Origin of the sequence: Variovorax sp. E3 (genome assembly GCF_016082275.1) — a bacterium.
In the GTDB taxonomy this organism is placed as follows: domain Bacteria; phylum Pseudomonadota; class Gammaproteobacteria; order Burkholderiales; family Burkholderiaceae_C; genus Variovorax.
On the sequence record NZ_MOWM01000018.1, the window covers coordinates 1 to 54,948 of the forward strand.

Consider the following 54,948-nt stretch of genomic DNA (forward strand, 5'->3'; position numbering starts at 1 on the left):
GGCATGGACATCGTCGCGTGCGTGCTTCATGTCATGCCTTCTCGATATTCACCGTGAACGACTTGTACTCCGGCGTCTGCGTGTTCGCGTCCCCCACGAACGGCGTCAGCGTGTTCACCAGGTAGCCCGGCTTCGCGATGCCGACGAAGCCCCAGTGGTTCGGCAGCCCCACCGTGTGCACGGTGCGCCCGTCGACCTGCAGCCCGACGATGCGCTTGGTCACCACCGCCACGGCCTTGATGTAGCCGCGCTTGCTCGACACCTTCACCGTGTCGCCGTGCGCGATGCCTTTCTCCTTCGCCAGCTCTTCGCCGATCTCGACGAACTGCTGCGGCTGGATGATGGCCGAGGTGCGCACGTTCTTGGTCCAGTAGTGGAAGTGCTCGGTCAGGCGGTAGCTGGTGGCCACGTACGGAAAGTCCTTCGGCACGCCGAGCCGCTCGAGGTCGCCCTTGAAGATGCGCGCCGCCGGGTTGGCGCGCGCCACCGCGTTGTTCGGGTGCATCAGGTTGTTGACCAGCGGCGACTCGAAGGGCTCGTAGTGCTCGGGCAGCGGCCCTTCGGCCATGCCCGTGGGCGCGAAGAGCCTCGCCACGCCCTCGGCCGTCATGATGAACGGGCGCACCGCCTCGGCTTCCATCGGGTTGGCGTCGGGCCGGATGTCCGGAACGTCCGCGCCGGTCCACTGCTTGCCGTTCCATGCGACGAGGGTGCGCCTGGCGATCCACGGCTTGCCCGTGGCCGGGTCGGTCGAGGCGCCGTTGTACAGGATGCGCCGGTTGGCCGGCCACGCCCACGCCCAGTTCTGCACCATGCCGATGCCGTACGGGTCGGCGTTGTCGCGCCGCGCCATCTGGTTGCCGGCCTGCGTCCACGCGCCGGCGTAGATCCAGCAGCCGCTGGCGGTGCTGCCGTCGTCGCGCAGCAGGCCGAAGCCCGAGAGCTGTTCGCCGGCCTTGGCCATGGGCGGCTTGGTCGGGTCTTTCGGGTCGAGCAGGTCGGTGAGCGCGCGGCCGTTGTATTCCATCGCCAGTTCCTGGGCGGACGGCGAATGCGCGATCTTGTAGGGCCACGTCAGCTTGACGATCGGGTCGGGGAAGGCGCCGCCGTCCTTGATGTAGGCCTGGCGCATGCGGTTGAAGATGCCCGCCACGATCTCGATGTCGCCCTTGGCCTCGCCCGGCGGCTCCGCGCCCTTCCAGTGCCACTGCAGCCAGCGGCTGGAGTTGGTGAGCGAGCCGTCTTCCTCCGCGAAGCAGGTCGACGGCAGGCGGAACACCGTGGTCTGGATCTCGGCGGTCTTGACGTCGTTGAACTCGCCGAAGTTGCGCCAGAACTCGCTGGTCTCCGTTATCAGCGGATCGATGGTGACGAGGAACTTGAGCCTGGAGAGACCGTCGACGATCTTCTTCTTGTCGGGGAACGAGCCCACCGGGTTGAAGCCCTGGCAGATGTAGCCGTTGAGCTTGCCCTGGTTCATGAGCTCGAAGGCCTGCAGCACGTCGTAGAGCTTGTCGATCTTGGGCAGGTAGTGAAAGGCCCAGTCGTTGTCGGCCGTGGCCGCGTCGCCCCACCACGACTTCTGCATGCTGACGAAGAACTTCGGGTAGTTCTGCCAGTAGCTCATCTGGTTGGGCCGCAGCGGCTTGAGCGCGCGGGTCTTGTAGTAGTCGTCCAGCGTCTGTTCGCTGTCACGCGCCAGCGACATGTAGCCCGTGAGCGAGTTCGACAGCAGCCCCAGGTCCGTGAGGCCCTGGATGTTGCTGTGCCCGCGCAGTGCGTTCATGCCGCCGCCCGCCACGCCGATGTTGCCCAGCAGCAGCTGCACGATGGCGCCGGTGCGGATCATCTGCGAGCCCTGGCTGTGCTGCGTCCAGCCCAGCGCGTACATGATGGTCATGGTGCGCGTGGACGTGCTGGTGCTGGCGATGTACTCGCACACCTTCAGGAACTTGTCCTGCGGGGTGCCGGTGATGCGGCTCACCATCTCGGGCGTGTAGCGCGCGTAGTGCCGCTTCATGACCTGCAGCACGCACTGCGGGTCCTGCATGGTCATGTCGACCTTGGCCATGCCCTGCTCGTCGAGCGCGTAGTTCCACGACTTGGGGTCGTAGTTGCGCTTCTCGGCGTTGTAGCCGCTGAAGATGCCGTCCTCGAACTTGTAGTCGGGCCCGACGATGAACGTGGCGTTGGTGTAGTTGCGCACGTACTCCGTCTGGATCTTCTCGTGGCTCAAGAGGTAGTTGATGACCCCCGACAGGAACGCGATGTCCGAGCCCGCCCGCACCGGCGCGTAGTAGTCGGCCATGGCGGCCGAGCGCGTGAAGCGCGGGTCGACCACCACCAGCCGCGCCTTGTTCTGCTTCTTGGCTTCGATCACCCACTTGAAGCCGCACGGGTGCGCCTCCGCCGCGTTGCCGCCCATGATCAGCACGACGTCCGCGTTCTGGATGTCCTGCCAGTGGTTGGTCATCGCGCCTCTGCCGAACGTCGGGGCCAGACTGGCCACCGTGGGTCCGTGTCAGACGCGTGCCTGGTTGTCGAACACCAGCATCCCGGTCGAGCGGAATGCCTTGTGCGTGATGTAGCCGGTTTCGTTGGACGAGGCCGAGGCGCAGAGCATGCCGCTGCTGATCCAGCGGTTCACGGTCTTGCCGTCGGCGTTGGTGGCCTGGAAGTTGGCGTCGCGGTCGGCCTTGAGCAGCTTGGCGATGCGGTCGAGCGCTTCGTCCCAGCCGATGCGCTTCCACTCGGTGCCGCCGGCCTCTCGCACCTCGGGGTACTTCAGGCGATTGGGGCTGTGCACGAAGTCGAGCAGGCCCGCGCCCTTGGGGCACAGCGTGCCGCGGTTCACGGGGTGGTCGGCATCGCCCTCGATGTGGAGGATGTCGGACACCACGTTCTTGGCCTTGTCGCCCAGGCTGTACATGATGAGCCCGCAGCCCACCGAGCAGTAGGGGCAGGTGTTGCGCGTCTCGGTGGTGCGCGCGAGCTTGAAGTTGCGGGCCTCGGCCAGCGCGGCGGTGGGCGAGAAGCCGAGCGCCACGATGCTGGAGCCGACCAGCCCCGCGCTGCTGACGCGGAAGAATTGCCGGCGGTTCATGTCCATGACGGAACCTCCTGCTGCGGTGAAGTGGGGTGTTTCATCGTGGTCTTCTTTTTGCTGGGGAAACTGGGCGCTGCTTCTTACTTGGGCGCGGTGGGCGCGGTGCCGTCGCCGCCGCTGGGCGCGGGCGGCGCGCCGCCGGACGCGTTGCCGCCGTTCGGGCCGCTCATGCCGCCGATGGCGGTGCCGCCTCGGAGGGGCCTTTATGGGATGCGTTGGCGTCGACGGGGTCGGCTGAATCGGCGGGCTTGATGCCGCTGGGGCTGGCGCCGAAGGTGCCGGGGCCGAGGGGGCTGCTGCCGTGCCGGCCGTGGGCTTGGGGTCACAGGCACTCAACAGCACGCCGAGGGCCAGGCAGAGGCCCAGGGTTGGCAGGTGCTGACATCGCGACATCGACACTCCTTCGGGGAAAGGATGGCCAGATAGTGGAATGTTTTTATCTGCCCCGCCGCCGCTTGCAGTAAATGCCCGATCAGCGCGGTGGGGTGTTTGTCGCATCATGCGACAGGGCCATGGTGCGGGCAAGTAGGCCAAAGCCGGCAATAACCCTTGAATCCGGCCGTGCGCGGGGCTCTCGGCTATCGTCGCGGCCATGAATGCCTCCCTCCGCCTGGGTTGGCGCACGCTCTGGCGCGACCTGCGCGCCGGCGAGCTGCGCCTGTTGATCGTCGCCGTGCTGCTGGCCGTGGCCGCGCTCACGGCCGTCGGCTTCTTCGCCGACCGTTTGCAGGGCGGCCTGCAGCGCGACGCGCGCCAGCTGCTGGGCGGCGACGCGGTGATCGTGAGCGACAACCCGACGCCCGACGCCTTCGTGGCGCAGGCGAAATCGCTGGGCCTCGAGGGCACCGGCACCTACGGCTTCCCCACCATGGCCCGCGCCGAAGACGCGCAGGGCGGCGCCAGCAAGCTGGTGGCGCTGAAGGCCGTCACCGCCGGCTACCCGCTGCGCGGCAGCCTGCAGACCTCGGCCACGCTGGACGGCGCGGGCGCGGTCACGCGTGACATTCCGCCGCCCGGCGAAGTCTGGGTCGACGCCTCGCTGCTCGACTCGCTGGGCCTGAAGATCGGCGACACCCTGCTGCTGGGCGACGCCGGCCTGCGCGTGGGCCGCGTCATCACGCTGGAGCCCGATCGCGGCGCCGGCTTCATGAGCTTTTCTCCGCGCGTGATGCTCAACCAGGCCGACGTGGCGCGCACCGCGCTCGTGCAGCCGGCCAGCCGCGTGGGCTACCGCTACGCCGTGGCCGGCAACGACGCGGCCGTGAAGCGCTTCAGCGACTGGGCCGACGCCACGCTCAAGAAGGGCGAGCTGCGCGGCGTGCGGCTCGACTCTTTCGAAAGCGGCCGGCCCGAGATGCGCCAGACGCTGGACCGCGCCGAGAAATTCCTCAGCCTGGTCGCGCTGCTCGCGGCGCTGCTGTCGGCCGTGGCCGTGGCGCTGGCCGCGCGCGGCTTCGCGGCCAGCCACCTGGACGACTGCGCCATGCTGCGCGTGCTCGGCCAGAGCCAGCGCACCATCGCCGCGGCCTACACCTTCGAGTTCGCGGTCATCGGCGTGGTCGCCAGCGGGCTCGGCGTGGCCATCGGCTTCGCGGTGCACTATGTGTTCGTGCTGCTGCTGGCCGGCCTGGTCGAAACCGCGCTGCCGTCGGCCACGCTGTGGCCCGTGGCCTTCGGCCTGGGCATGGGGCTCACACTGCTGTTCGCCTTCGGCCTGCCGCCGGTGCTGCAACTGGCGCGCGTGCCGCCGCTGCGCGTGATCCGGCGCGACGTGGGCGGCCTCAAGCCCGCGTCGCTCGCGGTGCTGGGCGTGGGCGTGGCGGGCTTCGCGGCGCTGTTGATGGCGGCCAGCAGCGACATCAAGCTGGGCCTGATCGCGGTCGGCGGCTTCGCGGGTGCGGTGGCGGTGTTCGCGCTGCTGAGCTGGCTCGCGGTGAAGGTGCTGCGCCGCAGCGTCAACGAGACGACCGCGCCGCGCTGGCTGGTGCTGGCCACGCGGCAGATCTCGGCGCGCCCGGCCTATGCGGTGGTGCAGGTCAGCGCGCTGGCCGTGGGCCTGCTGGCGCTGGTGCTGCTGGTGCTGCTGCGCACCGACCTGGTCGCGAGCTGGCGCCAGGCCACGCCGCCCGACGCGCCCAACCGCTTCGTCATCAACGTCATGCCCGACCAGAGCGAGGCCTTCCAGAAGTCGCTGCGCGACGCGGGCGTGGGCAAGTTCGACTGGTACCCGATGATCCGCGGCCGCCTCGTTGCCATCAACGACAAGCCCGTGACGCCCGACGACTACGCCGAAGACCGCGCCAAGCGCCTGGTCGACCGCGAGTTCAATCTCAGCAACAGCGTGCAAGCGCCCGCGCACAACAGCATCACGTCGGGCAAGTGGACGCCCGACGCCAAGAACGAAGTGAGCGTGGAAGAGGGCCTGGCCGAGACGCTGGGCCTGAAGCTGGGCGACACGCTGCGCTTCGACATCGGCGGCATGCAGAACGACGCGCGCATCACCTCGCTGCGCAAGGTCGACTGGGGCTCGCTGCACGCCAACTTCTTCGTGATGTACACGGTGGCCTCGCTGGCCGACGTGCCCGTGACCTACATGGGCGCCTTCCGCGCGCCCGAGACGCGCGGCTTCGACAACGCGCTGGTGCGCAGCTACCCGAACGTGACCAACGTCGACATGAGCGCCACCATCAACCAGCTGCAGCGCGTGCTCGACCAGGTGATCCGCGCGGTCGAATTCCTGTTCGGGTTCACGCTGGCGGCGGGGCTGGTGGTGCTGTTCGCGGCGGTCACGGCCACGCGCGAGGAGCGGGCGCGCGAGTTCGCGGTGATGCGCGCGGTGGGCGCGCGCGCCAGCCTGCTGCGCCAGGTGCAGCGCGCGGAGCTGGCGGGCGCGGGCTGCTCGCGGGTTTCCTGGCGAGCATCGTGGCCTCGGTGATCGGCTGGGCGCTGGCGCGCTATGTGTTCGAGTTCACTTGGACCGCCTCGCCCGTGGTGCCGATTGCCGGCGCGCTGGCCGGCGCGGTGCTGGCGCTGGGTGCGGGATGGTGGGGCCTGCGCGACGTGCTGCGCCGCCCGGTGGTCGACACGCTGCGGCGCGCGGCGGAGTAGCCCCGGGTAGCCCCCGCGTAGCAATATTTTTCTTTGGCCACGGGCCGGACGGCCGGGAATGCAATACATTCCCCGGCCCCGTATCCATTTCCGAAGTGAACCCCCTCACATGCGCTTGGCGTCATTCCAGATCACCAACTTTCGCTCGATCAACGACAGCGGCTCCATCGATTCCACACAGATCACGGCGATCCTCGGTCGAAATGACAGCGGCAAATCGAACCTGCTGCGCGCGCTCCACAGCCTGAACCCGGCCGAAGGCCTGGTCGAACTCAGCCCCATCAAGGACTTTCCGCGCCACCGCCGGCTCGAGGAATGCACGGCCGACACGCCCGTCGTCGAAACCCGCTGGGCGCTCGACGAGGCCGAGCAGGCCGCGCTGGCCGAGATCCTGCCGCGCGCCGCCGGCGTGCGCCATGTCACCGCCGGTCGCGGCTACGGCACCACGCGCTGGTCCGGGCTCGAAGGCCTGAGCGCGCTGTCGCTCGACGTCGGCGACATCAAGGCCAAGGTCCGCAAGATCGTGCCGGCCGTCAAGGCCGCCGCCGAGAAGGTCGCCGAGGAATCGCGCGCGCTGCTCGAGCAGGAGTCCGACACCTTCGACGCGGCCATGATCATGAGCCCCGACTACGTCAAGTGGTCCGACGGCGCCGTCAAGGCCATGCAGGCGCTGCGCAAGGCGCTGGCCGTGGCCGACGCCGAGCTCAGCGACAAGCAGGAGCAGATGCTGGCCGAGCTGGAAGACATGGCCCGCGCCATCGCCAACGACGAGCCCGCGCTGGCCCGCGCCCGCGCCTGGGTGCTGGAGCACCTGCCGCGCTTCGTGTACGTGGACGAATACCCGGCGCTGCCCGGCCGCCAGAACATCGCCGAATACCTGGGCCGCCAGGGCTGGGGCCAGCTCACGCCCGAGCAGCAGAGCTTCGGCAAGCTGTGCAAGGTGGCGGGGCTCGACCCGCAGCAACTGCAGAACCTGCTCGAGAAGAACGACCAGGCCACGCGCAACCAGCTCGCCAACCGCGCGGGCTCGGTGGTGACCGCCGAGATCCGCCGCCTGTGGAACGACCGCCCGCTGAAGGTGCGCTTCAGCCTCGACGGCCAGTACCTCGACACGCTGGTGTCCGACCCGAACGGCGCCTACGAAGTCGAGGTGAACCTGGAAGAGCGCAGCCGCGGCTTCCAGTGGTTCTTCTCGTTCTATGTCGCGTTCTTCGCCGACACCCAGGGCGGCCGCGCGGAAGACGCCATCCTGCTGCTCGACGAGCCCGGCCTGCACCTGCACGCCCACTCGCAGGCCGACCTGCTGGCGCACTTCGAGAAAGACTTCGGCAACCAGATCATCTACACCACGCACTCGCCGTTCATGGTGCCCACGCACCGCCTCGACGCGGTGCGCACCGCCAGCCTGGACGAGACCCATGGCACGACGGTGAGCAACACGGCGCAAGGGGATGAGCGCACGCTGTTCCCGCTGAAGGCCGCGCTGGCGCTGAGCCGGGTTGCGCAGAGCGAGCCGGCGAAGGCGGAGGCCGTGAAGCCCGTGGCGGCGGCTGTGAAGGCGGAGGCGACGAAGCCGGCGGCTGCCGCCAAGGTGGCCGTGGAGGGCGCAAAGCCTGCCAAGGCGGCCAAGGCTGCGGAGGTGGTGGCGCCTGCTGTTGCTGCGCCTGTCGTTGCGCCGGCGCCTGTCGCGGCATCGGCTCCGGCGAAGGTGGAGCCTGCGAAGCCCGTCGAGGTGGCCCCAGTTGCCGAGGCTGCACCGGCTGCTGTGCCTGCGCCAGCTCCGACGAAGGCGGAGCCTGCGAAGCCAGTGGTGGCGGAGAGCGCGAAGCCTGTCGAGGCAGCGCCCGTTGCCGTGGCTGCACCTGTTGCCGTGCCGATTGCGGCACCCGCAGAAGCGCCAGCACCGATGAAGCCGGAGCCCGTGAAAGCGGAAGCTGCGGAGAGCGTCAAGCCTGCGGAAGTGGCAGCGCCTGTCGTCGCAGCTGCGATTGCCATCGAGCCGGAACCCGTGAAGCCCGTGATCGCGGAAAGCGCCAAGACCGAAGAAACGCCCGTCAGCACTGTCGCTGAACAGGCGGACGGCGAACTCACGCAGGCCGCGTAAGAGCAGCGCCGAGGACTCGCTTGCTCATGCCGCGCCAACGATACGCCGCATGAGCAGGCCTTTCAGGTCCCTTCGCGTGTCGCAGACGAGGTGGATGTAGGCCGCATCCACTCTCACTTCATAGATGATGCGATTCATGCCCGAAATGACCTGTCGATACTGGGCGACGTTCAGGTCCTCCAACTCGTCGGGCACCCGGCCCGCTTGAGGATGTGCTTCGATCAGCGCCACGGACTCCTTGATCTTTGCGTAGCTGCTGGCCCAGGCAGTCGAACCGAAGTTCTTGATGACGTAGCGTCGCAGGTCCTTCAGGTCGGCTTCGGCCGACTGCAAGAACACGACCTTCATTGCGCGTCTTCTTTGTCCAGGTCGGCGAAGACGTCTGTGGCTGATCGGAAGTGGCCCTTCTCGATTTCACGGTTTCCAAGTGCGAGAACCTTGAGGAGCGCGAGCGTGGCTTCGTGTTCTTCATAGGACTGGACATCCATCACCACAAGCTTGGCTTCGCCGTTCTGGGTGATGACCAAGGGCTCCCGGGTTTCGGAAAGCGTTTTGACGATGTCCGCCGCATGGCTCTTGAGATAGCTGATGGGTTTGACTTGCGTGGAGAAATTCATTGCTCGCCCTGTCCAAAATTATTAGTCGGACTAATTATGGTCTGAATTTGGTCCAATCGGTCGCCGCCGTGGGCACCGCGGTGCCTTCTTCCCTGAACATCCGCTCCCCCGCGAAGTCCACGAACGCCCGCACCTTCGGCGACAACTGCCGGCTCGACGGCCACAGCGCCGAGAACTGCCCCTGCCGCGCTATGTGCCCGCAGAGCACGCATTGCAGCTCCCCGCGCCCCAGCGAATCGCGCGCGAGAAAGTCGGGCATGTAGGCCACGCCGAGCCCGGCGACGGCGGCGCCCAGCATGGCCTCCATGTTGTTGCACAGCAGGGTAGCGGGCAGTTGCTCGGGCAGGCCGGGCAAGTCCCATTCCTCGATCTTCCCGCCGGTGACGAACTTGTAGCGCAGGCAGGCGTGGTTCGCGAGATCGGCCGGCACCTGCGGCACGCCGTGGCGCGCCAGGTAGGCGGGCGAGGCCACGAGCACGAACTGGAACGGGCCCAGCCGCCGGGCCACCAGCTGCGAGTCGACGAGGTCGCCGCTGCGGATGGCCACGTCGACACCTTCGGCGATCACGTCCACCAGCCGGTCGTTGAAGTCGAGGTCGAGCTCGATCTCGGGGTAAGCGGCCTTGAACGCCGGCAGGATCGGCAGCAGAAAGCGGTAGCCGATGGTCGGCAGGCTCACGCGCAGCCGGCCGCGCGGCGCGGCGACGGCGTCCTGCATCATGGCCCGCGCGTCGTCCAGCTCGTCGAGGATGCGGCGGCAGCGCTCGTGGAACAGCGCGCCCTCCTGCGTGAGCCGCGTGTGGCGCGTGGTGCGGTTGAACAGTCGCACGCCGAGCTGCTGCTCGAGCCGCGCCACGTTCTTGCCCACTGCCGAGGCCGAAATGCCGAGCTGCCGCCCGGCCTTGGCAAAGCTGAGCTGGTCGGCCGCCCGCACGAAAGATTCGAGTCCGCTGAAGCTGTCCATGGATTGATTCGCAACCTTGGGTTGGGGGTCTGAGGATCAATGGTGCCATTTTTATTTCATTGATTCCTTTCTATCTTCTCTCCCTCGTCTTTTCCGTGCGAAAGCCTTTTTCCGATGTCCTCGTCTTCTTCGTCCAAGAACTGGCTGCTGGCCGCCGTCTGCCTCGCGGCGCTGGGCATGCCGCTGAGCTTCACCGGCCCGGCGGTGGTGCTGCCCGCGATCCGCGACGCGCTCGGCGGCAGCCCGGTGCAACTCAACTGGGTGACCAACGCCTTCATGCTGAGCTTCGGCGCCACGCTGATGGCGGCCGGCGCGCTGGCCGACGCCTACGGCCGCAAGCGCGTGTTCCTGCAGGGGCTGGCGGTGGTGGCGCTGAGCAGTTCGCTGCTGACGCTGGCGCCCGGCATCGTCGGCTTCGACCTCGCGCGGGCACTGCAGGGGCTGGGCTCGGCGGCGGCTTTTGCGGCGGGCACGGCGGCGCTGGCGCAGGTGTTCGACGGCGCGGCGCGCACGCGGGCCTTCAGCCTGATCGGCACGTCGTTCGGCGTGGGGCTGTCGTGCGGCGCCATTCTTTCGGGCTGGCTCGCGGAGCGCTTCGGCTGGCAGGCGGTGATGCTGAGCCCCGGCGCGGTGAGCCTGCTGGCGCTGTGCATCGCCGCGCCCGCCATGCACGAGTCGCGCAACCCGAATGCAATGGGGCTCGACGTGCAGGGCACGCTCACTTTCACCGCCGCGCTGAGCCTGCTGACGCTGGGCGTGCTGCAGGCGCCCGACAGCGGCTGGGGCAGCCCGTGGGTGCTGGGCGCGCTGGCGGGGGCGGTGCTGATGGGCGCGGCCTTCATTGCCATCGAGCGGCGCGTGGCGCATCCGATGCTCGACCTGTCGCTGTTCCGCTTTCCGCGCTTCGTCGGCGTGCAATTGCTCGCCGCGGCGCCGGCCTATGGGTTCGTGGTGTTGCTGGTGCTGCTGCCGATTCGCTTCATCGGGCTGGAAGGCCGCAGCGCGCTGGAGGCGGGCGGCTTCATGTTCGCGCTGTCGGGCCCGATCCTGGTGGTGCCGACGCTGGCGGCGTGGCTCGCGCACCGCTTCTCGGCGGGCGTGATCTCGGCGGTGGGGCTGCTGGTGTGCGCGGTGGGGCTGTTCTGGCTCAGCCGCTGCGCGCCGGGGGCGCCGCTGCACGAGCTGGTGTGGGCGCTGCTGCTGATCGGCGCGGGCATCGGCCTGCCGTGGGGGCTGATGGACGGGCTGGCCGTGAGCGTGGTGCCGCGCGAGCGCGCGGGCATGGCGTCGGGCATCTTCAACACCGTGCGCGTGGCGGGCGAGGGCATCGCGCTGGCGCTGGTGGGCGCGGGGCTGACGGCGCTGGTGACGCTGCAACTGGGGCCTGCGGCGGCCGCGTCGCAGGCGGCGCAGCGGATGACGACGGGGGACTTGGCGCAGGCAATGGCGTTGCTGCCGGGGGTGGACCGCGCGGGGCTGTTGCACGCGTATGGCGCGGCGTTCAGCACGCTGCTGTGCGTGCTGGCGGGGGTGACGGTGGTCACGGCGCTGGTGGTGTTTGCGTTCCTGCGAGGGGAGACGCAAGACAACGCGGCAGTTGTGGCGTTGGAGTCGCCGGCTTGTTGAAGGACGGGGGCCTCAGGTGCTGGCCGCCTCGAAGATGTCGCGCAGCCACTGCGTGAACACGCGCACGCGTGACGACAGCTGCCGGTTCTGCGAATACAGCACCGACACGGGCATCGGCGGCGGCGCGAAGTCGGGCAGCAGCACCTGGAGCCGCCCGTCCGCCAGCTCGGCCGCCACGCGGTAGCGCGGCACCTGCACCAGCCCCAGGCCCGCGATGGCCGAGCCCGTGTACAGGTCGGTGCCCGTCACCGAGACGATGCCGCCGAGCTGCACGGTGGTCACGCGGCCGTCGACCGTGAACTCCAGCGGCACCGCCTTGCCCGTGGCACTGGAGATGTAGTTGATGGCGCGGTGCGCGGCCAGCGCCTCCACGCTGCCGGGCTCGCCGTGCGCCGCGATGTAGGCGGGGCTCGCGACCGTCACCTGCGGCAGCAGCGCCACGCGCCGCCCGACCATCGACGAGTCTTGCAGCGTGCCCGCGCGCAGCACGCAGTCGACGCCCTCGCGCACCAGGTCGACCAGCCGGTCGTCCTCGCCGATGTGCAGCGCCAGCTCGGGGTAGCGCGCCAGGAAGTCCGGCAGCGCCGGCACCACGAAGTGCTTTGCCAGCGTGCCTTGCAGGTTCACGCGCAGCAGGCCCTTGGGCGCCTCGTCGCGGAACAGGCCCTCGGCCTCTTCCACGTCGGCCAGCAGGCGCACGCAGCGGCGGTAGTAGGCCTCGCCGTCCTGCGTGAGGCGCACGGTGCGGGTGGTGCGCTCCAGCAGCCGCGTGCCGACGCGCTGCTCGATGCGCTTGATCAGGTTGGTGACGGTGGCGCGCGGAATCTGCAGATCTTCGGAGGCCTGCGTGAAGCTCTGGCGCTCGGCGATGCGCACGAAGGCCTGCATTTCCTGGAAGCGGTCCATGGGGGCCCCGTGCTGGATTGTTGAAGTAAATGGAATGGTAATGGCGATTTCGTGCTGATTATCTTTTGGGTGGAACGATCGATCATCCGTCTCACCAACCAACCCAGCAAGGAAACACGCCATGAACCAGCTCACCCAACCCAAGGTCGCCCTCGTCACCGGCGCATCGCGCGGCATCGGCGCCGCCGTCGCGCAGCGCCTCGCCAAAGACGGCTTTGCCGTCGCCGTCAACTACGCGTCGAGCCCGGCGCAGGCCGACGCGCTCGTCGCCGAACTGCGGGCGGCCGGCGGCAAGGCCTTCGCGGTCCAGGCCGACGTGGCCAGCGCCGACGAAGTGCGCGCCATGTTCGACGCGGTCGAGGCGCAACTCGGCAAGGTCGACGTGCTCGTCAACAACGCCGGCGTGCTCAAGACCGTGCCCCTGGCCGAGCACACCGACGCGCTCTACGACCAGACCTTCGACATCAATGTGCGCGGCACCTTCAACACGCTGCGCGAGGCCGCCACGCGCCTGAACGCGGGCGGGCGCATCGTCAATTTCTCGAGCACCACGCTGGCGCTGAACATGCCCGGCTATGCGATCTACAACGCCACCAAGGCGGCGGTCGAGGCCTTCACGCATGTGTTCGCCAAGGAACTGCGCGGCCGCGAGATCACGGTGAACGCCGTGGCGCCGGGCCCCATCGCCACCTCGCTGTTCCTCGATGGCAAGACCGAGGAGCAGATCCAGGCCTTCGCGAAGATGCCGCCGCTGCAGCGCCTGGGCCAGCCCGGGGACATCGCCTCCGTGGTCTCGTTCCTCGCCGGCCCCGATGCGGGCTGGGTCAACGGCCAGGTCCTGCGCGCCAACGGCGGCGTGGCCTGAGCGCCCGTGGCCACGTTCCAGGAGAAATCATCATGAGCCGACCGAACCCGTCCGCCGCAGCCCCGCGTTTCTTCAGCGTGGCCTATTCGGCCTTCACGCTCGCCGCCGCGGTGGTCGCCGCTGCCGCCTCGGGGCTGGCCCTTGTCCTCGAACTGCCCGTCTGGGCGATGTTCGTCGGCTGGGTGGCCTTCTACACGCGCGGCGTCACGGCGCGCGACGGCGTGTTCAACCTCGCCTGCGTGAGCCTGGGCGTGCTGATCGGCAAGGCCGCGGCCGTGGCCATCGGTGCGCTGAGCCCCGTCGTGGGCGCCATGGCGCTGCCCCTGGTGGTGCTGGTCGTCGCGCTGGTCGTGGTGTCGATGCGCGGCGTGCCGCGCTTGAACAACCTGCTGTGCTACTTCCTCGGGCTGATCGCGTTCTTCGCGATCCACCGGCCGCCTTCGCTTGCGCTGTTCGGCACCTTGGGCGGCGCGGTCGCTCTCGGGTCGGTGGCTGCGTGGGCGGCGCATGCGCTGCAGCGCCGCGTGCATTGAAGAGAAGACGCGCCTTCCGATCCCCCCAATTCCATTCATTCATTCATTCCAGGAGTTCCATCATGCAATCCGTCATCCTCGTCACCGGGGCCGGCACCGGCATCGGCAAGCTCACCGCGCAGTCCCTCGCCGAAGCGGGCCACGTCGTCTACGCCTCGATGCGCGACATCGGGGGCCGCAACAACGCACGCGCCGCCGAGCTGCGCGCACTCGCCGCGGCGAAGAACATCCAGCTGCACCCGCTCGAACTCGACGTGCTCTCGCAAGCATCGGCCGATGCCGCCGCCGCGACCATCGTGCGGGAGCAGGGCCACCTCGACGTGGTGATGCAGAACGCAGGCCATCTGGTGGTCGGCCCGACCGAGGCCTTCACGCCCGAGGAAATCACGAAGGTGTTCGACACCAACGTGCTCGGCGCGCAGCGCGTGAACCGCGCGGTGCTGCCGCACCTGCGCAAGCAGGAGTCGGGGCTGATGCTGTGGATCAGCAGCACCACCACCAAGGGCGGCTTTCCGCCGTTCATGGGGCCGTACGGCGCGGCCAAGGCGGCGATGGATTCGCTGGCCGTGACGCTGGCCTACGAGATCGCGCGCTTCGGCATCGAGACCTCGATCGTCGTGCCCGGCGCCTTCACCAAGGGCACCGACCACTTCCCGAGCGCGGGCAAGCCGGCCGATGCGGCCACCGCCGTCGCCTACGGCCGCTACGACGGTGTGATGGACCAGATCGGCGCGCGCCTGTCGGCCCTCATGCCCGACAACGCCGACCCGCAGGCCGTGGCCGACGAGATCGTGCGCATCGTGGGCCTGCCCGCCGGCACGCGGCCGATGCGCTCGCTGATCGACTTCGTGGGCGACGGCGCGGCGCAGGTGTTCGAGGTGTCGGAACGCGTGCGCATCGAATTCGCCAGGCGCATCGGCATGGGCGACCTGCTGGAGGCCAAGGTCAGGCGCTGAGCGGGGCGTCACAAAAGCGTGGCCGGTCTTCCTGTCCAATAGCGGCACCATGGAAAACCAACCGAACGAACTTGCAGAGCGCGTGACCGAGCTCGAAATCAAGTCGAGCTACGCCGAAGACCTGCTGGACCAGCTGAACATGACGATCTACCGCCAACAGCAGCAGATCGACCGGCTGATCCTGCAGGTCACGCAACTGCGCGAGCAGAGCCAGAACGCGTCGCAGGACGGCGCGGCCCGCAACCCGCGCGACGAGCTACCGCCGCACTATTGAAAACAGATCAGCCGTGCGAGTGCCAGAGGACGGCGAAGAAGTGGCAAGTGCTGCCGGCCAAGACGAACAGGTGCCACACCGAGTGGGCGAAGCGGATCTTGTTGTCGAACAGAAACACCACGGCGCCGGCCGTGTAGAACAGCCCGCCGGCCACCAACCAGCCCAGCCCGGCGGCCGACATGCGCTCGTACAGCGGCACGGCGGCCATCAACGCCATCCAGCCCATGGCCACGTACAGCCCGGTCGACCACAGCGGGTGCTGCAGCCGGTTGAACAGCTTGGCGCTCACGCCCAGCACGGCTGCCGCGCAGATGGCGCCGAACAGCGTCCAGCCCAGCGGCCCGCGCAGCACGCCGAACACGAAGGGCATGTAGCTGCCTGCGATGAACAGGTAGATGGCCGCGTGGTCCAGCCGGTTGAACCAGGCCTTGGCGCGGCCCATCGGCAGTGCGTGGTACAGCGTGGAGATCAGGTACAGCACGATGGCCGTGCCCGCGAACAGGCAGGCGCCGACAACGCCCGCGGCCTGCCCCTTCTGCGCCGCGCTGTAGACCAGGATGGGCAGCGCGGCAATGGCCAGCGCCAGGCCCAGTCCGTGGCTCAGCGCGTTGAAGAGCTCTTCCATCGCGGTCTGGTCGCGCGCTGCGAGTACCGGGGCGCGGGGCGAGGGGTGCGTCTGTGAACTGGAAGTCATCGAAACCTCATGCGGAAGGGGTGTCATGGCGAGCCTGCAAGATCCGCACCTTGCCGGCCCGAGCCGCTACCTTACTTGACCTGCTGCTTGCCCAGCTTGCGTGCCAGCGTGCGCCGGTGCATGCCGAGCCTGCGCGCGGTCTCCGAGATGTTGAAGCCGGTCTCGGCCAGCGTCTCGTGGATGCGCTCCCATTCGAGCGTCTTGATCGAGGTCGAGCGGTTGGTCAGCTCGACCTCGGTGGTGCCCGCGGCGCGCCCGAAGGCGGCCTCGATGTCGTCGGTGTTCGACGGCTTGGCCAGGTAGTGGCAAGCGCCGAGCTTGATGGCCTCCACCGCCGTGGCAATGCTGGCAAAGCCCGTCAGCACCACGATCAGCATCTTGGCGTTGTGACGGTGCAGTATCTGCACGCAGGCCAGGCCCGAGGCCTCGCCGTTGAGCTTGAGGTCGACCACGGCATAGCCGGGCGACTGGGTTTCGAGCAGGGCCTCGACCTCGTCGAGGTTGCTCGCATGCGTCACGGCATAGCCGCGGCGCTCGAACGAGCGGCCGAGCGCGCGCGCGAAGGCATCGTCGTCCTCGACGATCAGCAACTGGCGCTCAGCTTCGGTTTCGGTCATGGCCTTGTGTTTCGGTGGTCGCGTTGCCGAGGGCTTCGGCGGCCTGGCCGTCGTTGTCCTCGTCTTCCTCTTCTTCCAGCACGATGGCCGCGAGCGGCAGCGTGATCTTCACGATGGCGCCGCCCTCGGGGCGGTTGCCCGCCGCGACCCGGCCGCCGACCGTGCGCGCCACGTTCACGACCAGGAACAGCCCCAGCCCGCCGCCGGGGCGGCCCTTGCTCGACTGGTAGGGTTTGCCGAACTCCTTCAGGATGGCCGGCAGGAAGCCGGGGCCCGCGTCGGTGACCGTGATCGTCAGCGCGTCGGCGTCGTTCGCCGCCTCCAGGCGCAGCCAGTGCGGCGACGCCTCCAGGGCATTGTCCAGCACGTTGCAGATCATCTGCTTGAGGGCCGAGTCGGAAACCATGGGCAGGTCCCGGCCAAAGTGGTTGTCGTACTCGAAGTCCTCGATGGGGCGGGTGGTGCGCCACTCTTCGATCAGGTCATCGAGGAAGGTGCTGACGGTGGTTTCTTCCGACGACTCGCCGCGCGCCTCGCCGGCCGACAGCAGGATGCCGCTCACGATGCTCTTGCAGCGCTGGATCTGCAGTTCCATCTCGGCCACCTCGGTCAGGAGCTCGGGGTCGGAGCTGAAGTGCGGCAGCCGGCGCCAGTCGCCCAGGATCACGGCCAGCGTGGCCAGCGGCGTACCCAGCTCGTGCGCCGCGCCCGAGGCCAGCAGGCCCATGCGCACGATGTGTTCTTCTTCCGAGGCGCGCTGGCGCATGTCGGCCAGCCGCGCGTCGCGTGCACGCAGGTTGCGGCTGATGCGAGTGATGAAGATCACCAGCAGCGCGGCATTGAGCGCAAAGCACACCAGCATGCCCTGGATGTAGGGGCTCCACAGGCCGCGGTTGTGGTCCAGCGGCAGCGCCAGCGGGCGCGAGAACAGCGCGAGCCCGGCAAAGCAGATGCTGGTGATGACCACGATGGTCCAGGTCGACCAGGGCTTCAGCAGCACCGCGCCCAGCGTCACCTGCAGCAGGAACAGGAACACGAAGGGGTTGGTGGCGCCGCCGCTCAGGTACAGCTGCGCCGTGAGCGTGGCCACGTCGACCAGCAGCGCGAGGAACAGTTCGCCGTTGGTCACGCGCCGGTGGCTGCGCGAGCGCAGCAGGCTCACCATGTTGAACAGGGCCAGGCAGGTCAGCACCTGCAGCATGTGGTCCAGCGGCAGCCGGATGGCAAAGCCGTAGTGCACCACCAGGATAGTGACGACCTGCCCGACCACAGCGAACCAGCGCAGCTGGATCAGCTGCTGCATGTTCTGGTGGCCGGTGGCGTTGTCCAGGCTCGCGACCCCGGCGCGCGGGGCGTGCAGTTCCCCCGCGACCGCGACCGACTCAGTCGCGGCGGGCATCTTGGGCGTGGCGGGTGTCGGCATTCGCCGCATTTTCGCTGCGCCGCACGAACCAGGCCGCGATCAGCACCATCAGCGCCAGGCCATACCAGGTCAGGGCGTAGACCAGGTGGCTGTTGGGAAAGGCGATGACGGTCAGGCCGGCGGCGGGCCAGGCGGGCGCGTCGGTGGCGGCGCCGGCTTGCGCGGGCGCTGCCTCGGCGTCGATGAAGTAGGGCGCGACGTTCGTCAGGCCGCGCGCGGCGGCAATGGCCTGCACGTCACGCGAGAACCAGCGGTCGGCGGCCGGGTCGTTGGTGCGCAGGAAGCCGCCCTTGGGCTCGGTCAGGCGCAGCAGGCCGGCCACGGTGGCCTCGCCCTGGGGCTCGGCCGCGGTGCGGGCCGGGCGCTCGCGTGCTTCAGGGGGCACGAAGCCCCGGTTGACCAGCACCACGGTGCCGTCGGCCGCGCGCAGCGGGGTCAGCACCCAGAAGCCGGCGCCGAGCTTGGTGCTGGCCTGCACCAGCGTTTCCTTGTCGTGGAGGAAAGTGCCGGCAAGGCGGATGTGCCGGTATTCGTCGTTGGCCGCGTTGACGGTGGGCCATTCGTTTCGCCCGGGGGCCGTGGTGGCCGGGGCATGCACGCGCTGGTCGACGCGTGCGATGAGATCGAGCTTCCAGGCCCTGCGCTCGACCTGCCAGGTCCCCAGCGCGATGAAGCCGGCGAAGGCGATGACGGCGCAGACCGCCAGCGCCACCCGCGCGGCGGTGGAGCGCTGGCGAACTGCCGGCGCCATCAGGGCATGTTCTTCATGTCGTGCATCATGACCGGCATCATGTTGGTGTTCATGTGATACATGACCCACAACGAGCCGGCCAACGTGATGACCACGACCACGAGCGTGAAGATCAGCGCCAGCATGTTCCAGCCGCCTTCGGACTTGGCGTCCATGTGCAGGAAATAGATCATGTGCACGACGATCTGCACCACGGCGAAGGCCAGGATGACGAGGGCGGTGGTGTTCGGCTTGTCGAACACCTTGGCCATCACGACCCAGAACGGAATGGCGGTGAGGATCACGGCCAGCACGAAGCCGGTCATGTAGCCCTTGAAGGTGCTGTGGCTCACGGGACCATCGTCGTGGTGGTCGCCGTGGCTGTCATGGCCATGTGCGCCATGGCCGGCGGTTTCGATATGCGCGCTCATTGCAGCGATCCCATCAGGTACACGAAGGTGAAGACGCCGATCCAGACCACGTCCAGAAAGTGCCAGAACATCGACAGGCACATCAGGCGGCGGCGGTTGGCGGCGGTGAAGCCGTGCTTGGGCAGCTGCACCATCAGCACGATGAGCCAGACGATGCCGAAGGTCACGTGCAGGCCGTGGGTGCCCACCAGCGCGAAGAACGACGACAGGAACGCGCTGCGCTGCGGGCCGGCGCCTTCGTGCAGCAGGTGCGCGAATTCATACAGTTCCAGGCCGATGAAGCCCGCGCCCAGCAGGCCGGTGATGGCCAGCCAGACCAGCACGCCGCCCATGCGCTTGCGCTGCATCTCGAGCATGGCGAAGCCGTAGGTGATCGACGACAGCAGCAGCAGCGAGGTGTTGATCGCCACCAGCGGCAGGTCGAACAGGTCGGCGCCCGAGGGGCCGGCCGCGTAGCTGCGGCCCAGCACGCCGTACACCGCGAACAGGCAGGCGAACACCAGGCAGTCGCTCATCAGGTAGAGCCAGAACCCCAGCAGGGTTCCGTTCTCCGGATGATGGTCTTCGTTGCGGACGTTGAACAGCTCGAAGGTCGGCACGCTCGCGGCGTTGCCGCCGGTGTTCGTGTGGGAGGGGAGGGCGGTACTGTTAGACATGGGCAGCCAGGAGGCGCGTGCGCGCGTCTTCGGTGCTAACGACTTCTTCCGTGGGGATGTGATAGTCGCGCTTGTAGTTGAAGGTGTGAATGATCACGGCGGCGAGCATGGCGACGAAGCCGAGGCCGGCCACGAGCCACATCTGCCAGATCAGCGCGAAGCCGCACGCCGCAGCCAGGGCCGCGATGATGAAGCCGGCGGCCGTGTTCTTGGGCATGTGGATCGGGCTGAAGCCGTCCAGCGGACGCTGGTAGCCGCGAGCCTTCATGTCCGACCAGGCGTCGTTGTCGTGCACGCGGGGCGTGAACGCGAAGTTGTAGGCCGGCGGGGGCGACGAGGTCGACCATTCCAGCGTGCGGCCGTTCCACGGGTCGCCCGTGGTGTCGCGCAGCGATTCGCGGCGGATGAAGCTCACCACCAGCTGGATGATGAACGAGGCGATACCCAGGGCGATCAGCACGGCGCCGAAGGCGGCGATCTGGAACCAGATCTGCAGCGACATGTCCTGGAAGTGGCTCATGCGGCGGGTGACGCCCATCAGGCCCAGGATGTACAGCGGCATGAAGGCGAACCAGAAGCCGACGATCCAGAACCAGAACGAGCACTTGCCCCAGAACGGGTCGAGCTTGTAGCCGAAGGCCTTGGGGAACCAGTAGGTGATGCCCGCCAGCATGCCGAACAGCACGCCGCCGATGATCACGTTGTGGAAGTGGGCGATCAGGAACAGGCTGTTGTGCAGCACGAAGTCGGCCGGGGGAACGGCCAGCAGCACGCCGGTCATGCCGCCGATCACGAAGGTGATCATGAAGCCGATGGTCCACATCATGGGCAGCTCGAAACGGATGCGGCCGCGGTACATGGTGAAGAGCCAGTTGAAGATCTTCGCCCCTGTCGGGATCGAGATGATCATCGTCGTGATGCCGAAGAACGAATTCACGCTGGCGCCGGAGCCCATGGTGAAGAAGTGGTGCAGCCACACGAGGTACGACAGGATGGTGATCACGACCGTGGCGTACACCATCGAGGCGTAGCCGAACAGGCGCTTGCCCGAGAAGGTGGAGACCACTTCCGAGAAGATGCCGAAGGCCGGAAGGATCAGGATGTACACCTCGGGGTGGCCCCAGATCCAGATCAGGTTCACGTACATCATGGCGTTGCCGCCCATGTCGTTCGTGAAGAAGTTGGTGCCTGCGTAGCGGTCCAGCGACAGCAGGGCCAGCACGGCGGTCAGCACCGGGAAGGCGGCGACGATCAGCACGTTGGTGCACAGGGCGGTCCAGGTGAAGACGGGCATCTTCATCATGGTCATGCCGGGCGCGCGCATCTTCACGATGGTGGCCAGCAAATTCACGCCGGAAAGCAATGTGCCCACCCCCGCGATCTGCAGCGACCATATGTAGTAGTCGACCCCCACGTCGGGGCTGTAGAGAATGCCCGACAGCGGCGGGTAGGCCAGCCAGCCGGTCTTGGCGAACTCACCGACGAACAGCGACGCCATCACGAGGCCGGCGCCGAAGGTGGTCATCCAGAAGCTGAAGTTGTTCAGGAACGGGAAGGCCACGTCGCGCGCGCCGATCTGAAGCGGCACCACGAAGTTCATGAGGCCCGTGACCAGCGGCATCGCCACGAAGAAGATCATGATCACGCCGTGGGCGGTGAAGACCTGGTCGTAGTGGTGCGGCGGCAGGAAGCCCGCGTTGTCGCCGAAGGCGAAGGCCTGCTGGGCCCGCATCATCAGGCGTCGGAGAAGCCGCGCAGCAGCATCACCAGGCCCAGGATGATGTACATGATGCCGATCTTCTTGTGGTCGATGCTGGTGATCCAGTCGCGCCACAGCGTGCCCCACACCTTGAAGTAGGTGATGGCGCCCAGCAGTGCGATGCCGCCGAGCACGACTGCGATGAAGGTCACGAGCAGGATGGGCTCGTGGAAAGGAATCGCCTCCCACGTGAGGCGACCGAAGATCAACTTCGTCAGGTCAAGGTTCTGGAGCATCGTTATTCTTCGGTGGTGCACATCGCGGTGACGTACTTGCGCTTGGGAGAAGTGAGGGTGTCGTCCAGCCAGGCCTGCTTGGTGGCGACGTTGAACGCGCCGGGCTTGCCCATGCCGCCATCGGCGTCGATGGCCATCATTTCCTTCATGCACATCTTGTTGCGGTCGACGCACAGGTTCAGGATGGCGTCGTACAGGGCAGGGTCCACGGCGGCGTAGTGGCGCACGGGCTCGCGCTCGCTGGGCACTTCGAGCTTCTTGTACTGCTCGCGGGTCAGCTCGCCTTCCTTGCCGGCCTTGACCTTCTGGACCCACTGGTCGAAGTCGCCGTCGCTCAGGCCGTGGAACTTGAAGCGCATGCCCGAGAAGCCGGCGCCGCTGTAGTTGGCGGAGAAGCCATCGAACTCACCCGGCTTGTTGATCACCGCGTGCAGCTTGGTCTCCATGCCCGGCATGGCGTAGATCTGGCCGGCCAGCGCGGGGATGAAGAACGAGTTCATGACCGACGAGGCCGTGATCTTGAAGCTGATCGGGCGGTCCACCGGGGCGGCCAGCTCGTTCACCGTGGCAATGCCTTGCTCGGGGTAGATGAACAGCCACTTCCAGTCGAGCGCCACCACTTCGACCACCAGCGGCTTGGTGTCCGCGGGAATCGGGCGCTGCGCGTCGAGGCGGCGCAGCGGCTGGTAGGGGTCGAGCACGTGGGTGCTGATCCAGGTGATCGCGCCCAGCGCGATGATGATCAGCAGCGGCGCCGCCCAGATGGCCAGCTCGAGTTGCGTCGAGTGGTCCCAGTCGGGGCTGTAGGTGGCCTCCTTGTTCGACTGGCGGTAACGCCAGGCAAAGAAGATGGTCAGCGCGATCACCGGGATGATGATGATCAGCATCAGCACGGTAGAGACGACGATGAGGCGTCCCTGCTGATTGGCGATGTCGCCGGAGGGGTTCATCAGCACCGTGTTGCAGCCCGCCAGGAGCATGGCGGGAAGCAGCAGGAGCGATCGGCGAAGGTTCTTGAGGATGTGCATGCCGGGGGAAAGGAGGTGCGGGGGCGACGCAAAAAGACCCCACAATCTACGCCTGAAGACGGGTTTCGCCTATTGGACGTTTTGTCCTATGGCGGTAAATGTGTTTCAGTGAGACGCTACAGGGTGTCCAATGGTCCTTCCTATGTGTCACGTCGCGACGTGACACCCGAATTACAGCAAGCAATGACGACGTCCAGCATCAGCACGCAAGGTGACCACCCGCTGCCGCACTCGCCCGAACGTGGCGCCCGGCAAGGTGGCGACGACCACTCGCACATCGCCCCCGGCGAAATCGCGGTCGGCGTGATCATCGGCCGCGCCTCCGAATATTTCGACTTCTTTGTCTACGGCATCGCTTCGGTGCTGGTGTTTCCGGCGGTTTTCTTCCCCTTCGAGCAACACCTTGAAGGTGTTCTGTACTCCTTCCTGATCTTTTCCTTCGCCTTCATCGCGCGTCCGTTCGGAACTGTCATCTCGATGATCATCCAGCGACGATTCGGGCGCGAGGCCAAGCTCACGCTGGCGCTGTTCGTGCTCGGCACGTCGACCGCCGGCATCGCCTTCCTGCCGGGCTATGCGAGCCTGGGCTTCACGGCCATCGTGCTGCTGTCGGTGTTCCGCTTCAGCCAGGGCCTGGCGCTGGGCGGTTCGTGGGACGGCCTGCCGTCGCTGCTGGCGCTGAACGCACCGGCCAACCGCCGCGGCTGGTACGCCATGCTGGGCCAGCTGGGCGCGCCCATCGGCTTCTTCCTCGCCAGTGCGCTGTTCGCCTACCTGTATTCGAGCCTGCCGCCCGAGGACTTCCTCGACTGGGGCTGGCGCTACACCTTCTACGTGGCCTTCGCCATCAACGTGGTGGCGCTGTTCGCCCGCCTGCGCCTGGTGGCCACCGACGACTACTCGCGCCTGCTCGAAGAGCGCGAACTGGAGCCCACCAGCGCGACCGAACTGGTCAGCTCGCAGGGCGCCAACATCCTGATCGGCGCGTTCGCCGCGCTGGCCAGCTACGCGCTGTTCCACCTGATCACGGTGTTCCCGCTGTCGTGGATCACGCTGTACTCCGACCAGTCGGTCACCGAATTCCTCGTGGTGCAGATGATCGGCGCGGTGCTCGGCGCCGCCGGCATCGTGGCCTCCGGCCTGCTGGCCGACCGCATCGGCCGCCGCTTCACGCTGGGCGGCCTGGCGGCGGTGATCGCGGCCTTCAGCGGCTTTGCGCCCACGCTGCTCGACGGCGGCCGTGTCGGCCAGGACATCTTCATTCTGGTGGGCTTCGTGATCCTGGGCCTGTCGTACGGCCAGGCGGCCGGCGCCGTGACCTCGAACTTCGCGCCCAAGTACCGCTACGTAGGCGCCGCCCTGACGGCCGACGTGGCCTGGCTGATTGGCGCGGCGTTCGCGCCGCTGGTCGCCCTGGGCCTGTCGGCCCACTTCGGCCTGGCCTATGTCAGCATCTACCTGCTGTCCGGCGCCATTGCCACGCTGGCCGCGCTGGGCCTGAACCGGGCGCTGGCGCGCGACTGACAAGAAAACCGGCGGCAACCACCGCCGCCGTTCTTTCAAAAGGGGCCTGTCGGCCCCTTTTTCTTTTTCATTAGGATGCACCCATGTTCGCCGCCGCAATTTTCGACATGGACGGGCTGCTCATCGACTCCGAGCGCCCCATCATGGCCGCCTGGATCGAGGCCGCCCGCACGCTCGACATCGAGCTTTCGCACAGCCAGTACCTGCAGGTCGTGGGGCTCTCCACGGTGGAGTCCGAGCACATCCTGGCGTCGCTGCTGGGAGGCCCCGACGCCTACCGCCACGCCATCGAGCATGTGCGCCAGTACCTGCAGCTTGAGCGCTCGGACGGCGCGCCGCTGTTTCCCATCAAGCCCGGCGCGGCCGAATTCCTGAGCGCGTTACGTGAACGCGGCATCCGCTGCGCCGTGGCCTCGTCGTCCACCAGCCGGCAAATTCAGGCCTGCCTCGGCAGCCTGGGCCTGCTGCACCATTTCTCGGCCTTCGCGGGCGGCGACGAAGTGGCGCGCGCCAAGCCCGACCCTGCGCTCTACCTGCTCGCGGCCGAGCGGCTGGGCGTGGCCCCGGCCGACTGCATCGCCTTCGAAGACAGCGAGAACGGCGCCAAGTCCGCGCTCGCGGCGGGCCTGCGCGTGGTGGTGGTGCCCGACCTCAAGCACCCGCCCGAGGCCATCGTCGGGCGCGCGTTCCATGTGCTCGAGTCGCTGCACGACGCGGTGCCGCATTTGCCGCGCTGGTTTCCGCCGGTGCCCGTCGAAAAGCCCGCATGATCAAGATCGGCACGCTCTGCCATGTGGTCGACAGCTGCCTGGCGTCGCCCTTCACGGAGCGTGCGGTCGGGCGGATCGTCGAAGTGGTCTCGCCGCCCTATGAAGCGCCGAGCGAGCGCTACCTGCCCGGCACGTACTACGACGTGCTGTTCGAGGGCTGGACCTTCTACTGCCGCAGCGACAAGCTCGTGCCCATCTCCGACCCCGACGCCGACATCGAGCGCTGGGAAGACGCCTTCCTCGACGAACCGACCCCAGCGGCTCAGAGCACTTCGTCGCGCAACTGCGGGAACACCTTCGACACCTTCGCCAGCAGGTAGTCGCCGTAGCGACCGCTGAAGGCGTGCACGTTGGCGCGGTCCCAGCGCTCGGCGCTGTCGTCGAGCGCCTCGGCGCCGGCCAGCCCCTCGATGCGCTGCACGCGCGCCTCGAAATTCGGATCGAAGAACAGCGGGAACGACAGCCTGTCGTGCCCCGAGGTGTTGCGCTTCACGCGGTGCGGCGTCGACTTGTAGAGCCCGCCGGTCATGCGGTCGAGCATGTCGCCGATGTTGCAGACGAACGAGTCCGCCACGGGCGGCGCGTCGATCCAGCCGCCGGGCGTGTGCACCGCGAGGCCGCCGATGTGGTCCTGGTGCAGGATGGTGAGCAGCCCGTAGTCGGTGTGCTCGCCCACGCCCCATTGCACGTCGAGCCCTTCAGGCACGGCCTGCGACGGGTAGTTGAACAGCCGGAACAGGATCAGCGGGTCGCCCGTGTAGCGCTCGGCGAAGTAGCCGGCCGGCAGGCCCAGGCTCAGCGCAATGCCTTCCATGAGCCGGTGGCCCAGTTGCGTGACGGCCGCCATGTAGTCGAGGATGGTCTCGCGAAAGCCCGGCACGTCGGGGAACAGGTTGGGCCCGTGCACCGGCGTCTTCGCCTGCACCAGCGGGTGCGTGGCGGGCAGCTCGGTGCCCAGGTAGAGGCCTTCCTTCCAGTCGGGGCGGCCCGAGGTCAGCTCGCCGCCCAGCGGAAAGAAGCCGCGCCACGCGCGCCCGCCCAGCGCCATGCGCCACTGCATCTTCGTTTCTTCGGGCAGTTCGAAGAAGCGGTGGCTCAGGTCTTCGAGCCGCTTGACCAGCGCGGCGTCGACGCCGTGGCCGGTCACGTAGAAAAAGCCGTGCGCGCGGCAGGCGTCGCCGATCTGCGCGGCGACGGCGTCGCGCCCGGCGGTGCCGGCAACCAGCGCCGAAACGTCGATGAGGGGAAGGGATGCGTCGGTCATGCGTCTCTCGAGAAAGGGGATCGGATGTCGGACAAGAACTGCTGCGCGCGCGGATGCTGCGGGCGGTTGAAGAAGTCGTCGGGCGTGGCGCGCTCCAGCACCTTGCCCTCGTCCATGAACAGCACGCGGTCGGCCACCTCGCGCGCAAAGCCCATCTCGTGCGTCACGCAGACCATGGTCATGCCGTCGCGCGTGAGGTCGCGCATCACCAGCAGCACCTCGCCGACCATCTCGGGGTCGAGCGCGCTGGTGGGCTCGTCGAACAGCATCAGCGGCGGCTGCATGGCCAGCGCGCGCGCAATGGCCACGCGCTGCTGCTGGCCGCCCGACAGCTCGCTGGGCCACGCGTTGGCCTTGTTCGACAGGCCCACGCGGTGCAGCAGCGCCATCGCGCGCTCGTCGGCTTCCTTGCGCGAGAGGCCGCGCAGTTGCATCGGCGCCATGGTGCAGTTCTGCAGCACCGTGAGGTGCGGGAACAGGTTGAACTGCTGGAACACGAAGCCGATGCGCGAGCGGAACGCGTTCACGTCGAGCCCCGGCGCGTGGATGTCCTGCCCGTTCACCATGATGCGGCCCGACTGGATGGGCTCCAGCCGGTTGAAGGTGCGGATCAGCGTCGACTTGCCCGAGCCCGAGGGCCCGCACACCACGACGACCTCGCCCTTGTGGATGGTTTCGGTGATGTCGACCAGCGCGTGATAGCTGCCGTACCACTTGTTGACTTTTTCGAGTTCGATCATGCGGACACCTTGGGGCCGACGGTGGAGATGCCGCGGCGCGCGAGCCGGCGTTCGAGCCAGTAGGCGAAGCGCGACAGGCCGAAGCAGAGAATGAAATACGTGCCGCCCAGGATCAGGTAGATCTGCGCGGGCTTGGTGAACACCTGCGTGTTGATCTGCGTGGCGATGAACGACACCTCGGCCAGCCCGATGATGTAGCCCAGCGAGGTCTCCTTGATGGTCGAGACGAACTGGTTCACCAGCGAGGGCAGCATGCTGCGCAGCGCCTGCGGCAGCACCACGAGCCGCATCGCGCGGCCGTAGCCCAGGCCCAGCGCGCGGGCGGTTTCCATCTGCCCGCGCGGCAGGCCCTGGATGCCGGCGCGCACGATCTCGGCGAGGTAGGCCGCGTCGAACACCACCAGCGCGATCAGCATGGTGGTGAACTGGTCGGTCTTGATGCCGGTGACGCTGGGCAGGAAGAAGTAGGCCCAGAAGATCACCATCAGAAGCGGCAGTCCGCGCACCACGAACACGAAGGCCGTGACCGGCCAGCGCAGCCAGCGCCACGGGCTCACGCGCGCCAGGCCCAGCACGATGCCCAGCGGCAGCGCCAGCACCAGCCCGCACGAGGCCAGCAGCAGCGTGAGCACCAGCCCGCCGAGCGGGCCGTTCGGGTACTGCCCGATGAGGAAGTAGACCCAGTAGTCGTTGATGATCTCTAGCATCGGTGCGCCGCCTTCAGATGGTCCGCACCGGGAAGCGGTGGTGGTACCAGGTCGCCAGCCCCGTGATGGCCAGCGACACCGTGAGATACGCCGCGCTCGCGAACGCGAACGACTCGAAGCTGCGGAAGGTCGCGCTCTCGACCTGGCCGGCCTGGTACATCAGCTCGGCCACGCCGATGACGGTGGCGATGGAGGTGTTCTTCCACAGGCTCAGCGTCTGCGAGATCAGCGGCGGAACGGTCACGCGCAGCGCCTGCGGCAGCACCACGCGGCGCATGGTCGCGAGGTAGCTGAAGCCCATGGCGCGCCCGGCCTCGAACTGCACGGTGGGAATCGCGCGGATGCCGCTGCGGATGTCCTCGGCCATGAAGGCCGCCGTGTACAGCGCCAGCGCGATCACCGCGCTGAAGGCCTCGATGTGCCCCGCGTAGAGCCACTGCTTGATGCCCTCGGGCAGCAGCTCGGGCGCGCCGAAATACCAGAACAGCATGTGCGCGAGCAGCGGGATGTTGCGGATCGACTCCACGTACGCAAAGCCGAGCCAGCGCAGCGGCGCGAACGGCGACAGCCGCAGGAGCGCCACCACCAGCGCGATGGGCAGCGCCAGCACCAGCGCGGCCGCGAGCAGCTGCAGCGACAGCAGCAGGCCCGCGACCAGCATGTCGTGGTACTTGCCGGTGAGCAGCAAGGAATAGTCGAACAAAGGCATGGGGGGCGACAGTATCACCGTCGCGGTGGGAGTTGGCTCCCTCCCCCGTTGGGGGAGGGTTGGGGTGGGGGCTCGGCGGCGATCGGTGCGTCGCCGCCTGTGCGGAGGCCGCTTGCCCCCATCCCGGCCTTCCCCCAGAGGGGGAAGGAGAAAGTCAAAGCCAGGGGCTCAGTCGATCTTGTCGCTGTCGAGCTTGAAGTCGCGCGTCTGGAAGCCCGAGGCCGTGTTCGGGCCGTACCACTTGATGAAGATCTTCTCGGCTTCGCCCGACTTCTCGAGCTCGCGCAGCGTGTCGTCCACCACGGCCTTCAGGCCGCTCTCGCCCTTCTTGATGCCGATGGCCAACGCCTCGGTGCTCAGGTTCTGCTTGAGCACTACGTACTGCGCCTTCTGCGGGCCCAGCTTGGCGTAGCTGCGCAGCAGCGCGGCCTCGTCGTCCACGTAGCCCACGCCCTTGCCCTGCTGCAGCGCCTGGAAGGCCTGCTGGCTCGTGTCGAAGGTCACGACCTCGACGTTGGGCACGGCCTTGCGGATGTTCGGCTCCTGCGTGCCGCCGCGGATGGTCAGCACCTTCTTGCCCGCGAGCTGCGGCACTTCGTTGATGCCGCTGCCCTTCTTCACGATGGCCTTCTGGCCGGTCACGAAGGTGGTGAGCGAGAAGTCGATCTGCGCCTCGCGCTCCTTGTTGTGCGTAAGGCCGGCGGCCACCAGGTCGACGTGGCCCTGCTGCAGCTCGGGAATGCGCGCGGCCACGGCGATCTGCTTGAGCACCGGCTTCACGCCGATCTTCTTGGCGACGGCGTTGACCAGGTCGACCTCGTAGCCGACGATCTGGCGCGTCTTCGGGTCGACGAAGGTCGCGGGCTCGTCGGTGCCGAGCACCCCGACGACCAGCTCGCCCTTCTTCTTGATGTCCGCCAACTGGTCGGCGTGGGCGAGCGTGCCCAGCAGCAGCGTGGATGCGGCGACGGCCGCGGCAATCAGGTTCAAGCGCATGTTCTTCTCCTTCGGTGAAAGCAGGGCATGACCATATCAATAAAACTTCAGATCATTAAATGGTGAATTCATATATCGACATGTGTGTGCGGCTATGAGCGGGGCGCCGGCCCTCTCGTGCCTGTGGGTCTGCTGAACGTCCGGATTTGCTGCTGGGTTAAATTCACGTCGCGACCGGCCGGTCGTAAACAAAAGTGCGCTCTCCCCGAGGCATGCCCCGGCCGCTCTTTCCAGATACCTCATCCAGCGAGTTCTTCTCCATGATCATCAAACCGCGTGTGCGCGGCTTCATCTGCGTGACGACCCACCCGACGGGTTGCGAAGCCAACGTCCAGCAACAGATCGACTACGTCAAGGCCCGGCCGCCCATCGCGGGCGGCCCGAAGAAGGTGCTGGTCATCGGCGCGTCGACCGGCTACGGCCTGGCCGCGCGCATCACCGCCGCCTTCGGCTGCGGCGCCGACACGCTCGGCGTGTTCTTCGAGCGCGCGGGCACCGAGAGCCGCCCGGGCTCGCCCGGCTGGTACAACACCGCCGCCTTCCACCGCGCGGCCACGGCCGAGGGCCGCTATGCCAGGAGCATCAACGGCGACGGCTTCTCGGACGAAGTCAAGCAACTGACCATCGACGCCATTCGCGCCGACCTCGGGCAGGTCGACCTCGTGGTCTACAGCCTGGCCGCGCCGCGCCGCACGCACCCGAAGACGGGGCAGGTCTTCAACTCGGTGCTCAAGCCCATCGGCAAGTCGGTGAACCTGCGCGGTCTGGACACCGACAACGAAGTGGTGAAGGAGTCGGTGCTCGAGCCCGCCACGCAGGAAGAGATCGACAACACCGTGGCCGTGATGGGCGGCGAAGACTGGCAGATGTGGATCGACGCGCTGCAGCAGGCCGGCGTGCTGGCCGACGGCGCCAAGACCACGGCCTTCACCTACCTGGGCGAGCAGATCACGCACGACATCTACTGGAACGGCTCCATCGGCGCCGCCAAGAAAGACCTGGACGAGAAGGTGCTGGGCATTCGCGCACAGCTGGCCGCGAAGGGCGGCGACGCGCGCGTGTCGGTGCTGAAGGCGGTGGTCACGCAGGCCAGCTCGGCCATTCCGATGATGCCGCTGTACCTGTCGCTGCTGTTCAAGGTGATGAAGGAGCAGGGCACGCACGAAGGCTGCATCGAGCAGGTTCACGGCCTCTATGCCGAGAGCCTCTACGGCAGCGCGCCGCACCTCGACGACGAAGGCCGCCTGCGCGCCGACTACAAGGAACTGTCGCCGCAGGTGCAGTCGCGCGTGCAGGAGCTGTGGCCGCAGGTGACCAACGAGAACCTCGATGCGATCAGCGATTTCGCGGGCTACAAGACCGAGTTCCTGCGGCTCTTCGGCTTCGCGGTGCAGGGCGTGGACTACGAGGCCGATGTGAACCCCGATGTGGGAATTCCGAACCTCGTGCAGGCCTGACGAGACCCTGGAGGGATACTCCCGCCCATGCAGATTCAAGAAAAGCCGCCCGCCGGCACGCCGTTCGACTGGATCGGCGGCGAACCGAAAGTGGAGGCGCTGGTCGAGCGCTTCTATGACCTGATGGACCTCGAGCCCGCCTACGCGCAACTGCGCGCGGTGCACGGCACCAGCCTCGACAACGCACGCCAGCGCCTGTTCTGGTTCCTGTGCGGATGGCTGGGCGGCCCGCAGCACTACACCGACCGCTTCGGCCACCCGATGCTGCGCGCGCGGCATTTGCCGCAGAGCATCGGCGGGCACAGCATCGGCATCAAGGAACGCGACCAGTGGCTGGCCTGCATGGACCAGGCGATGGGCGAGACGGGCGTGGCCGAAGACCTGCGCGCCAGGCTGCGCGACTCCTTCTTCAAGACCGCCGACTGGATGCGCAACCGCGGTGAGTGACTGACTGCCAGACCGACCACACAACGATTCCGAAAGACGTTTCTCTCATCATGAATTCCATCGTCATCATCGGCGGCGGCCACGCCGCGGCCCAGCTCTGCGCCGGCCTTGCGGAAGCGGGGCAGGGCGCGCGCGTTCACCTCGTCTGCGAGGAGGCTTGCGAGCCGTACCACCGTCCGCCGCTGTCCAAGGCTTTCCTCAAGAGCGCGGAAGAGACGACGCAGCCGCACAAGGCCGCCGATTGGTACCGCGAAGCGGGCATCACGCTGCACCTGGGCGACGCGGCCGTGGCCATCGACCGCGAGGCGCACACCGTCACGCTGCGTTCGGGCGCGGTGCTGCCGTGGGAACAGCTGGTGCTGGCCACCGGCACGCGCGCGCGCCAGATGCCCGACCTGAAGCAGGGCCTGGAAAACGTCGCGAGCCTGCGCGCGGCCGACGAGGCGCATCGCCTGCGTTCGCGTCTCGCATCGGCCGAGAAGGTCACCGTGCTGGGCGGCGGTTTCATCGGGCTCGAAGTGGCGGCCACGGCCAAGGCGCTGGGCAAGTCGGTGCAGGTGATCGAAAGCGCGCCGCGCCTGCTGGGCCGCGCCGTGTCGCCCGAGCTGTCGGCGCATGTGCTGGCCACGCACCGCGCGGCCGGCATCGACATCGTGCTCGGCGCGCAGACCGGTGCGTTCGAGGTCGAAGGCGACCGGCTGGTGTCGGTGCAGGTCAACGGCGTGAAGCAGCCGGTCGACCTGCTGCTGCTGGGCATCGGCGCGGTGCCCGAGACTGCGCTCGCGCAGGCCGCCGGCATCGAGTGCGCCGACGGCATCGTGGTCGATGCGCAGATGCAGACCAGCGCGGCCGGCGTGCTCGCGGTGGGCGACTGCACGCGCTTTCCCGACCGCCGCGCGGGCCGCGCGCTGCGGCTGGAGTCGGTGCAGAACGCGAACGACCAGGCCCGCACGGCCGTGGCCACGCTCACCGGCACGGCGCGCGACCACGACGCGGTTGCGTGGTTCTGGTCCGACCAGGGCAGCATGCGCCTGCAGATGGCGGGCCTGATGCCGGCCGAAGGCACGCCGGGCCTGAGCAGCGTGCGCCGCCCCGGGCCGAAGCCCGAAGCTTTCTCGCTGTTCCACTATGTCGACGGGCAACTGGTGTGCGTCGAGTCGGTCAATGCGCCGGTCGACCACATGATGAGCCGCAAGCTGCTCGAAGCCGGCCGCAGCCCCGATGCGGCGGCGGTGGCCGATGCGTCGGTGCCGCTGAAGAACCACCTGTCTTAACCTGCCGTTCAGCAACTGTCGCGGGCGCGCTGCAGTCAGGCTGGATTCACCAGCCTGTCACTTCGCTTTCAGAGACTGATCTTCCTCACGTTTGCAGGGAGACCCCTCGATGAAGAATGCAGCAGCGACCGCGCCGTTCTTGCGCCTCGCCCCCATGTCCACTTGCGCCGTCGTGCTGGCCGCCGCGCTCACCGCTTGCGGTGGCGGGAGCGGCGGTGGCGGCGGCATCGTCTTTCCGCCGGTCAACCCCGCGCCGCCCGCCGCCACGCCCGTGGCCGCCGGCACGCGCGCCACGGTGGCCTTGCTCGAAACCACCGACCTGCACTTCAACGTGCGCAGCTACGACTACTTCAAGCTCGCCGAAGACAAGTCGTACGGCTACGAGCGCACCGCCACGCTGATCAACGCGGCGCGCAAGGAATTCGCGAACACGATGCTGTTCGACAACGGCGACACCATCCAGGGCACGGCGCTGGCCGACTACGAAGCGCAGGTGAGCCGCATTCCGTGCACGCAGCCGCTGTCGGTCTACAAGGTCATGAACACCACCGGCTACGACGCCGGCACGCTGGGCAACCACGAGTTCAACTACGGCCTGGACTTTCTCAACCAGGTGCTCGGCGGCGGGCTCGACGTGGAAGGCGTCGACGGCACGAAGAAGTGCGCCGGACCGACTTTCCCGATGGTGCTGGCTAACGTGCAGAGCGTGAAGAGCGGCAAGCCGCTGCTGGCGCCCTACACCATCGTGACGAAGCAGTTCGCCGCCACCGGGCCCGACGGCAAGGCCGTGACGGTGCCGGTGAGGGTCGGCGTGATCGGCTTCACCACGCCCGGCATCCTGAACTGGGACAAGCGCTTTCTCGAAGGCAAGGTGCGCACCGAAGGCGCGGTCGAGGCGGCCACCAAATACATTCCCGAGCTGCGCGCCAAGGGCGTGGACATCGTGGTCGCGCTGCAGCACGGCGGCCTCGATGCGTCGCCGTACTCGCCGACGATGGAAAGCCCCGGCCTCTACTTGTCGAAGGTGGCGGGCATCGACGCGCTCATGATGGGCCACCAGCACGGCGTGTTCCCCGACCGCGGCGCCAAGCCCGGCTACACGCAGGCCGGCGTGGACAACGCGGCCGGCACCGTGAACGGCGTGCCCGCCGTGATGGCCAGCTCGTGGGGCAAGGCGCTGGGCCTCATCAAGCTCGAGCTGGTGTACGACGGCAAGGCCTGGAGCGTGGACAAGAGCAAGACCTTCGTCGATGCGCGCTCCACGCAGACCGGCAAGGACGGCGCGGGCAAGGCGATCTACGTCGACGCCGACCCGGCCGTCGCCCCGCAGATCGAGACGCAGCACCAGGCCGCGATCACCTACGTGAAGACGCCCATCGGCAGCACCGACTTCCGCATGAGCACCTACTTCGCGGACGTGGGCGACCCGGGCGCGATCCAGATCGTGAACGAGGCGCAGGCCGACTACGTGAAGACCTACATCCAGGCCAGCCTGCCGCAGTACGCGAGCCTGCCGGTGCTGTCGGTGAGCGCGCCGTTCAAGTCGGGCTATGAAGGCGGACGCGACTACACGGACGTGGCCGTGGGCAACCTCGCGATCTTCAACGCGGCCGACCTGTACCTGTACCCGAACACGGTGTACGCGGTGAAGGTCACGGGCGCGGAGATCAAGAGCTGGCTCGAGGCAGCGGCCAAGCGCTTCAACAAGATCAACCCGGCGCTGACCACCGACCAGCAACTGATCAGCACCTTCCCGGGCTACAACTTCGACATGTTCACCACGCCGGACGTGCAGTACGAGATCGACGTGACGCAAAGCGAAGGCAGCCGCATCAAGAACCTGATGTACATGGGCACGGCCATCGACCCGGCCAAGGAGTTCGTCATTGCAACGAACAACTACCGTGCAACGAGCGGCGCGAGCTTCATTCCCGCGCTGGACGGCCGCGCGACGATCTATCCCTCGCCCGATGCGAACCGCGACGTGCTGATCGCCTACATCAAGGCAAAGAAGACCATCACGCGTGTCGCGAACGGCGCCTCGCGCAGCTGGCGCTTCACCAAGGTGGCGACGGCGGGCAACGTGGTGTTCACGTCGGGGCAGGGGCAACTGGGCGCGGCGGCCGACGCGGGCCTGGCCAACGTCTCGCTGCTGACGGCGGACGACGGCAGCGGCAAGGGCCGCTCGGTCTACAAGCTCGACCTGAACAACTGAAAGAAGTGAGGCCGGTGCCCGTGCGGCTCAGCGCCGCACGGGCGCCAGCAACACCACCAGCGCGCCGGCGCCGCCTTCGGCCGGCTTGGCCTGCACGAAGGCGATGACTTCGTTCTTCTGGATCAGCCAGCGCTGCGTCTTGGTCTTGAGCACCGGCTGCTTGCCCGGCGAGCCCAGGCCCTTGCCGTGCACCACGCGCACGCAGCGCAGCCCCTGCTTGTGGGCCGTGCGGATGAATCCGCCGAGCGCCTCGCGGGCCTCGTCGCTGCGCAGCCCGTGCAGGTCGACCTGGGCCTGGATGGCCCAGTCGCCCTTGCGCAGCCGCGCCGTGATGTCGGTGCCGATGCCGGGCCGGCGAAAGCTCATGGCGTCGTCCACGTCGAGCAGCGTGGTCACGTCGAACTCGTCCGACAGCGACTCGCGCAGCACGCGCTGCTCGTCGAGCTGGTGCTGCACGGGAATGGGCGCGGGCGGCTCGGGCGCGAGCGGCACCGAGGCCTTGCGGCGCAGCGGCTCGGTGGCGCCGATGGCGCGCGTGAACAGGTCTTTTTCGGCGGCGCGCTTGCGCTCGGCCGCGGCCTTGGCCGCCGCCTCGGCGGCTTCGCGCTCGCGGGTTTCGGCGATCACGCGCTGCACCTGCTTGAGGTCGGCCAGGTTCTTCAGGGAAGGCGGGCGCGAGGCCATCAGAGCAGTCCTTTCTCGGCCATCGAGAAGCTCTGTCCGGGGCTCACGATGACGTGGTCGAGCACGCGCACGTCGATCAGCCCGAGCGCGGCGCGCAGCGTCTGCGTGAGCGACTCGTCGGCGCGCGAGGCTCGATGCTGCCGCTCGGGTGGTTGTGGGCCAGCAGCACGGCCGCAGCCTGGTGGTGGATGGCGCGCGTGACGACTTCGCGCGGGTAGACGCTGGTTTGCGTCAGCGTGCCGCGAAACATTTCTTCCAGCGCGATGAGTCGATGCTGCACGTCGAGGAACACCACCACGAACACCTCGTGGGGGCGCGAGCCGATGTGCAGCTGCAGGTACTGCTTGACCGCGTCGGGCGAGTCGAACACGGCGCGCTCCTTGAGCTTTTCGCCCATGGCGCGGCGCGCCAGCTCGAGCACGGCGATCAGTTCGGAGCGCTTGGCGCTGCCGCCCATGCCCTTGACGGACTTGAGGTCGTCGGCGCCCGTGTGCAGCAGGCCCGACAGGCCGCCGAAGCGTTCGAGCAGCTGCTGCGCCAGTTGCAGCACGTTCTTGCCCGCCACGCCGGTGCGCAGCAGCAGGGCCAGCAGCTCGGCGTCCGCCAGCGCGGCCGCGCCCCGCGAGATGAGTTTTTCGCGCGGCCGGGCGCGAGAGGGAGATCCTTGAATGCCATGAAACCCTGGGGTGAAACCTTGGCGGAACGGGGTGGAAGCCCCGATCCTTAAAATGAGGGCCAGTTTATCGGGACACCCACCTTGTCTTTGCCCACCTCTGATGCCTCCATGTCCCAAGTCGTGACTTCCGGCTCCTTCCTGACCCTGCACTACCGGCTGGCCGGACCGGCAGGCGACATCATCAATACGTTCGCCGACAAGCCCGCGACCCTGTCGCTGGGCACCGGCGAGCTTTCTCCCGCCATGGAGCAGCGCCTGATGGGCCTGGAAGAGGGCACGCACGCCACCTTCGAGCTGCCCGCCGGCGAGGCTTTCGGCGACCGCAACCCCGAGATGCAGCAGTGGGTGGCCCGCAAGCTGCTCGCGCAGATGGGCGACCCCGACGAGCAGTACGCCGTCGGCGACGTGGTGCAGTTCCCCACGCCCGACGGCACCGGCAGCTACGCCGGCGCGGTCATCGAGTCGAACGAGACCGGCGTGCGCTTCGACTTCAACCACCCGCTGGCGGGCCAGCCCGTCACCTTCGAAGTGAAGCTGATCGGGGTGCTATGAACTCCGACATCTCGGAAGTCCTGCTGGCCGAACCGCGCGGTTTCTGCGCGGGGGTCGACCGCGCCATCGAGATCGTCGAGCGCGCCATCGCCAAGTTCGGCGCGCCGATCTACGTGCGCCACGAGATCGTGCACAACACCTACGTGGTGAACGAGCTCAAGGCCAAGGGCGCGATCTTCATCGAGGAGCTGTCCGACGTGCCGCCCGGCGCCACGCTGGTGTTCAGCGCGCACGGCGTGAGCAAGGCGGTGGAGCAGGAGGCGCGCGACCGCGGCTTCGAGATCTTCGACGCCACCTGCCCGTTGGTGACCAAGGTGCACGTCGAGGTGGCCAAGCTCGCGAAAGAGGGCTACGAATTCATCATGATCGGCCACAAGGGGCACCCCGAGGTCGAGGGCACGATGGGCCAGCTTTCCAGCGGCATCCACCTGGTCGAAGACGTGGCCGACGTGGCGCGCGTGGCGCCCCTTCAAACCGAAAAGCTCGCCGTGGTCACGCAGACCACGCTGAGCGTGGACGACGCCGCTGAAATCGCCGCCGCCGTGCGCGCGCGCTTTCCGGCCGTGCGCGAGCCCAAGCAGCAGGACATCTGCTATGCCACCCAGAACCGCCAGGACGCGGTGAAGATCATGAGCCCGCAGGTCGACCTCGTCATCGTGGTCGGCAGCCCCACCAGCTCCAACAGCAACCGCCTGCGCGAGCTGGCGCAGCGCCTGGGCACCGAGAGCTACATGGTCGATTCGGCCGAAGAACTCAAGCCCGAGTGGTTCGAGGGCAAGACGCGCATCGGCCTCACCGCCGGCGCCTCGGCCCCCGAGGTGCTGGTGCGCGAGGTGATCGACCGCGTGCGCGCGTTCGGCGCGGTGTCGGTCCGCAAGATGGACGGCATCGAGGAAACCATCAAGTTTCCGCTCCCCAAGGGCCTCAAGCTCGACGACATTCCGCCTCCAGGACACATCTCTTGAACGACACGAAAAATACCGACTGGCGCTCCGAAATCGATAGCGCCGCCCGCAGGCTGGGCGAACGCGCCGGCCATTTCCTGCGCGAAACCCCGCTGTGGAAGCTGCCGGCGTCGGCCTTCGGCGTCGAGGCGCCGGGCGCTGAAATCTGGCTCAAGCTGGAGCACATGCAGGTCAGCGGCAGCTTCAAGGCCCGCGGCATGATGAACCGGCTGCTGGCCAACGACATTCCCGAAAGCGGTGTGGTCGTGGCGTCGGGCGGTAACGCGGGCATTGCCACGGCGGCTGCCGCCAGCGCGCTCGGCGTGCCGTGCCAGGTGTTCCTGCCGGGCGTGTCGCCCGAGGCCAAGCGGGCGCGGCTGCGCGCGCTGGGCGCCGAGGTGGTCGTGGTCGGCCAGCTGTACCCCGACGCGCTCGCGGCCTGCCTTGCGCGCCAGAAGGAATCGGGCGCCTTGCTCACGCACGCCTACGACCAGCCCGAGGTGGTGGCCGGCGCCGGCACGCTGGGCCGCGAAATCGAACAGCAGGGCGGCCTGCCCGACGCCGTGCTCGTGAGCGTGGGCGGCGGCGGCCTGATCGGCGGCCTGGCCGGCTGGTTCGAGCAGCGCGCCCGCGTGGTCGCGCTCGAGCCTGAAAAGGCCCCCACGCTGTTCCGCGCCCGCGAAGCCGGCGAGCCCGTCGACGTCGACGTGGGCGGCATCGCGGCCGACTCGCTCGGCGCGCGCCGCATCGGCGCCATTGCCTGGGAGATCACGCAGAAGCAGGTCGCGCAGGCGCTGCTGCTGTCCGACGAGTCCATCCGCGCCGCCCAGCAGTGGCTGTGGAAAGAGCTGAAGCTGGCCGTGGAGCCGGCCGCCGCGCTGCCGCTGGCGGCGCTGCAGAGCGGGGCGTATGTACCGCGCGCGGGCGAGAAGGTCTGCCTGATCATCTGCGGGGCGAATGTCGACCCCGCCACGGTCGCCTGAACGCAGGCGCTGTTTCCCTAAAATCTCCCCATGCTCGACATCACCCTGCTCCGCAAAGACCTGGCCTCCGCCGTGGCCGGCCTCGAAAAACGCAAGAAGAACCAGCCGTACCTCGACGTGTCGGCGTTCACCGCGCTCGAGGCCGAGCGCAAGACGCTGCAAACCCGCACCGAGGAAATCCAGGCGCGCCGCAACACGCTGAACAAGCAGATCGGCCCGCTCAAGGCCAAGGGCGAATCGGTCGACGCGCTGATGACCGAAGTCAACGCGCTCAAGGCCGAGCAGGAGTCGCAGTCCAAGCGCCTCGAAGAAATCCAGCCCGAGCTGCAGACCCTGCTGCTGGCCGTGCCCAACCTGCCGCACGCCAGCGTGCCGCTGGGCGAGGACGAGACCGGCAACCTCGAAATGCGCCGCTGGAGCCCGAAGGGCGGCGCGGGCGCCAACGCCGTGCCGCTGGGCTTCACGCCCAAGGACCACGTCGACCTGGGCGGCCCGCTGGGCCTGGACTTCGAGATGGGCGCCAAGCTGTCGGGCTCGCGCTTCACCGTCATGAAGGGCCCGATTGCCCGCCTGCACCGCGCACTCGCGCAGTTCATGCTCGACCTGCAGACCGAGAAGCACGGCTACACCGAGTGCTACGTGCCCTACATCGTCAACGCCGCCACGCTCAGCGGCACCGGCCAGTTGCCCAAGTTCGAGGGCGACCTGTTCGCCGCCAAGAAGGGCGGCCAGGACGGCGAGGCCGTGCCCGACCATTCGGCGCTGTACCTCATTCCGACCAGCGAAGTGCCGCTGACCAACTTCGTGCGCGACGAGGTGGTGGCCGAGTCGCAACTGCCGATCAAGGTCACGGCTCACACGCCGTGCTTCCGCTCCGAAGCCGGCAGCGCGGGCCGCGACACGCGCGGCATGATCCGCCAGCACCAGTTCGACAAGGTCGAGATGGTGCAGGTCGTGCACCCCGAGAAAAGCTACGACGCGCTCGAGCAGATGACCGGCCACGCCGAGGCCGTGCTGCAGGCGCTGGAGCTGCCGTACCGCGTGGTGCTGCTGTGCAGCGGCGACATGGGCTTCACCGCCGCCAAGACCTACGACCTGGAAGTGTGGCTGCCCGCGCAGGACACCTACCGCGAGATCAGCTCGGTGTCGAACTGCGAAGCCTTCCAGGCGCGCCGCCTGCAGGCCCGTTTCAAGAACGCGCAGGGCAAGAACGAACTCGTGCACACGCTCAACGGTTCCGGCCTGGCCGTGGGCCGCGCGCTGGTGGCCGTGCTGGAGAACCACCAGAACGAAGACGGCTCGATCAACGTGCCGGCGGCGTTGCGTCCGTACATCGGCGGCGTCGAAGTTTTGCGCGCCTGATACTTTTTGTCGAAACGCCCGAAATTACCCGTATAATCGAAGGCTCGACAGACACCGGAGAGGTGGCAGAGTGGTCGAATGTACCTGACTCGAAATCAGGCGTACTAGCGATAGTACCGAGGGTTCGAATCCCTCCCTCTCCTCCAAGGCTTCTTGTAAGTCGTTGAAATAAAAAAGCTTTTTAGCTTAGCGGTCAACGGCTCACAAGTCAACTCACAGCGGCACCAAGCATTAGCTCGGTGCCGTTTTGCTTTGTGCCTGGTAAAGTTATTTGGTCACCCCCCAGCGGTCGCGGGCGGCTATGATTTTGTTGTCAAAGTGCTGTTTTCGCTCGCCGAAGCCAGGTTTTGACCGAGCGCCGCACAGCAGTGCAGCAAGACGCGAACTGAGGCCTTGAGCTTCAATCTCGCAGACCTCTCCCCTTCCTCTTTGCCCCCCTTCCAGCCATCGGCTGGCAGGTCGGGCCGCTGCATGGGCGCTCGCTTCTTCAATCTCATCAGGAGCTAAGAACCATGGCCACAGCCAAGCCCAAGACCGCAGCAGCAGCCAAAGCTGCGACGCCCACGACCATTGCACCCAAGACGGCAAAGCCCGCAGCCGCTGCCGCGAACAGCACGACCGCCGAGACAGGCCTTCCCGCCGGCTTCGTGTCGCCCTTCACTAGGGTCGAGATGCAGCCGAATGTCCGAATTGACGACGGCCTGTGTTGCATCGCGATGGTCGCGAACCAGTCGCTGGACACGATCACGAAAGCGGCCCACCGAAACGGCCTCCCTCTTCACGGCCCCACCTGGATTTACGGAACGCAGCTAATCGCCATCCTGAGCGAGTACGGTTTCACCGCCGAAGAAAAGGAATGTCCCACCATCGATGCACTACCGGATGTCGCGTTCATCATGGTCGAGTTCAACCCAGAAACGCAGTTCGGCCGTTGGGTCTTGTGGCATCACGTGAGGGCAACCGAGAAGACCCCGTCCTTTCACTACATCTGCGACCCCGCGTCGTGGATTGAGCCCAGGTACTTTGTGACCACAGAAATTCGGCGACTCATCACCCCGAAGTCGCCCATCCATTTTTTATCCGTCGCGCCCAAGACGGCGGTCAAGGGTAAGAGCGGCACGAAGTAGCCAACAGGGCGCGAGACTCAGGAGCGCTTTGGGGGCTTCTTGATTACTCGCACCTTTCGGGTTGGTAGTGGCTCCACAAGCTCTGCAAGCGACATGCTGAGTCCGCCAGCAATTCGCCAAGCGTTGTAGAGGGTCACCCGGCGCTCAGCGCGCTCTACGAAGCCAATGAAGTTCGGATCAAGTTCCGCGTAGGCCGCCAATTCGGCCTGAGTCATTTCCTTCTCCAGACGTCGAGCGCGGATGGCTTTACCAAGAAGAACACTCACCTTTCGGACTTCTTCTTTGGCGGCTGCTTTGATTTCTTTGTCAGAAGCTGCCACGGGGACTTTGGCGGAACGAGACGACGCAATAGGCATTGCGAGAAGTCTTGATGTCCGTCGCATCTACGTAAACTCACTAGTCGTAGTTTTTATGGCAGACTTGAAAACTAGACTAGTGATTCAAGGTGGCTCGTGTCATGCGGCGCCTTCGACCAGCACGACCAAGCCGCAACTGAGCTGCATGGGCTCCCGCCCCATTCGACTCATCAGCCAAACACAACAACGGAGAAGACATCCATGAAGTTCCAACCACGCCCGCAGGAAGCGATCCTGTTCGAGGGTGACGGCACCTTGCTCAAGAGCAAGATCAACGTGAAGGAGACCGAGGTCATCGTCACGGACCAGCGCCTCGTCATCGGCGCGAGCGGCCAGACCATCGAGAAAGCCGACTTCGCCTCTGTGACCGAAGGCAAACACGGCTTTGCCGCTAAGCTGGTGTTCGCGCTCCGCGATGGCAGCACGATTGACCTGATGGCCGCCAACGTCGGCAGCTTCAAGGCCGCGGCGTTCATCCTGGCGGGCCAATCAGAAGCCGGTGCCGTGCCTACGATGCCCGCTGCGCCGGAGCTGTCACAGGTCAAGAACGGCACCGCGTGGCTCGCAGCGTTCGGCCCTCTCTTCACGGCTATGATCGTGTTGGTCCTCGCCGCGCTGTTCTGGGGCAACCCTGACAACTGGGGCTGGCTCACGGTGATTCAGATCTTGTTGCTGCGAATAGCCCTCCTATGGATTTTCCTGCGCATCGACTATCTGTCGCTCCAGAAGCAGGGCTACGCCGTTAAGCAACTCGGCTTGGCCGACCCGGCCGTCCTCCCGTACTACCTGTTCAGCCGCGCCAAGGTCTTCGGGCACAGCAAGATTTACGGCATCACATGGTGCGTGCTGGTCGCCCTCGACCTCCTGCTGGCGTTCGCATGAGGCCCGTCATGATGCTTCGCACCGCCACCTTTGCCGCCGTTGCCATGGGCCTTGCCGTGTCGATGTCGTCTGTCTTCGCTCAGACACCGCCGCAGTTCAACTGCCCCGTCCGCTTGGAGCTCCTGACCGAGATAGACGGTGCGGGTGTGGGCGGGCTGGACAGGCTCATCTACGGCGTGCGTGCGCGCGACTGGAAACCCGAGTTCCTCGACCAGGCACTTCGCCGCTATGAAGCCTGCCAAGCCGTAGCTCCCGGCCCTCAATCGCTCAAGGATGCCGAGCGTGCCGATGCGCTGCGACAGTTCCAGTTGTTCAGAGGCTCGCTTCAACAACGCGACCGCTTGTTGGCGCAGGAAGCCCGGCAAGCCAGTGCCCAGACCGCGGCAGCTCAAAGCGGCGCGGCGCAGATCGGCCAGCGTGATGGTGTGCTGACATGGGCCTACACGACACGGCGAGCGGGCAGCGCGTTTGCCTCGGAGCCACGTTCCATCACTTGTGCCGAACCCGAAAAAATGCCTCAGGACCTGTTGACCCTGTCGCCGCAAAGTCAACTGGAGTTGCCGAAGTTCTACGCGGCCTGCGTCCAGGCGCATCAGATGCCGGGGAGTGCCGTGGCCTTGTTCAAGGAAAGCATCGATGAACTTGCCCAAGAACGCCAGGCCCAGGCTGGGTTCATCGCCAGCGTGCGCAATCTGGTGGCTGCGCTCCCACAGCAACAGACCGATCAAAGCGTGTCGGCGCTGGAGAAGGCCAACCGCTTCCAGTCGAGCAGCGAGCCTGCAGTCAACGCCGCAGCGGATCAACTCACCACGCTGCGGCAACAGGTCGACGCCAGGGAGTGTGCGGCGCACGGCAAGCAAGCTGGCATTCCCGCGGACTTACTGCGGGCGCAGTACTTGGTCGAGTGGTCCACTCCCGCGCCGCTGGTCGGGATGGCCTGCACCGCCGCGCGAAACGGCGTGCCGTTCCGGTTCAGCGCCAAGGGCTTGCTGTCCAAGGACAGCTTTGAAGTGAAGGGAGCGACCAGCATCAAAGTCGTTCTCGCCCGACAGCAGATGGCCGAAGGGGGCGTTCTGCTAGTGCCGCTGGAAGGTACGGTGCAGGGCAAGACCTTCGAGGTCACTCGTCAGAACCTGCAGGTCCTGGCACAGCAGATCCGCGTGGCGCTCAAGACCTCGCGCTGAAAAATTCTTTGGAGTTCATATGACCCTCTCCCATCTATCCCGCTTCTTTACCGCCGTGGTCTTGGGTGCCGCTCTATGCGCCAGCGCATCGGCCCAACTGTTCGGCAGCTTTGGCTTCGGTGCGAACGTGTTCGATACCAAGGGACTCGATAGCGACAAGATCCCGTCGCAGCAATGCACCGGCTTCTACAAGACGCCCAACTTCAAGTGCGAAGCCATCAAAGTGCCCGTGTACTTTGCCCGCGTGAAGGACGGCGACCGGCGTGCGTTGGTCGTCATCCTGCCGGGCGCGGTGGACTGGACAAGCGCCACAGCGACTACGCGAATTTCCTCGCAGCCAACGGTATCAATGCCGCCGTTATCGATCCGTGGCGTGCGCGTGGCTCCGCCCACTCCAGCGGTGACCCCACGACTGATCGCAACAAGGGCGGCGACGATATCAACTTCGCCATCGACGGTATGGCGGTTCAGGCTCAGTTGCGCCTGACCGACGAGTGGAAGAACACCAAATTCGGCTTCCTCGGTGAGAGCCGCGGCGGCACCTCGGCCATGATCGTGCTGCGGCCCTTCATCGAGGCTATCGTGCGCGACTACATCGGCGTTCCAGCCGGTGCCAAGGTCAACTTCGACGCTTCGGTGGGCCTGTACCCCGCGTGCGTCGACCGCTCCAGCATGGAAGGCTTCAAGAAGGTGCCCGTGCTGATTGTGTCGGGCGGAGCAGATGCCGCGGCCCCTCCCGAAGTGTGCGAGCGCCAAGTTGCATGGATGAACAAGCGCGGCGGCAACGCCACGTTCAAGGTGCTGCCGGACGAGTACCACGACTGGGACGCGCCCACCAAGGCCGTGATGACCGACTACGTGAGTTCCGGCAAGTGCGAGAACATGTTCCAGGGCGACAAGATCGTGCTGCTGCAAACGCAGAAGGGGTTCCCGACAACGCCCGACGGCATCAAGGCCATGAACGCCGAGTGCCGCACGCGGGGCTACATGATGGGCCACCGAGGCAACCCGCAGACCGGCTACGACGTGTGGCTGGAGTTCTTCAAGCAGAAGCTTCTTCCATAAGGCTGAGCACATCGACATGTAGTCTGCGCCAATCCATCCCGCCGTAGCTATCTACGGCATTCCCACACAGAGCACGCCGCTCGCACCATCAGGTGCGGCCGGCGTGCTTTGTCGTTTCCGAGTCTCCGCTTCCACCCTCAACCCAAGGAGTTCCCATGTCGAACGACAAAGTATCCGTGCCCGCGCAGGACGTTCAAGCCCTCAAGACCTACAAGCCACTGTTCGAGTTGGGGCAGATCGTGGCGACGCGTGCAGTCCTTTCTCACATGGAGGAGCATGCTGTGTTCCCCGCCGCGTTGCTGTCGCGCCATCAACATGGCGACTGGGGCAATGTGGACCCGGAGGACGCCAAGGCCAATGATCAGGCGGTGCTGTCTGGAGCCCGCGTTATGAGTTCGTTCACCGTGGCCCACCTCGTCGTCTGGATCATCACGGAAAGTTCGACAGGCGAGGGGAAGAGAGCCAGCACCTGCCTGCTGTTCCCCGAGGAGTATTGACGTGGCAACCGGCGAAAAGACCAAGCCCTCTGCCATGGTGCAAGGCTACGCAGCGGCCTCGGCGGCCGACTCAACCCGTAGGAGCTATGCCCAAAGCATGCGCCATTTCCAGGCCTGGGGCGGCAAAGTGCCAGCGACCGCAGGTATGGTGGCCGAATACATCGCGTCTTGCGGAGGAAGCTTGAAAACCAGCACCATCGCGCACCGCTTGGCTGCGATCAATCGCGCTCACCAAGATCGAGGTTTTGAAAGCCCTGTCAAAGCTCCGCTCGTCAAGCGGACGATGGAGGGGATCCGACGAAGCTGCGGGGTACCGCCGCGAAGAGTACGGGCGCTTGGGAAAAGCGATCTCGTTGAAATCTTAGTGAGCGTTGCCAAGCAGAAGCCGCTCAAGGCTGCACGCGACAAAGCAATCCTGCTGCTTGGATGGGCTGCCGCGTTGCGGCGGTCTGAGTTAGTAGCACTAACGGTGGAAGACATCGTGACGTACGACACGGGATGTGATCTGCTCATACGTAGGTCGAAGACAGATCAAAGGGGGGCGGGGCAAATGGTGTTCGTTCCTATCGCAAAGTCGAAAGAGCGGTGTCCAATCATTGCACTGCAAGCGTGGTTGGAGATGGCGGAAATCACTTCCGGACCGTTGTTCAGGCAGGTGAGTCGTCATGACTATCTCGTTGGCGAGCGCGGCCTGACGGGGCAGGCCATCGCGCAGGTGGTGCAGGCGGCGGTGCGAACCGCGAGGGGGCCAGAAGCCGCGGCCGAGTGCGCAGCGCATTCGCTCCGCGCCGGCTTCGTAACGGAAGCGGCGTCGGTCGGAGTGCCGGTCAACGAAATCATGAACACCACGAGACATACTTCAGTCGCCACCCTGTATGTCTACATTCGGCCCGTCGAAAAACGGCGAGCGCAAAGCTTGCTCTAGTTGGTAGCTCGCTGTAGATCTCGATCCGTCCTATGGGCGAAGCGATTCAGGCCGGCGGGATCGCCCATAACTCTTCAAGATTTACGTCATCGCTGGCGGGCCGATGTTCTTTGAGGAGGGGATCAATCTTCAAAATCATGGGTAGGTCAAACGCTGTTCCTGTGACCACGCAGCATCCTTTGGCTAGAGTGGGGATCAGAGCCTTGGACGACGCATCGAGGGTACTGATCGTGTTATCCAGCAGCATAAGGTCGCGCTCGTTCACTAGTCGGTGGATGAAGAAGTTGTGGATCTGGGAAACGATGGTGGGCGAGATGTCGGCAGGCCTCTGGCTGGAGAGGGTCAGGTAGACCCCGTATTTGCGACCTTCCTTGATTATTTCCTCAAAAAGTTCAAGCCGGTAGTCCTTCCAGATCTCGTGCTCCCTTGTGGACTGCTCTGACAGGATGTTGTGAGCCTCGTCAATGATGAGATGGAGAGTTCGAGTTGGTGGACTCTTCAAATTCTCCGAATCCTTGTGATTGATGTAGAAATTCTTGGCAATCAGAAGCGGCAAGATTTTCTTAATCTCGTTCTTGCACTTCTTGAGCGAGATGACATGCAACAGGTGTCGAGGGGGTGGTACGTCCACAATCTCCAGCACATTGCGGAGAGCCGTGATGGACGATTTCGCTCGCGAGAGCACAGGCTGAATATGTTCGTACTGGGCATAGCCTAGAACCACGTCGGAACAGAGTTGCAGGTAGCACCTGAGAATGAGTTCGGTGAACTGATCCATGCCGGCTAGGTCGACATACTCATCTAGCAATGGTTTCAGATGGGCAATGAATCCGTCACTGTCAGAATTATAGTAATTCCCTTCAGCATCTCTGAAGTACTTGTTCTTGGCGTTGTAGGTTATCCCTTTTAAGTGCTCCTGCAACTCCTCGCAATCAAGAATTCGAGCGATCTCGCGGCTCAGCTCCAAGGCATCAGGCTTTGGCTCACTTGCACTGAATGCCCTTTCAAAGGTTTTTTCAATGTAGCGTTCCAGCGGCGCATCTTTGAATCGCTCCTTTCCGGCGAGGACGCGTCGCAGGAAGGGTTGCTGGGTGTTGGTCGTAGCTTGAAATAGAAGGCTTAGCGTCTCAGCATCCCAGAAATGAGGCGATTCAATCTTGAATTTGTCACCTTTCTTCTTGTGATCAAGAATCGTGATTTTTTTGTCCTTCGCGGGAAGAATCTGACCTTCGGTATATTCGCCATTAAAGTCAATGATGACGAATTGGCTCTTATTCTTAAGTACTTCTAGCTTCTCGTTAAAGAGAGTCGTATAAAGCTTAGCCAGGGTGTTCGACTTCCCGCTTCCCGTATTGCCAAAGATTCCAAGATGGCCGTTGAAAATCTTTGACCATGGTAGGTTGATGGGAACATTCTCCTTCAGCATCGAGCCAATGGAAAAGCGGGTCTTACCTTCTGTGCCGTAGATTTTCCCGACCATAGGTTCACTAAGGAGTGAAGCCTTATCCCGGATCATGGGCATAAACTTTACACCCTCAAAAAACTGGTCATCGACGATGTACCCGATGGGACGCACGTCTACCTTACGGATATAGAGCGTCTTCTCAGCATCGGCATCAAGCTTTCGCTCATCTAGATACTCGCCCTCCACAAGGCAGACGATGTCGATGAAACCGCGCTGTATTGAGACATGCTCTCTAAGTGATACGCCTCTGTATTTCACCCCATCGTAGAAGATGGTTTCCTGGCTGGAATCCTCGAAAATGCGCAGGGAGATCCGAATACCCGAGACAGCGATCACCTCGCCAACGACGATGCTCATATGTCGTCCTCAAGTGGGGCATAGGCCTCCGGCTTGAGAGAGAAGACGTACTTGTTGAAGGCACTGAAGTCCATCTTCACGCCGTCAGGTGGGCCGATTACTTTGACATTCTTCCATTGTTTAAACTCTTCCTTCATTGCCTCGGCACTGCCTTGGTTGTAACAACAGATAAATGTCTGAAGCTGCGGATTAGATAATGAGCGTTGAACAAGCTTAAGGATGTGTTCGTCGGCAAAGGAGAAGCCGAAGGTAATGAGAATGGAGTTGGGTTTTTCGAGTTCGTAGCTCAACAGCCTGAGCATCTGGTAATAATGCTCTTCAAAGACGGTTTCGTGAAACTTCCATTTCGTAGGGTTAACGATTGGAAGTTTTTTGTACTCACTCCAAAATCGATTCATTTGTTGGCTGGTGAACGACACGACTGGAATGCTTGCGGTAGTACCTCCCTTCGTGCCGAGGAAGGTGGAGAATTTTTTAATCTTGTTGATGGTTTGTGGATTGAGTAAATTCTTGAAATCGTTGGAGTACGTGACTTCAATCTTTTCCCCGCTTTTTGACCAATAAACAGAGCCGTGAAGGTGGATGATATTAAGCTGAGGGATGCCATAACTCGTGCGCTCAAAGATGCCGGTTTGGCACTGGAAAGTATTGAAATTCTTGGCATGCAGGTGCTTTTTATGAAACCCAGAAGTGCCGTCATTCACAACAAAATCGTGGGAGCCTTTTATAAGCAGATCGTCTGCAGTGTGAGCAAGGCATCCATCGTAATTGGTCGTGAAAATATTGATCTTGCGGTTCAAGTCTTTTCTTCTGTCCAGCAAGCCAAGGAGTGTTTTTAAGAACGTTTCATAGTTTTCGAGGTTCGCCAAACGTTTCGCATCTTTGACCATTGACGGTGAGAAGGTCTGTACTGGGAAAATGCACGTGTTGTAATAGTGCATGAAGAGTGCCGTATGCTTTTCGTGATAAGTCTCGAATTTGGTAGCAAGCTTCTCAATCGTCTCCCATTCGCCGTTCGCATCTTTGATGTTCAGCGCCAATGTTGGAAAAAGGTCTGCTGATGCGCCAGACCCTATAAGAATGTTGACATTCTTGTTGTACATGTCCAGTGCGTCTATTGACTCAAACATGGTGATCCTCTTTATTTGTCTTCTTCGTAAAACGGCGCATTCAACATCGCGACGCTGACTTTCTGGGCCTTGGCTTCATGCGCTTTGGTAAGCTCTTGCCCGCCCGTCTCCCTCGCCATCAGGTTCGTCAGAAACCGCTCGCCGGATGAAGGGAGCCAACCCCATCGGGAACACGTCTTCCTCGATCTGCGACGCGCCGCCCACCACGCCGAAGTACTGAAGCAGCCGGTCGGTTGCAGTGACGGGCACGTAGTTGGCGCACATGGGATCAAGCGTATCGTGGGCTGTGGCTGCGTGGTTCTCGTTTTGGGGTGCAGTCGCTAGTGAAAATCCCGGCTCACGGTCGACAGCCGCCCCAGCAACGGCGTCAGGTCCTCAAGCCTGCCCGCTCAAGCTCATGAGTGCATCGGCGCCTGCCAAAAGCTTCATCTCGTGATGCTCCAGGCCAGCACGTCGCGCGAGGTCTTCGGCACTCGCGAAAAGCGCCGCTTCGCGTGCCTCCACGATGCGTTGGGCAGAGGCCCACTTCAACCCCGACAGTAGCCGCAGTCCGAGACGCACCGCCGGCGCATGATCGATGTCTTCCAGCGTGCAGTCCAGATCTCCGCCTGAATCCAGGCGAGGTGACGCTCGTCGACATCCTGCTGGCGCAGGCCAGGAAGATGGGGATGCTTGGGTGGGCTGACGACGATGACGTCCTTGCCTTGGGACACGACGTCGCGGATCGCCGGGCCGAGCAGGCGCCATTCCACGACACTGGGCTGAGGCTGCAGGAGTTCGGTCAGGGCGTGGGCGGGCCAGCCGCCGCCGGGGAGTTCCTTGTCTAGGTCTGGAAAGCCCGTGAGGACCACCTTGGTGGTTGGCGTCCCGAGCTGGTCGCCGCGCCAGACGGCGGCCTGCACAGTAGGCGGCAGCTCGCCCGGGGGCAGTGCAGCACGTGCCAATGGGCGCTGACGCGGTGGCTCAGTCTCGTATTCGTCATTCCAGTCCAGCAGCGCAGTCATGGCATCAGTACTGTACAAAACAACAGTATTACGCAAAAGTATGCGTTCTGTGGCGATGTTTTTGTAACGGTCGCGCACCGCAAAACAGTGCCCTCGGCATAGCTCTAGATGGTCCCAAAGCATCTGGAGACGACTGGCGCCCTCCCTGCTCTGCGTGGCGTGAGCGAGCGCGGCTACAGCAACTCATCATCCTTTAGCATCTGTTCATGCCGTTCGTTTGCTAAAACTATATTGATAGTTTCAGATTCATAGCGGATGAGGTTGACTTTTTACGGGCTTATGACAGATACTTGGTCCGTCGTAACTTGAATGGATGCAAGAAATGCCAGCTAAAGAAGAGGCTCACAAAACTATCTGCGTTCTCACGGCGCGCGGGCTCGAAACGATCTTGGCCGAGGGGGGGACTCAGGCATGGGTCCTGGACAACGGGCGAGCAGCCCGGTTCAAGTACGTGGTCTGCGTTCAGAACCGCGGCTTCGCGGACGATTGGGGCAAGGCTTCTGCCCCGCACCACACCGCTTTCGTCGTCGGCAAACTCAAGGACGTCATTGAGGTCCCGAATAACAGCTCCGACAAGCCACGTTGGCTTTTGACTTTTAGCGAGTACGCCGAGGTGGATGTACCTGAAGCATGGCCTGGATATCGGAACCCGGTGTGGTACACCGACTTGGAAGGAATCGGCATCGAGTTCAGCTCGCTGCGTTTCAAACCAATGCCAAAGCTTTCCTCAAGTGCAGAAGAGGAACAATTGACGATACCGGAAGCGAAGCGTCGACTTGCGCAGACCTTCGGAGTTAGTCCTGAAGCCATAGAAATCACAGTGCGAGGCTAGTGCGATTTAGTTACCACAAGATAACGTCTAGGGCGGACTGGAAGTCCTTTTGGCTTATTGATTTATTTTCGAAGTGACAAAAAAATGCTAGATAAAGTTCCAACTAAAACTAGGATCGAAGCCCTCGTTGAGCAGGTTCAAAAGCTTTTAGGTGACGCTGACGGTGAAATGTTGGGCGGGGCCTCACCAGAATATGAGGGCTATGATGCGGAGGAGTTGGCGAGCTACTTTATCGAACGCGCATTTGTCACCCTTGGGGTGCTCGCGGAAGCTGTGGGTCTACCCGGTATTAGACAAGAATTGCAACAGTTGCAGGCCGAGGCTAGGGTCAATGGATTCACCAGCAGCAAAATGGGCGATGAGGAACCGTATCTAGTTTGGGGTTCGAGGCTTCGTCAGTATGTGGACGCAATCGCACAGCTTCATGGGTTGAAGAAGTCAGAGCAAACGCTTTTGGCCGAATTAAAAGAGGTCGTGCAACGAACAGAATACTTCTTGAGCGATTCTCTAGTCTTTCTCGATGCGCCAAAGTCCGAAAAAGACGTACATGATCGCATTGAAGGAGTCTTGCGGTGCTATTTCCCTGATCTAATGCGAAAGCCAGCGCTGGCTAAGCCGGTTAAGAATTATGAGCCTGACTCAGGTATTCCTTCTTTGAAAACATTGATTGAATATAAATTCATAAAGACCGCTGCGGATGCCAAGCGGGTTGCCGATGAAATCCTGGCTGACACACGTGGTTATGCATCGAAGCAATGGCCGAATATTCTTTTTGTGATCTACGAAACAAAAAGGGTGAAATCGGAAAAGGAGTGGAGTGACCTTTTGTCTGAATGTGATCTGGACGCCGAACACTATGGTCTCGTAGTTTTACGAGGCGAACCGGTCAAGAAAAAATGAGCAGATTCGATGCGTCAGTAACAAACTCCGCTCGGCTTAGCAAAATGCCCAATAAAAAAATGTCAGAACAGGAGGAATTTGAGAGCCTCAATGGGGGTGTCGATAGAGATTTTTGCTACTTGGTCGACAGTCTTTTTTTCATGCAGTCCTGAGGATATCGACAAGGGGTGTAGTGCTCAACTCGATGCCGTCGGGAAGGGGGGGGGGGTGCTTTGGGAAAACATTCATGTCTTCAGAACCAGTTTTAGAAAGCTTGATTTTTCAGCGATAACCGCTTTGCGGCCCAATTACCAAAATGCCTTTAAAGCTGTCATTGAGTTGCAAAACATCCTTGAAATGACAACTTCTAGATTAAAAGACTCCGAAGAGTCTTGGCATTTGATCGCAACGGACATGCGAGAGAAACTCAAAAATCTTTCAGATTGGGAGCGCAGTGTGGAGCTTGAAGAATTAAAGGAGCCCTATTGGAGCTGGTTGGGCGATGGGCGTTTTTTAGCGACTAGGTCGCAATTGGGGCCTAGTGTTCATATGCTTTTAGACACGCCTGCGGCGTACTCGCGGCACAAACGTCTTATAGCAAGCGATTTAATTAAACTGCGCACCCTAGTTGATGAGCAATATATAAGAAAAAAATTCGTTTAAAGATCCTGAGATGGATAAGCTCGAACAGTCCGCGTCAATGCTGGAGGCCGAACACGAAAATTATGAGCAGCTCGATAAAGATCGTGTTGTTGCAACAACCCAATATCACGAGGCCTATGAGCGCTATATCCAATGCCGTCACTTGATTCTGAAAGAACTGCATGCGCTATCTCAAGCGGGGCAACTTGCACTATTCCGAATTCGTCGCGCGCTGACCGAAATCGAGGAAGTGAATAAACCAGCGGGATTGAGTTCCCCATAAGCGTTATTGTCAAAGGCTGAAATTTACTGGTAAATGCGGCCTAGGCATACGGCAGGCTGTCGAGAATGAGATTTACTAATCCTGCCACTCATTCGGAACAAGTCCTTTGCCACGCCATTCCTCGACAAGATGGACATTTGAAAGTTCCCCCCAGACTTCCTCATCTGCATGGTCGAGTACGATGATCTGAAGGCGTCCATTGGTGCGTTGGATAATTTCATTGAGCAACGTAAATACTTTTCTCACTGCGGCGACATCTTCATTCTTCCAAGCGGGATCCAGATCGTCTGCTGTCGCCTTTCCAGCGTGCCGGGCTGGAAAATAAACTTGACTGGGTTGGTCATAGACGAGCATTCCCGGGACCGGGTGGTGCGGCAGTCTCAAGAAGTACCCTTGAAGGGCCAAGGTCAGTGCAACGTGATAGGCAAGCCAGTTGGCGCCACTGCCAATCTCCCACAAATAGTCATCGCGGGTTCCACGAATAACTTTGACCGTGAGTTCTGGAACAATTAATCGCACCGGAGCTTCGGGCCACTCCCCGTCCAATTGGGGAATAAGTCGACCAGATATGTCTTGAATGGTGCTTAAGGCGTTTTCCATCTTCCGATCAATTTCGTGCTCGGAAACGATCTGTGTCAGTCTTGAAGCTTCATCTCTCAGGGCGGAGATTTCTTCATTGAGCGTCGATGAGATATCGGCCGCGTCGTAGAGGCGTAGCGCCTCTTCCAGGCGACCTAGGAACCGTGAGACTTCCTCGCCGCGAGTGGTTGCTCTTCGGGCTTGCGCCGACTGTCCCTCCAGCGCTCGGATTTCCTGTCGCACACCCGCGAGTTCGCCAAGCACGCCATCGACGGCCTCACGCTGACGCAATGTTTCTTTCCCGAGAGACTCCGTCACGCCAGGGTGTGAGCGCAGACGTAGCTCGATGCCCTCAAGGGCATCGCAAAGCTGATCCAGCTTTGCACGGCCGGCCTCGGTCGGTTCAAGCACTACGGCGGGTTGCGCCTCGCTCAGGGCACGAATCCAGGAGGACAGGCCTAGTCGATCACGTTGGATCCTCAATCCATCAACGTAGGCGTCGCTACTTTCGTCCAGGCGTCGAAGTTCATGCAGCCGCTGTCGAGATTGATTCAGGTCGATGACAAGTTTTGACTCTGCTGTGCGAAGGTCTGCAAGCCGCGACATGATGACATCCATCGACGCCAAGGTTGGGGCTGCGGTTTGGACGTCAGTCTGCAATGCGGCTCGCAGCAGATCCACGGTCGATGGCCAATCGTCGGGAACCACAGTTTGCGCGGGTAGCAGTCCATACTCAATCGCCAACCTGAGCCAAGCGAAGCCTTCGCGCTGCCAAGCGGCGCCCGAGCTTTTGCGCGCGCGCAACTCGCTTTCCTTGCGACGCAGTGCGCGCGTGATCCGGTCCAACTCGTGGCGAGCTTGGAGCAACTCTGAACTGATAGCACCCAGTAAATACGGGAAGATGGTCTTGAGCTTCTCTCGGTGCTCCGTCGTATCGGCCTTGAAGAACATAACGTCCGGATTGGCCACAATGTTTTGTGGTTGGAACATAAAGGCCATCAAGTCGCGGAAGCTGGGACGATGCTTGAAGCTGTCTTCTGTGCCGGGCTCGAAGTCGAGATTCGACAATCCAGCCAGTCGGTTCAGCATGGCTTTGACAAAGCGGACGTTGGAGTTCTTGACATCAATGGACTGCGGCACGATGACCTCGGGAGCTTCTAAAAGCAGCATTTCCGAGGTGCTCCGCTGATCGCCCGGTTCGCTGCGCGCCAGAAGCTTTTGACCCTCTAAGGTATCGATCAAAACGCCGAACCACGAGCAAGTCTCACGAATCACCCCAACGGGGATCGCACATTTATCTGAGCCCAGACAGTAATCAATGATGGGAATGACGGACGACTTGCCCGTCTTAGATGCACCGCTGATGACGTTCACCACTCCCGGCTCAAAATGAACCACTCTGGGAGGGCCACCTCGCTTTGGCCAGAGGATGACTTGTCGCAACTGAAAATACATCAAAACTCCACTTCGAGTGCGTGTGCCACTTGATGATCGGAAAGACCGGCGAACCAATGACCTAGCCGTTCACACGCCGGCGTGATGCGCTTGAGCCGCTCGGGAAGGACTGGCACTTGCGTATCTTCTGAGGGGGAATTGGCCCATATCCTTGCCGTCTGCGTATCGATTCGCAGCAGGCCCGATTGCTCGCCCAGCATCAGCGATTCCAGCGTCAACTGACGCAGCACGAGCGCTCTGGCGTGAACTGCAAGGAGGTCTTCGCGCCTTGTTCCCAGCTTCCCCGTGAAGAGGTGCAGGCCAGAGGATTTGTGCGTGGCTACCAATAGCTCCAGCGTCGGGGCGTGCA

At 64.5% G+C, this 54,948-nt stretch carries 54 protein-coding genes, 1 tRNA gene and 3 pseudogenes (1 of these 58 only partly in view); 30 read left to right on the forward strand and 28 right to left on the reverse strand.

Annotated features, from left to right (window positions below; translation table 11 throughout):
- Positions 1–31: 31 nt before the first annotated feature.
- Positions 32–3,109 carry a formate dehydrogenase-N subunit alpha gene (gene fdnG / locus BMG07_RS09250; protein WP_198084302.1) on the reverse strand — a complete coding sequence of 1,026 codons (3,078 nt, stop codon included), beginning with the start codon at positions 3,107–3,109 and terminating at the stop codon, positions 32–34.
- Positions 3,110–3,698: 589 nt separating this feature from the next.
- Here fdnG and BMG07_RS09255 point away from each other — a divergent pair.
- Together BMG07_RS09255 and BMG07_RS09260 are read left to right on the forward strand one after the other, a co-directional pair.
- Positions 3,699–6,214, forward strand: a pseudogene (locus BMG07_RS09255) (ABC transporter permease).
- Between the two features lie 109 nt (positions 6,215–6,323).
- The gene (locus tag BMG07_RS09260; protein WP_269758801.1) at positions 6,324–8,318 is read left to right on the forward strand and encodes an AAA family ATPase; all 1,995 of its coding nucleotides are present in this window, start codon (positions 6,324–6,326) and stop codon (positions 8,316–8,318) included.
- A 24-nt stretch (positions 8,319–8,342) separates the two neighbouring features.
- On the opposite strand, the gene BMG07_RS09265 is transcribed toward BMG07_RS09260, so the two are convergent.
- The 3 genes from BMG07_RS09265 to BMG07_RS09275 are packed head-to-tail and all read right to left on the reverse strand — an operon-like array spanning position 8,343 to position 9,899.
- The gene (locus BMG07_RS09265; protein ID WP_198084303.1) at positions 8,343–8,666 is read right to left on the reverse strand and encodes a type II toxin-antitoxin system RelE/ParE family toxin; all 324 of its coding nucleotides are present in this window, start codon (positions 8,664–8,666) and stop codon (positions 8,343–8,345) included.
- Positions 8,663–8,935: a type II toxin-antitoxin system Phd/YefM family antitoxin gene (locus BMG07_RS09270; RefSeq protein ID WP_198084304.1), complete on the reverse strand. Its 273-nt coding sequence runs from the start codon at positions 8,933–8,935 to the stop codon at positions 8,663–8,665. The genes BMG07_RS09265 and BMG07_RS09270 overlap by 4 nt, the downstream gene beginning before the upstream one ends.
- A 34-nt stretch (positions 8,936–8,969) precedes the next feature.
- On the reverse strand, positions 8,970–9,899 hold the full coding sequence (locus tag BMG07_RS09275) for a LysR family transcriptional regulator (protein WP_198084305.1): 930 nt from the start codon (positions 9,897–9,899) through the stop codon (positions 8,970–8,972).
- A 114-nt stretch (positions 9,900–10,013) separates the two neighbouring features.
- Between BMG07_RS09275 and BMG07_RS09280 the strand changes: the two genes are divergently transcribed.
- A complete protein-coding gene (locus tag BMG07_RS09280) occupies positions 10,014–11,525 on the forward strand; it encodes an MFS transporter (RefSeq protein ID WP_198084306.1) in 1,512 nt (503 codons plus the stop codon).
- 12 nt (positions 11,526–11,537) lie between these two features.
- On the opposite strand, the gene BMG07_RS09285 is transcribed toward BMG07_RS09280, so the two are convergent.
- Entirely contained in the window at positions 11,538–12,431 is an 894-nt protein-coding gene (locus tag BMG07_RS09285) for a LysR family transcriptional regulator (RefSeq protein ID WP_198084307.1), read from the reverse strand.
- A gap of 121 nt (positions 12,432–12,552) precedes the next feature.
- Between BMG07_RS09285 and BMG07_RS09290 the strand changes: the two genes are divergently transcribed.
- The 4 genes from BMG07_RS09290 (at position 12,553) to BMG07_RS09305 (ending at position 15,059) form a co-directional block, all read left to right on the forward strand.
- Positions 12,553–13,296, forward strand: a complete 744-nt coding sequence (locus BMG07_RS09290; RefSeq protein WP_198084308.1) for an SDR family oxidoreductase — start codon at positions 12,553–12,555, stop codon at positions 13,294–13,296.
- Between the two features lie 32 nt (positions 13,297–13,328).
- On the forward strand, positions 13,329–13,829 hold the full coding sequence (locus BMG07_RS09295) for a DUF1097 domain-containing protein (protein ID WP_198084309.1): 501 nt from the start codon (positions 13,329–13,331) through the stop codon (positions 13,827–13,829).
- A 62-nt stretch (positions 13,830–13,891) separates the two neighbouring features.
- Positions 13,892–14,785 (forward strand): SDR family NAD(P)-dependent oxidoreductase, encoded by an 894-nt coding sequence (locus BMG07_RS09300; protein WP_198084310.1) that lies wholly within the window; start codon positions 13,892–13,894, stop codon positions 14,783–14,785.
- Between the two features lie 49 nt (positions 14,786–14,834).
- Positions 14,835–15,059: a SlyX family protein gene (locus BMG07_RS09305; protein WP_198084311.1), complete on the forward strand. Its 225-nt coding sequence runs from the start codon at positions 14,835–14,837 to the stop codon at positions 15,057–15,059.
- 7 nt (positions 15,060–15,066) lie between these two features.
- Here the strand turns inward: BMG07_RS09305 and BMG07_RS09310 are convergent, their stop codons facing one another.
- The 8 genes and pseudogenes from BMG07_RS09310 to cyoA form a co-directional block, all read right to left on the reverse strand.
- Complete coding sequence (locus BMG07_RS09310) at positions 15,067–15,753, reverse strand: hemolysin III family protein (protein ID WP_198084312.1); 687 nt, start codon at positions 15,751–15,753, stop codon at positions 15,067–15,069.
- Positions 15,754–15,824: 71 nt separating this feature from the next.
- Complete coding sequence (locus BMG07_RS09315) at positions 15,825–16,370, reverse strand: response regulator transcription factor (RefSeq protein WP_198084313.1); 546 nt, start codon at positions 16,368–16,370, stop codon at positions 15,825–15,827.
- Positions 16,351–17,769 carry an ATP-binding protein gene (locus BMG07_RS09320; RefSeq protein ID WP_198084314.1) on the reverse strand — a complete coding sequence of 473 codons (1,419 nt, stop codon included), beginning with the start codon at positions 17,767–17,769 and terminating at the stop codon, positions 16,351–16,353. Before BMG07_RS09320 ends, BMG07_RS09315 begins: the two co-directional genes overlap by 20 nt.
- A complete protein-coding gene (locus tag BMG07_RS09325) occupies positions 17,753–18,544 on the reverse strand; it encodes an SURF1 family protein (protein WP_198084315.1) in 792 nt (263 codons plus the stop codon). Before BMG07_RS09325 ends, BMG07_RS09320 begins: the two co-directional genes overlap by 17 nt.
- Positions 18,544–18,954 (reverse strand): cytochrome o ubiquinol oxidase subunit IV, encoded by a 411-nt coding sequence (cyoD, locus tag BMG07_RS09330; RefSeq protein ID WP_198084316.1) that lies wholly within the window; start codon positions 18,952–18,954, stop codon positions 18,544–18,546. The genes BMG07_RS09325 and cyoD overlap by 1 nt, the downstream gene beginning before the upstream one ends.
- The gene (gene cyoC, locus BMG07_RS09335) at positions 18,951–19,610 is read right to left on the reverse strand and encodes a cytochrome o ubiquinol oxidase subunit III (RefSeq protein ID WP_198084317.1); all 660 of its coding nucleotides are present in this window, start codon (positions 19,608–19,610) and stop codon (positions 18,951–18,953) included. Before cyoC ends, cyoD begins: the two co-directional genes overlap by 4 nt.
- Positions 19,603–21,605 (reverse strand): annotated as a pseudogene (cyoB, locus tag BMG07_RS09340) (cytochrome o ubiquinol oxidase subunit I). The gene cyoC and the pseudogene cyoB overlap by 8 nt, the downstream one beginning before the upstream one ends.
- 2 nt (positions 21,606–21,607) lie before the next feature.
- Positions 21,608–22,633, reverse strand: a complete 1,026-nt coding sequence (gene cyoA, locus BMG07_RS09345; RefSeq protein WP_198084318.1) for a ubiquinol oxidase subunit II — start codon at positions 22,631–22,633, stop codon at positions 21,608–21,610.
- 183 nt (positions 22,634–22,816) lie between these two features.
- Between cyoA and BMG07_RS09350 the strand changes: the two genes are divergently transcribed.
- The 3 genes from BMG07_RS09350 to BMG07_RS09360 all read left to right on the forward strand — a co-directional run bounded on the left by BMG07_RS09350 (position 22,817) and on the right by BMG07_RS09360 (position 25,247).
- Positions 22,817–24,157, forward strand: a complete 1,341-nt coding sequence (locus tag BMG07_RS09350; RefSeq protein WP_198084319.1) for an MFS transporter — start codon at positions 22,817–22,819, stop codon at positions 24,155–24,157.
- Positions 24,158–24,240: 83 nt separating this feature from the next.
- On the forward strand, positions 24,241–24,927 hold the full coding sequence (locus BMG07_RS09355; RefSeq protein ID WP_198084320.1) for an HAD family phosphatase: 687 nt from the start codon (positions 24,241–24,243) through the stop codon (positions 24,925–24,927).
- Positions 24,924–25,247, forward strand: a complete 324-nt coding sequence (locus BMG07_RS09360; RefSeq protein WP_198084321.1) for a hypothetical protein — start codon at positions 24,924–24,926, stop codon at positions 25,245–25,247. Before BMG07_RS09355 ends, BMG07_RS09360 begins: the two co-directional genes overlap by 4 nt.
- On the opposite strand, the gene BMG07_RS09365 is transcribed toward BMG07_RS09360, so the two are convergent.
- The 5 genes from BMG07_RS09365 to BMG07_RS09385 all read right to left on the reverse strand — a co-directional run bounded on the left by BMG07_RS09365 (position 25,190) and on the right by BMG07_RS09385 (position 29,343).
- On the reverse strand, positions 25,190–26,191 hold the full coding sequence (locus BMG07_RS09365) for an isopenicillin N synthase family oxygenase (protein WP_198084322.1): 1,002 nt from the start codon (positions 26,189–26,191) through the stop codon (positions 25,190–25,192). The two genes, BMG07_RS09360 and BMG07_RS09365, sit on opposite strands and share 58 nt — an antisense overlap.
- The gene (locus tag BMG07_RS09370) at positions 26,188–26,931 is read right to left on the reverse strand and encodes an amino acid ABC transporter ATP-binding protein (protein WP_198084323.1); all 744 of its coding nucleotides are present in this window, start codon (positions 26,929–26,931) and stop codon (positions 26,188–26,190) included. Before BMG07_RS09370 ends, BMG07_RS09365 begins: the two co-directional genes overlap by 4 nt.
- Positions 26,928–27,638, reverse strand: a complete 711-nt coding sequence (locus tag BMG07_RS09375; RefSeq protein WP_198084324.1) for an amino acid ABC transporter permease — start codon at positions 27,636–27,638, stop codon at positions 26,928–26,930. Before BMG07_RS09375 ends, BMG07_RS09370 begins: the two co-directional genes overlap by 4 nt.
- Positions 27,639–27,651: 13 nt before the next feature.
- Positions 27,652–28,347 carry an amino acid ABC transporter permease gene (locus BMG07_RS09380; RefSeq protein WP_198084325.1) on the reverse strand — a complete coding sequence of 232 codons (696 nt, stop codon included), beginning with the start codon at positions 28,345–28,347 and terminating at the stop codon, positions 27,652–27,654.
- A 168-nt stretch (positions 28,348–28,515) separates the two neighbouring features.
- Positions 28,516–29,343, reverse strand: a complete 828-nt coding sequence (locus BMG07_RS09385; protein WP_198084326.1) for an ABC transporter substrate-binding protein — start codon at positions 29,341–29,343, stop codon at positions 28,516–28,518.
- A gap of 260 nt (positions 29,344–29,603) precedes the next feature.
- Between BMG07_RS09385 and fabV the strand changes: the two genes are divergently transcribed.
- The 4 genes from fabV (at position 29,604) to BMG07_RS09405 (ending at position 34,736) form a co-directional block, all read left to right on the forward strand.
- Positions 29,604–30,800 (forward strand): enoyl-ACP reductase FabV, encoded by a 1,197-nt coding sequence (fabV, locus tag BMG07_RS09390; protein ID WP_198084327.1) that lies wholly within the window; start codon positions 29,604–29,606, stop codon positions 30,798–30,800.
- A gap of 27 nt (positions 30,801–30,827) precedes the next feature.
- A complete protein-coding gene (locus BMG07_RS09395) occupies positions 30,828–31,247 on the forward strand; it encodes a group II truncated hemoglobin (protein ID WP_198084328.1) in 420 nt (139 codons plus the stop codon).
- A gap of 50 nt (positions 31,248–31,297) precedes the next feature.
- Positions 31,298–32,521, forward strand: coding sequence for an NAD(P)/FAD-dependent oxidoreductase (locus tag BMG07_RS09400; RefSeq protein WP_198084329.1), 1,224 nt, complete (start codon positions 31,298–31,300; stop codon positions 32,519–32,521).
- A 109-nt stretch (positions 32,522–32,630) separates the two neighbouring features.
- Positions 32,631–34,736 carry a bifunctional 2',3'-cyclic-nucleotide 2'-phosphodiesterase/3'-nucleotidase gene (locus BMG07_RS09405; protein ID WP_269758802.1) on the forward strand — a complete coding sequence of 702 codons (2,106 nt, stop codon included), beginning with the start codon at positions 32,631–32,633 and terminating at the stop codon, positions 34,734–34,736.
- Positions 34,737–34,763: 27 nt separating this feature from the next.
- Here BMG07_RS09405 and BMG07_RS09410 read toward each other — a convergent pair whose 3' ends face one another.
- Both BMG07_RS09410 and radC read right to left on the reverse strand, forming a co-directional pair.
- A complete protein-coding gene (locus BMG07_RS09410) occupies positions 34,764–35,420 on the reverse strand; it encodes a Smr/MutS family protein (protein WP_198084331.1) in 657 nt (218 codons plus the stop codon).
- Positions 35,420–36,095 (reverse strand): annotated as a pseudogene (radC, locus tag BMG07_RS09415) (DNA repair protein RadC). The gene BMG07_RS09410 and the pseudogene radC overlap by 1 nt, the downstream one beginning before the upstream one ends.
- A gap of 109 nt (positions 36,096–36,204) precedes the next feature.
- Here radC and BMG07_RS09420 point away from each other — a divergent pair.
- From BMG07_RS09420 to BMG07_RS09445, 6 genes are all read left to right on the forward strand, one after another.
- A complete protein-coding gene (locus BMG07_RS09420; protein WP_198084332.1) occupies positions 36,205–36,648 on the forward strand; it encodes a peptidylprolyl isomerase in 444 nt (147 codons plus the stop codon).
- Positions 36,645–37,613: a 4-hydroxy-3-methylbut-2-enyl diphosphate reductase gene (gene ispH, locus BMG07_RS09425; RefSeq protein ID WP_198084333.1), complete on the forward strand. Its 969-nt coding sequence runs from the start codon at positions 36,645–36,647 to the stop codon at positions 37,611–37,613. The genes BMG07_RS09420 and ispH overlap by 4 nt, the downstream gene beginning before the upstream one ends.
- Entirely contained in the window at positions 37,610–38,575 is a 966-nt protein-coding gene (locus BMG07_RS09430) for a threonine/serine dehydratase (RefSeq protein WP_269758803.1), read from the forward strand. The genes ispH and BMG07_RS09430 overlap by 4 nt, the downstream gene beginning before the upstream one ends.
- Before the next feature lie 30 nt (positions 38,576–38,605).
- Positions 38,606–39,937 (forward strand): serine--tRNA ligase, encoded by a 1,332-nt coding sequence (gene serS / locus BMG07_RS09435; RefSeq protein WP_198084334.1) that lies wholly within the window; start codon positions 38,606–38,608, stop codon positions 39,935–39,937.
- Between the two features lie 56 nt (positions 39,938–39,993).
- Positions 39,994–40,083 (forward strand) — tRNA-Ser (locus BMG07_RS09440).
- Positions 40,084–40,449: 366 nt separating this feature from the next.
- On the forward strand, positions 40,450–41,064 hold the full coding sequence (locus tag BMG07_RS09445; protein ID WP_198084335.1) for a hypothetical protein: 615 nt from the start codon (positions 40,450–40,452) through the stop codon (positions 41,062–41,064).
- Positions 41,065–41,081: 17 nt separating this feature from the next.
- Here the strand turns inward: BMG07_RS09445 and BMG07_RS09450 are convergent, their stop codons facing one another.
- Positions 41,082–41,384 (reverse strand): helix-turn-helix transcriptional regulator, encoded by a 303-nt coding sequence (locus BMG07_RS09450; RefSeq protein ID WP_307866914.1) that lies wholly within the window; start codon positions 41,382–41,384, stop codon positions 41,082–41,084.
- Positions 41,385–41,621: 237 nt separating this feature from the next.
- Here BMG07_RS09450 and BMG07_RS09455 point away from each other — a divergent pair, with 237 nt between their 5' ends.
- From BMG07_RS09455 to BMG07_RS09480, 6 genes are all read left to right on the forward strand, one after another.
- Positions 41,622–42,302 carry a hypothetical protein gene (locus BMG07_RS09455; protein ID WP_198084337.1) on the forward strand — a complete coding sequence of 227 codons (681 nt, stop codon included), beginning with the start codon at positions 41,622–41,624 and terminating at the stop codon, positions 42,300–42,302.
- 8 nt (positions 42,303–42,310) lie between these two features.
- Positions 42,311–43,486, forward strand: coding sequence for a hypothetical protein (locus BMG07_RS09460; RefSeq protein ID WP_198084338.1), 1,176 nt, complete (start codon positions 42,311–42,313; stop codon positions 43,484–43,486).
- 19 nt (positions 43,487–43,505) lie between these two features.
- On the forward strand, positions 43,506–43,973 hold the full coding sequence (locus BMG07_RS09465; protein ID WP_198084339.1) for a hypothetical protein: 468 nt from the start codon (positions 43,506–43,508) through the stop codon (positions 43,971–43,973).
- Complete coding sequence (locus BMG07_RS09470) at positions 43,946–44,551, forward strand: hypothetical protein (protein ID WP_198084340.1); 606 nt, start codon at positions 43,946–43,948, stop codon at positions 44,549–44,551. The genes BMG07_RS09465 and BMG07_RS09470 overlap by 28 nt, the downstream gene beginning before the upstream one ends.
- Before the next feature lie 155 nt (positions 44,552–44,706).
- Positions 44,707–45,048, forward strand: coding sequence for a hypothetical protein (locus BMG07_RS09475; RefSeq protein ID WP_198084341.1), 342 nt, complete (start codon positions 44,707–44,709; stop codon positions 45,046–45,048).
- Position 45,049: 1 nt separating this feature from the next.
- Positions 45,050–45,973, forward strand: coding sequence for a site-specific integrase (locus BMG07_RS09480; protein ID WP_307866915.1), 924 nt, complete (start codon positions 45,050–45,052; stop codon positions 45,971–45,973).
- A 46-nt stretch (positions 45,974–46,019) separates the two neighbouring features.
- Here the strand turns inward: BMG07_RS09480 and BMG07_RS09485 are convergent, their stop codons facing one another.
- The 5 genes from BMG07_RS09485 to BMG07_RS41830 all read right to left on the reverse strand — a co-directional run bounded on the left by BMG07_RS09485 (position 46,020) and on the right by BMG07_RS41830 (position 49,929).
- The gene (locus tag BMG07_RS09485) at positions 46,020–47,795 is read right to left on the reverse strand and encodes an ATP-binding protein (RefSeq protein WP_198084342.1); all 1,776 of its coding nucleotides are present in this window, start codon (positions 47,793–47,795) and stop codon (positions 46,020–46,022) included.
- Entirely contained in the window at positions 47,792–48,898 is a 1,107-nt protein-coding gene (locus BMG07_RS09490) for an SIR2 family protein (RefSeq protein ID WP_269758804.1), read from the reverse strand. Before BMG07_RS09490 ends, BMG07_RS09485 begins: the two co-directional genes overlap by 4 nt.
- Before the next feature lie 102 nt (positions 48,899–49,000).
- Positions 49,001–49,189 (reverse strand): hypothetical protein, encoded by a 189-nt coding sequence (locus tag BMG07_RS09495; protein WP_198084344.1) that lies wholly within the window; start codon positions 49,187–49,189, stop codon positions 49,001–49,003.
- Between the two features lie 111 nt (positions 49,190–49,300).
- Positions 49,301–49,486: a hypothetical protein gene (locus tag BMG07_RS41825; protein WP_307866916.1), complete on the reverse strand. Its 186-nt coding sequence runs from the start codon at positions 49,484–49,486 to the stop codon at positions 49,301–49,303.
- Positions 49,453–49,929 carry a hypothetical protein gene (locus BMG07_RS41830; RefSeq protein ID WP_269758811.1) on the reverse strand — a complete coding sequence of 159 codons (477 nt, stop codon included), beginning with the start codon at positions 49,927–49,929 and terminating at the stop codon, positions 49,453–49,455. Before BMG07_RS41830 ends, BMG07_RS41825 begins: the two co-directional genes overlap by 34 nt.
- Positions 49,930–50,251: 322 nt before the next feature.
- Here BMG07_RS41830 and BMG07_RS09505 point away from each other — a divergent pair, with 322 nt between their 5' ends.
- The 4 genes from BMG07_RS09505 to BMG07_RS09520 all read left to right on the forward strand — a co-directional run bounded on the left by BMG07_RS09505 (position 50,252) and on the right by BMG07_RS09520 (position 52,565).
- The gene (locus tag BMG07_RS09505; protein ID WP_198084346.1) at positions 50,252–50,761 is read left to right on the forward strand and encodes a hypothetical protein; all 510 of its coding nucleotides are present in this window, start codon (positions 50,252–50,254) and stop codon (positions 50,759–50,761) included.
- A gap of 84 nt (positions 50,762–50,845) precedes the next feature.
- Entirely contained in the window at positions 50,846–51,661 is an 816-nt protein-coding gene (locus BMG07_RS09510) for a hypothetical protein (protein ID WP_198084347.1), read from the forward strand.
- 90 nt (positions 51,662–51,751) lie between these two features.
- A complete protein-coding gene (locus tag BMG07_RS09515) occupies positions 51,752–52,303 on the forward strand; it encodes a hypothetical protein (protein WP_198084348.1) in 552 nt (183 codons plus the stop codon).
- 10 nt (positions 52,304–52,313) lie between these two features.
- A complete protein-coding gene (locus BMG07_RS09520; protein WP_198084349.1) occupies positions 52,314–52,565 on the forward strand; it encodes a hypothetical protein in 252 nt (83 codons plus the stop codon).
- Positions 52,566–52,640: 75 nt separating this feature from the next.
- Here the strand turns inward: BMG07_RS09520 and BMG07_RS09525 are convergent, their stop codons facing one another.
- Both BMG07_RS09525 and BMG07_RS09530 read right to left on the reverse strand, forming a co-directional pair.
- On the reverse strand, positions 52,641–54,518 hold the full coding sequence (locus tag BMG07_RS09525; protein ID WP_307866917.1) for a DUF3732 domain-containing protein: 1,878 nt from the start codon (positions 54,516–54,518) through the stop codon (positions 52,641–52,643).
- A gap of 80 nt (positions 54,519–54,598) precedes the next feature.
- On the reverse strand, positions 54,599–54,948 hold the 3' portion of the coding sequence (locus BMG07_RS09530; RefSeq protein ID WP_307866918.1) for a three component ABC system middle component. 160 nt of this gene lie beyond the right edge of the window; the window shows 350 of its 510 coding nt (coding positions 161–510); its start codon lies off the right edge, out of view — the gene reads right to left on this strand; the stop codon is at positions 54,599–54,601.

Coding starts and splice junctions, on each gene's coding strand:
- BMG07_RS09260 (WP_269758801.1), top strand. CDS start 6,324: ATGCGCTTGGCGTCATTCCAGATCACCAACTTTCGCTCGATCAACGAC.
- BMG07_RS09265 (WP_198084303.1), bottom strand. CDS start 8,666: ATGAAGGTCGTGTTCTTGCAGTCGGCCGAAGCCGACCTGAAGGACCTG.
- BMG07_RS09270 (WP_198084304.1), bottom strand. CDS start 8,935: ATGAATTTCTCCACGCAAGTCAAACCCATCAGCTATCTCAAGAGCCAT.
- BMG07_RS09275 (WP_198084305.1), bottom strand. CDS start 9,899: ATGGACAGCTTCAGCGGACTCGAATCTTTCGTGCGGGCGGCCGACCAG.
- BMG07_RS09280 (WP_198084306.1), top strand. CDS start 10,014: ATGTCCTCGTCTTCTTCGTCCAAGAACTGGCTGCTGGCCGCCGTCTGC.
- BMG07_RS09285 (WP_198084307.1), bottom strand. CDS start 12,431: ATGGACCGCTTCCAGGAAATGCAGGCCTTCGTGCGCATCGCCGAGCGC.
- BMG07_RS09290 (WP_198084308.1), top strand. CDS start 12,553: ATGAACCAGCTCACCCAACCCAAGGTCGCCCTCGTCACCGGCGCATCG.
- BMG07_RS09295 (WP_198084309.1), top strand. CDS start 13,329: ATGAGCCGACCGAACCCGTCCGCCGCAGCCCCGCGTTTCTTCAGCGTG.
- BMG07_RS09300 (WP_198084310.1), top strand. CDS start 13,892: ATGCAATCCGTCATCCTCGTCACCGGGGCCGGCACCGGCATCGGCAAG.
- BMG07_RS09305 (WP_198084311.1), top strand. CDS start 14,835: ATGGAAAACCAACCGAACGAACTTGCAGAGCGCGTGACCGAGCTCGAA.
- BMG07_RS09310 (WP_198084312.1), bottom strand. CDS start 15,753: ATGACTTCCAGTTCACAGACGCACCCCTCGCCCCGCGCCCCGGTACTC.
- BMG07_RS09315 (WP_198084313.1), bottom strand. CDS start 16,370: ATGACCGAAACCGAAGCTGAGCGCCAGTTGCTGATCGTCGAGGACGAC.
- BMG07_RS09320 (WP_198084314.1), bottom strand. CDS start 17,769: ATGCCCGCCGCGACTGAGTCGGTCGCGGTCGCGGGGGAACTGCACGCC.
- BMG07_RS09325 (WP_198084315.1), bottom strand. CDS start 18,544: ATGGCGCCGGCAGTTCGCCAGCGCTCCACCGCCGCGCGGGTGGCGCTG.
- cyoD (WP_198084316.1), bottom strand. CDS start 18,954: ATGAGCGCGCATATCGAAACCGCCGGCCATGGCGCACATGGCCATGAC.
- cyoC (WP_198084317.1), bottom strand. CDS start 19,610: ATGTCTAACAGTACCGCCCTCCCCTCCCACACGAACACCGGCGGCAAC.
- cyoA (WP_198084318.1), bottom strand. CDS start 22,633: ATGCACATCCTCAAGAACCTTCGCCGATCGCTCCTGCTGCTTCCCGCC.
- BMG07_RS09350 (WP_198084319.1), top strand. CDS start 22,817: ATGACGACGTCCAGCATCAGCACGCAAGGTGACCACCCGCTGCCGCAC.
- BMG07_RS09355 (WP_198084320.1), top strand. CDS start 24,241: ATGTTCGCCGCCGCAATTTTCGACATGGACGGGCTGCTCATCGACTCC.
- BMG07_RS09360 (WP_198084321.1), top strand. CDS start 24,924: ATGATCAAGATCGGCACGCTCTGCCATGTGGTCGACAGCTGCCTGGCG.
- BMG07_RS09365 (WP_198084322.1), bottom strand. CDS start 26,191: ATGACCGACGCATCCCTTCCCCTCATCGACGTTTCGGCGCTGGTTGCC.
- BMG07_RS09370 (WP_198084323.1), bottom strand. CDS start 26,931: ATGATCGAACTCGAAAAAGTCAACAAGTGGTACGGCAGCTATCACGCG.
- BMG07_RS09375 (WP_198084324.1), bottom strand. CDS start 27,638: ATGCTAGAGATCATCAACGACTACTGGGTCTACTTCCTCATCGGGCAG.
- BMG07_RS09380 (WP_198084325.1), bottom strand. CDS start 28,347: ATGCCTTTGTTCGACTATTCCTTGCTGCTCACCGGCAAGTACCACGAC.
- BMG07_RS09385 (WP_198084326.1), bottom strand. CDS start 29,343: ATGCGCTTGAACCTGATTGCCGCGGCCGTCGCCGCATCCACGCTGCTG.
- fabV (WP_198084327.1), top strand. CDS start 29,604: ATGATCATCAAACCGCGTGTGCGCGGCTTCATCTGCGTGACGACCCAC.
- BMG07_RS09395 (WP_198084328.1), top strand. CDS start 30,828: ATGCAGATTCAAGAAAAGCCGCCCGCCGGCACGCCGTTCGACTGGATC.
- BMG07_RS09400 (WP_198084329.1), top strand. CDS start 31,298: ATGAATTCCATCGTCATCATCGGCGGCGGCCACGCCGCGGCCCAGCTC.
- BMG07_RS09405 (WP_269758802.1), top strand. CDS start 32,631: ATGAAGAATGCAGCAGCGACCGCGCCGTTCTTGCGCCTCGCCCCCATG.
- BMG07_RS09410 (WP_198084331.1), bottom strand. CDS start 35,420: ATGGCCTCGCGCCCGCCTTCCCTGAAGAACCTGGCCGACCTCAAGCAG.
- BMG07_RS09420 (WP_198084332.1), top strand. CDS start 36,205: ATGTCCCAAGTCGTGACTTCCGGCTCCTTCCTGACCCTGCACTACCGG.
- ispH (WP_198084333.1), top strand. CDS start 36,645: ATGAACTCCGACATCTCGGAAGTCCTGCTGGCCGAACCGCGCGGTTTC.
- serS (WP_198084334.1), top strand. CDS start 38,606: ATGCTCGACATCACCCTGCTCCGCAAAGACCTGGCCTCCGCCGTGGCC.
- BMG07_RS09445 (WP_198084335.1), top strand. CDS start 40,450: ATGGCCACAGCCAAGCCCAAGACCGCAGCAGCAGCCAAAGCTGCGACG.
- BMG07_RS09455 (WP_198084337.1), top strand. CDS start 41,622: ATGAAGTTCCAACCACGCCCGCAGGAAGCGATCCTGTTCGAGGGTGAC.
- BMG07_RS09460 (WP_198084338.1), top strand. CDS start 42,311: ATGATGCTTCGCACCGCCACCTTTGCCGCCGTTGCCATGGGCCTTGCC.
- BMG07_RS09465 (WP_198084339.1), top strand. CDS start 43,506: ATGACCCTCTCCCATCTATCCCGCTTCTTTACCGCCGTGGTCTTGGGT.
- BMG07_RS09470 (WP_198084340.1), top strand. CDS start 43,946: ATGGCGGTTCAGGCTCAGTTGCGCCTGACCGACGAGTGGAAGAACACC.
- BMG07_RS09475 (WP_198084341.1), top strand. CDS start 44,707: ATGTCGAACGACAAAGTATCCGTGCCCGCGCAGGACGTTCAAGCCCTC.
- BMG07_RS09485 (WP_198084342.1), bottom strand. CDS start 47,795: ATGAGCATCGTCGTTGGCGAGGTGATCGCTGTCTCGGGTATTCGGATC.
- BMG07_RS09490 (WP_269758804.1), bottom strand. CDS start 48,898: ATGTACAACAAGAATGTCAACATTCTTATAGGGTCTGGCGCATCAGCA.
- BMG07_RS09495 (WP_198084344.1), bottom strand. CDS start 49,189: ATGTGCGCCAACTACGTGCCCGTCACTGCAACCGACCGGCTGCTTCAG.
- BMG07_RS41830 (WP_269758811.1), bottom strand. CDS start 49,929: ATGACTGCGCTGCTGGACTGGAATGACGAATACGAGACTGAGCCACCG.
- BMG07_RS09505 (WP_198084346.1), top strand. CDS start 50,252: ATGCCAGCTAAAGAAGAGGCTCACAAAACTATCTGCGTTCTCACGGCG.
- BMG07_RS09510 (WP_198084347.1), top strand. CDS start 50,846: ATGCTAGATAAAGTTCCAACTAAAACTAGGATCGAAGCCCTCGTTGAG.
- BMG07_RS09515 (WP_198084348.1), top strand. CDS start 51,752: ATGGGGGTGTCGATAGAGATTTTTGCTACTTGGTCGACAGTCTTTTTT.
- BMG07_RS09520 (WP_198084349.1), top strand. CDS start 52,314: ATGGATAAGCTCGAACAGTCCGCGTCAATGCTGGAGGCCGAACACGAA.